The following is a 57671-nucleotide window of genomic DNA, read 5'->3' on the forward strand; positions in this document are numbered from 1 at the left end:
CCCGCAAACAGCACCCCACACGCAAGCGTAACCAGCCTCAGCCAAGGCTTCATTAACATCTGCTTCTCTCCTTTACTCCGTAATGATGTTGTTGTGTCTGGACCTGCAATTCCTGCCTGCTGCTGTTCGGAAATGCGCAAACCCGTTGAAACCGACGGATTTCAGGCCGGAATACCTCTAGCGATTTTAAAATTATTGTGGCCATACTGTATCGCTGGTTTATATAAACCGGTAGCACCAGTACAGGGACTCTTTCTGGTGCCACTGAGAACCCTTTTGAGAGGAATATTCAGCCGCAAAGCCTCAAACAACCTTCGCCGATTTGTTTTTTCACACCCCCCTCATACGGGGTTGTCGATGTCGATATACTGGTGACTGATGCCGAATTTTTCAGAAATGTGCTCTCCCAGGGCTTGCACGCCATATCGCTCGGTGGCGTGATGTCCGGCTGAAATAAAAGCAACGCCGGACTCGCGCGCAAGATGTACGGTTCGTTCAGAAATTTCCCCGGTGATAAATACGTCTGCACCGAGATCGATGGCGTCACCAAAATAATCCTGGGCGCCCCCGGTACACCACGCTACCCGGTTTACCAGCCGTGCGTCATCGCCAATCACCAGCGGTGTACGGGAGAGCGCTTGTTCTACACTTACCCGTAATTCTTTCAGGTTCGATACGTTCGATGGCAAGGTTCCAAACATGCCGATACCTTGATCCCCGAAACGACCGGTTTCCCGCAGGCCCAGTTTATGGGACAACTGCGTGTTGTTGCCCAGTTCGGGATGAGCATCCAACGGTAGATGATAGGAGAGCAGGCTGATGTCGTGGGCCAGCAGCAGCGCAATGCGCCGCCGCTTCATTCCGGTCAGACAGGGATTCTCACCGCGCCAGAAATATCCGTGATGCACCAGGACTGCATCGGCCCCAGCCGCGATGGCAGCTTCGATAAAATCGAGCGACGCTGTTACGCCGCTTACCAGTTGCCGCACTTCGCGTCGCCCTTCCACTTGCAGCCCGTTTGGGCAATAATCATGAAATTTTGCAGTATCGAGTAATCGGTTCAAATAGGCTTCAAGGTCATTTACTTGCATCGCTGCTCACCCACTCGCATTCGTCTATGATTTAAAATCAATGCTGCTATTTTATCCCTGATTCCACATCTCTCAATCTATGCACAAGCTCTGGCTAGTTTTCGCGCAAGCTACCACGATAGTTCTGGCAGCCCTGTTTGTCGTTTCGACTTTACGTCCAGGCCTATTACCTTGGCAATCCGGCGACGGCGCTGTCGTAACCATAAAGGAAGCTCCGGCTGACAAGTCACGCAAGGCAGAGGTCGAACCTGCCCCTGGGAGCTTCAGTAGCGCGGCGAAAAAGGCCATGCCCTCGGTGGTGAATGTATTCACCACCAAGGAAATCAAGGCTGCACCCCATCCCTTCATGGAGGATCCTTTCTTCCGACGTTTCTTCGGAGATCGTTTCGAATCCCCCCAAAGCCGGCGCGCCGCTAGCCTGGGGTCTGGGGTAATCGTGAGTTCGCAGGGATATATTCTTACGAACCATCATGTCATTGAAGCGGCGGATGAAATCGAGATTGCGCTGGCGGACGGCAGAAAAACGAAAGCGCGGGTCATCGGTTCCGATCCCGAAACCGATCTTGCAGTGGTAAGAGTAGATATGGAAGGACTTCCGGCCATAACTTTCGGATACTCCGACAATGCGCTGGTCGGCGATATTGTCCTTGCGATCGGTAATCCTTTCGGTGTGGGCCAGACGGTAACGATGGGTATTATCAGCGCACTCGGACGAACTCACCTGGGTATCAACACCTTTGAAAATTTCATTCAGACCGATGCCGCCATCAATCCGGGGAATTCTGGGGGTGCACTGGTGGATGCATCGGGTAACCTGATCGGGATCAACACTGCGATAGTCTCCCGAACGGGAGGATCACTTGGAATAGGCTTTGCCATTACAGCAGGTGTGGCCAAGCAGATCATGGAGCAGATCATCCGGACAGGGGGCGTGACCCGTGGCTGGATCGGCGTGGAAGTACAGGATATGACGCCGGAACTTGCGGAGTCGTTCAAGCGGCCGACTACCAGCGGAGCGTTGATTGCCGGCGTGCTCAAGGGAGGACCCGCAGACCGTGCCGGAGTGAAGCCGGGTGACATTATTGTAGGAGTGGGGGGGAAAGAGGTAACCGATTCATCCGGCATGCTCAATCTGGTAGCGGCATTACCTCCCGGAAACATGGCGACCATTACAGTCATGCGTAACCAGAACAAGAAGGCAATCGAGGTCAAGGTTGGAAAACGTCCAAAGCCTCAGCCTCAGGAACAGTTTCAGGAGCCCGAGGAGTTGGAATAAAAGCGGTTGTAGAGGATAACGCAGTGACTATGGCCTGAGATTGGAAATTATCCGAACGAAACGCGCTGTTTCTCCTGAGCAATAACTCAGCTCCTTTTTCTTTCCTCTGTTTCGGTCTGGTCGGAAGGGGAATTCGTATCAGGACCGCCCGCGGCCTGATAAACAGCCAATGTTTCCGAACGTTCGATGATTCCTGCGGCCAGTATCCCAAGTTCATATAGCAAGTAGAGCGGCACCGCCAGCATGAATTGGGAAACAACATCCGGCGGCGTAAATATCGCGCCAACGACAAAAGCGCCGACAAGAACATAGCGGCGCATCGCTTTCAGCTTTTCAATGGTAACAAGGCCTATCCGAACCAGTATCACAACGAATATGGGTACTTCGAATGTGATGCCAAACGCGATGAACATGGTCAGCACAAAATCCAGGTATTTGCTGATGTCTGTCATCACTGCCACGCCTTCCGGCGCGAAATGGGTAATGAATTCGAACACCAGGGGAAGGACGGCAAAATAGGCAAAAGCCATGCCGCACCCGAACAGAATGCTGCTCACCAGCACCAGTGGCAGTACCAGGCGCTTTTCGTGGGAATACAATCCTGGGGCGACGAATGCCCATATCTGGTAGAGGGTATGGGGCAGGGTAATGATAAAAGCAGCCATCATGGCCACTTTCATGGGTACAAAGAATGGCGTAACCACTTCCGTCGCGATCATCTGCCCCCCCTGGGGAAGTTTCTCGAGCAAAGGCTGCGCTAATAACGAATAAAGCTCACGGGCATAGTAGGCGCAAGGCAAAAAGCCGAGCAGAATACCTGCACACGCCCGCAGCAGCCTGGCCCGCAGTTCGACCAGGTGCGAGATAAATGTTTCGTCGGCACTCATGTGATGGAAGGTGGGCGGGAAAGGTTAGACCTCTCACTTATACCGACTGTCGACAGTGAAGTACAGCGCGGATGAGATACAAGCATGTGTTCAATCGATTCTTAAGCAAGTCTTCCGGGAGGCGGGATTATTCAGCAGCTTCGCGCTCGCGATTTACACCGGGTCCGGCTACATTGGAATTCTTCGTAGGTTGAACCGGCGGCGGAGCAGGTTCGACCGGAGTCGGAGAGGAATTTTGGGGGGGTGAAGATTCTGCCGCAGAAGGGGCCGTAGTGGGGGGAGGCATAGCGGAAGCTTCAGCGCCTGCCTCTACCGTTTCCCGAAACTTATCCAGTTCGGTATGTACCGAATTTTCGATTGAACGACCCGTTTCCTCCACTGAAGCTTTCCATTTTTTCAGTTCGTCCAGCTCAATTTCACGCTGAATATCGCTTTTGACATCGTTGACATAGCGCTGTGCCCGCCCGAACAGATGTCCTAGCGTACGCGCCACTTTGGGGAGTCGTTCCGGACCGATCACGATCAGTGCGACTGCCGCGATGACCAGAATTTCCGAGAAACTGATATCGAACATTTTGGCAAGAATAACGGCCGGATCAAGCGATCGATAGCGACAGGCTCACTTCTCGCTCGCCGGCCGCTGGGCTGTCACCGTCTTGTCGCTGCTATCCGGCACTCAGGATTTCGACTGAGCCTTGTCTTTAATATCGGCATCGATAATCCGGGCCTCGGTGTGATTATGCGCAGATATCTCCTCTTCATCCGCGCTTTTTACACCTTCGCGGAAGCCCTTCACCGCGCCGCCCAGATCGCTTCCCAGATTACGGAGTTTTTTGGTACCGAATACCAGAACAACGATCAGCAGAACGATCAGCCAATGCCAGATGCTGAATGATCCCATTATTCCTCCTTTATCCTTATCCTTTGCTCATTACCCTTTACTTCCCGCGAGCAATCATTCCCGGCAGGCGTTCCATGCCACCAATGATGTGGATGTGCAGGTGATGTACTTCCTGGCCGCCTACTCGTCCGGTATTGATTACCGTACGAAAACCATCCGTACAACCTTGTTCCCTTGCCAGCCTGGGCACCAATACCATCATCTCACCGAGCAAAGCGCTATGAGCATCTTCCACATCGGCAAGCGAGTTGATGTGCAGTTTGGGTATCAGCATGAAATGTACCGGCGCCGCCGGGTGGATATCATGGAATGCGTAAACGCGGGCATCCTCATACACTTTCTCGCTCGGAATTTCTCCCTGCACGATCTTGCAAAAAACACAACTGTCCATTTACTTATCCTGATTCATCCTGCCGGTTCCGTTATCTGCCTGTCCTGCTTTGCGGGCAGCTTTTTCATCAATTCCTGAAACCCCTTCCCGCCGGCGTAACTCACCCAGCACATCCTCCAGCTTCAGATTATGATGAGCCAGTAACACCAGACAATGAAACCAAAGATCCGCAGTCTCACGCACCACGTGCGCGCTGTCCCCATCTTTCGATGCCAGCAGAACCTCCGCTGATTCTTCCGCAATCTTTTTCAGAATCTTGTCCCGCCCGTCATGCAGCAGCTTCGCCACATAAGAAGCATGGGGATCAGACTGTTTACGTGCCTCTATGGTCTCGGTAAGGCGAAAAAGAATATCGGGGTGGCTCATCGCTGCCCGTAGATCTCTTCGGGATTCTTGATGACGGGTTCGGTCACCAGCCACTGACCCTGTTCCAGTTTTTTGAAAAAGCAATGATGTCTGCCGGTATGACAAGCAACCCCTCCGACTTGTTCCACTACCAGCAGCAGGACGTCCTCATCACAATCCAGCCGGATTTCTTTCACTTTCTGCACGTGCCCGGATTCTTCACCTTTATGCCAGAGTTTTTTGCGCGAGCGTGACCAGTAATGGGCCTCCCCCGTTTGCACCGTAAGCCTCAATGCCTCGGGGTTCATCCAGGCCACCATCAATACCTTATTGCTGGTTACATCCTGTGTCACGACCGGCACTAATCCGTTCGCCGACCAGTTCACCTTGTTGAGCCATGTATCAGACATGAATATGCCGAAGTTTGATTGATCCTGTTACTATAGTCGTACTTCAATACCATGTTGTGACATATATTCCTTGGCCTGGCGAACGGTATATTCGCCATAGTGGAAAACGCTTGCAGCCAGCACGGCATCGGCATGACCTTCCACGATTCCCTCAACCAGATGCTGCAGATTGCCTACACCGCCGCTTGCAATCACCGGTACGTCGACCGCGTCTGACACCGCGCGGGTCAGCGCCAGATCGAACCCATCCCGGGTACCGTCTCTGTCCATACTGGTCAGCAATATTTCTCCAGCTCCCAGAGATTGCATTTTCTTAGCCCATTCGATTGCATCCAGTCCGGTAGGCTTGCGCCCCCCGTGCGTGAACACTTCCCATCCTTGTCCGGCACGCTTGGCGTCTATCGCCACGACAATACATTGAGAGCCGTAACGGCCCGCCGCATCAGCCACCAGCTGGGGGTTTTGTATGGCCGAAGTGTTGATGCTTACCTTATCAGCTCCCGCATTCAGGAGACGGCGTACATCTTCCACCTTGCGAACACCGCCGCCCACCGTCAACGGGATGAATACCTGAGCTGCCACTTCTTCGATGATATGGAGAATCAGATCACGGTCATCGGAACTCGCGGTAATATCGAGAAAGGTCAGCTCATCCGCTCCCTGGTCATCATAGCGGCGCGCTATTTCGATGGGATCTCCCGCATCGCGAAGTGAGACAAATTTGACTCCCTTGACAACACGTCCGTTTGTAACGTCAAGACAGGGGATGATACGCTTGGCAAGACCCATAGACACCTCTGGATACCGCTAAAAACCGCAAAGTTTGTAGGCTTCCGCTATGCGGATTATCTGCTTTTGTCCCTCCTTGCGTTCTGGGGCCGCAGGGGGGTCGAAGAGGTCGAATTTGTAGAGGTATCCGCAAGAGTCGAGCTTTCCGTAAGGGAGTTGTGGTTGTAGAAAAAAGAATGATCCGAAACAGGAATTGCTCCAGTCTGTATGACTGGATGAGATAGGGTGTTTCATCAAAAGAGAACTGTTGTATCCCTAGGGCTTGATTTGGTGCTTAGCTCATCCGCCAGTTCCTGGGCTGCCTTGAAGTCGAGTGCCCCTTCGTAAATGGCGCGTCCCGTTATTGCACCTGCAATACCTTCCGGTTCGATCTCGCACAGCGCTTTGACGTCATCAAGACTGCTCACGCCGCCACTGGCAATGACGGGAATCGTCAGCGCCCTGGCCAGCTCCATGGTCGCCTTCACATTGACACCACTCAACATGCCATCGCGCCCGATATCGGTATAGATGATTGCCTCCACGCCGTAGTCTTCGAATTTTTTCGCAAGATCCACCACGTCATGCCCCGTCACCTTGGACCAGCCATTGACCGCCACCTTGCCATCCTTTGCATCCAGCCCGACCATGATATGGCCGGGAAAAGCATTGCATGCGTCGTGCAGGAATCCCGGCGTTTTTACTGCGGCTGTGCCGATGATGATGTAGGTAATACCATCATCGAGGTAGCGTTCGATGGTTTCCAGATCACGTATGCCGCCGCCGAGTTGAGTCGGAATCTCGTCCCCAATGGCATCTACAATGTCACGGATCGCCGGTTCGTTCTTCGGTTTGCCCGCAAACGCGCCATTCAGGTCTACCAGATGCAGTCTTCGAGCCCCCTGATCCAGCCAATGCCTGGCCATGGCAGCGGGATCTTCAGAAAATACAGTAGCGTTTTCCATCACACCCTGTTTCAGCCGTACACAGTGACCGTCTTTCAAATCTATAGCGGGAATGATAAGCATTTTGAATCAGGATAAAAATGAATTGAGTTTCAGAATTCGTAGCAGCGCGGCCTTCCTAACGTTTCTCAAACGGGCTTCCACCGGACAAAGTTATCGAGGAGCGTCAGGCCGGCCGCATGGCTCTTTTCGGGGTGGAACTGAACGGCAAAAATGTTATCTTTCGCCACCGCACAAGTAAAAGAAAAGGGGTAAGCACTGTGGCCCGCCGAATCGGCGCCAGCGGGTTCGACATAGTAGCTGTGCACGAAATAAAAGCGCGAATCATTGGCAATGTTTTTCCAGAGGGAATGCTCGACCGACTGATGGACCTGATTCCAACCCATGTGCGGCACCTTGAGCTTCTGCCCTTTTTCATCTTTCATCGCGTTTACGGGAAAACGCTTCACCCTCCCTGGCACGATCCCGAGGCCGGATACGTTGCCCTCCTCGCTGCTGTCGAACAGCATTTGCAGGCCGATGCAGATACCCAGAAATGGTTTGTTGGAAGCCGCATCCCGCATGGCTTCACGCAACCCGAGCCGGTCCAGTTCACGCAGGCAGTCCGGCATGGCGCCCTGTCCGGGAACGACCACGCGCTCCGCTTTCCGCACTACTTCAGGGTTATTGGTGACAGCGATGACAGCCTCGGGGGCGACATGTTCCAGTGCTTTGGCTACGGAACGCAGGTTTCCCATGCCGTAGTCAACAATTGCAATATCAGTCATACCGCATCTATGAATGTGGGAAATTACAGAGTGCCTTTGGTGGAGGGTATTGCGCCCGCCGCCCGCGGATCGACTTCCACCGCCATGCGCAGCGCGCGTCCGAACGCTTTGAATATGGTTTCCGCCTGGTGATGCGCATTTGCGCCGGATAAGTTGTCGATATGCAGGGTAACCATGGCGTGGTTGACAAAACCCCGGAAAAATTCGCTGATGAGATCGACATCAAATTCACCGATACGCGCACGCACAAACTCGACATTGAACTCCATACCGGGGCGGCCGGAGAGATCGATCACCACCCGGGAGAGGGCTTCGTCCAGCGGCACGTAGGAATGACCGTAGCGGCGCAAGCCGCTCTTGGTCCCAACGGCCTGGGTGAATGCCTGCCCAAAAGTGATGCCGATATCTTCCACCGTGTGGTGAGCGTCGATATGCAAATCTCCCTCGGCTGAAACCTCGAGATCGATCATTCCGTGACGCGCCACCTGGTCCAGCATATGATCGAGAAACGGCACTCCTGTAGCCAGCACCGCCTTTCCGCTTCCATCCAGATTGACTTTGAGGTTGATGCGGGTTTCCAGCGTATTACGGTTGACCTGAGCGTGACGCATGCGAGGAATCAGGTGAAATAAATCGAATAAAACTGCAATAAGAAAATCGGGATAGGGGCATCAGGCTTTCGCTTCAACCTTCACGAGCAAAGTTTGCAGGACCGCCAGAAGCTGCGTGTTTTCATCCGGCATGCCCACGGTCACTCGCAAGCAGTTTTTGAGCAATGGGTGAGCGCCGTCCAGATTCTTGACCAATATGCCACGTTGTTTGAGTTCCTGAAATACCTGGCCTGCTTTATGATCCTGGTTCAGGCGAAACAGGATGAAATTCGCATCCGTCGGAAAAACCTCGATACCTTCCAATTCCGCCAGCCGCCTGCTCATCGATGAACGTTCAACTTTGATGGCCGCCGCCTGTTGCAGCAGGACATCACGGTGCTGCAGTAATTTCTCTGCAATCCGTTGAGTAACGATTCCCACATTATACGGCAACCGCAATTTTTCCAGCTGCCTTAGCCATTCGGGTTTTCCCGCCAGCAAGCCCAGCCTCAAGCCGGCCAGTCCCAGCTTCGAAAGTGTGCGCATCAGCAACAGATTGGGGTGATGCGCGAGCTTGTCCATGAAACTCGCATCGGCGAAGGCATGGTAAGCCTCATCGATGACCACCACGCCGGGAGCAGCGTCAATAATACGTGAGATTTCAACGGCGTCAAACAGGTTACCAGTAGGGTTATTGGGATAAGCGATAAAAATGACCGCGGGCTGGTAGCGGGCAATTGCGGCGAGCATTGCCTCCGCATCGAGTGAAAAATCGGGATGTAATGGGACACCCACATAATTCATCGAAGCAAAAGTGGCAATCATGCGAAACATGACGAATGCAGGCTCCACACTCATCAATACCGCGCCTGGCTTCCCGCATGCTAAAGCAATAATCTGGATGATCTCATCCGAACCATTGCCGAGCATGATATCCATCCCGTCCGGGATGCTCAATGCCTCCCGTAACGCCGCTTTGAGCGCTGCTGCATCGGGGTCGGGGTAGCGGTTGACCGGCGTCTCACCTGCAAGCTTCGCAATTTCATCGCGTACTTCCGGGGGAAGCGGGTAAGGGTTTTCCATCGCATCCAGCTTTATCATTCCGTGTGCGGGGGGCACGTGGTAAGCGGAAAGCGCGAGAATTTCGGGGCGAATGATCTGATCGGGGGAAAAAGGCATAACAGCCAATTCTACCTCATGGTCGAGTTAATTACCTCAGGTTTATTCGTCACTCCTGCGGGCCGGATAGTTCCTTGAGCCTGGACCGGTGGGACCATAGGGCGTTCACCCTGATATCCCCTGCATCCGCTGAATGCAGCGCGGCTCGATCGGTGCGCTGAATGCCTGGGGTTTATCGCTGGAAGGGTGGATTGAACACTCTGGCCGGCTTCCGGATTTCCCGGTGGGGGAAAGCAGTGAATCCGGGAGAGTTTCTCAATTTTTCTCAAGGGCTATTTTTTTGTGTAACGATATTCCGCTGACATTGCGTGTGCCTGCAGCCCTTCGCCATGGGCCAAGATGGAGGCAATTGCGCCCAATTTCGCTGATCCCTGCCCCGATACCTGAATAATGCTGCTGCGTTTCTGAAAATCATATACTCCGAGAGGCGACGAAAAGCGTGCGGTGCGGGAAGTGGGCAGGACGTGATTGGGGCCTGCGCAATAATCTCCCAGCGCTTCCGATGTGTGGCGACCCAGAAAAATCGCGCCCGCATGTCTTATTTTTTCCACCCACTTTTCCGGCTGTTCTACTGATAGCTCCAGATGTTCGGGCGCGATGCTGTTGGCGATCTCACAAGCTTCTTCCAGATCACGCACCTGAATCAAGGCGCCCCGGTTTTCGAGGGAAGTCCGGATTATCTCTTTGCGAGGCATCGCTTCCAGTTGCCGGACGATACTGGCAGCGACTGCTTCGATAAAATGAAGATCGGGTGACAGCAGGATCGCCTGGGCCAACTCGTCATGCTCTGCCTGGGAAAACATGTCCATCGCAATCCAGTCCGGATTGGTTTTACCATCGCAGATGACCAGAATTTCGGAAGGCCCCGCGAGCATATCGATTCCTACTACACCGAAAACATGCCGCTTGGCTGTTGCCACATAAGCGTTTCCCGGGCCGACGATCTTGTCCACGCGGGGTACAGTAGGGGTACCATATGCCAGTGCGCCCACGGCTTGAGCGCCCCCTATGGTGAAAACCCGATCAACCTCGCAGATAGCCGCGGCAGCGAGCACCAGGTCATTTGTTTCGCCCTGTGGAGTGGGTGTCACCATGACAAGTTCGCCCACTCCCGCCACCTTGGCGGGAATTGCGTTCATCAGTACTGATGAAGGATAGGATGCCTTGCCGCCGGGAACATACAGGCCGGCACGATCGAGAGGGGTGATTTTCTGCCCAAGTTGCGTCCCGTCAGGCTCCACGTAGCTCCAGGATTGCGTCAACTGCTTCTCATGATAGACGCCGACCCGTTCCGCAGCCTGTTCCAGGGCGTTACGTTGCTTGCCAGGCAGGTTATGAAGAGCTTGCTGCAGGCGTTTTCGGGGCAATTCCAGATCCGCCGCCGATTTTGCATCCAAGCGATCGAAACGGAGCGTGTATTCCAGCAAGGCTTTATCTCCCTGCGTCCTGATCTTCGCGAGAATATCTGCGACAGCAGCCTCCAGCTTTGCATCCTGAGCGTTTTCAAACGCCAGCAGTTCCGACAGCGCCTTATCGAACTCGGTATCGGCAGAAGACAGTCTCTTTATCGAAATCATGAGTGGGAAGGAAAGGGATAAGGGATAAACGAGTGGTTTGCAGTTGCAGTTCCGGGTGCCGCTCAGGTCGCTGCTCCAAGGGGGTAAGGAGATAGAGGCGTAAGGGGGATAATTGCAGCCGAGAAGGCTTCCAGCATCGGTTGTATTGCCCGGCGTTTCAATTTCAACGCGGCCTGATTGATGATCAGCCGCGATGAGATCGGCATTATTTCTTCGACAGCCTTGAGATTGTTCGCTTTAAGCGTATTACCGCTTGAAACCAGATCCACGATTGCGTCCGCCAAACCTACCAGGGGAGCAAGCTCCATTGATCCATAGAGCTTGATGAGATCGACATGCATCCCTTTTTCCGCAAAGTGTTCACGCGCCGTCTGTAGATACTTGGTAGCCACTCGCACCCGGGCGCCGCGCCGGACTGCGGATTCGTAGTCAAAATCGCTGCGTACAGCCACCATCATGCGGCAGCGGGCGATATTCAAATCGAGAGGTTGATAGAGCCCCGCGCCGCCATGCTCCAGCAGCACATCCTTTCCCGCGATGCCCATGTCCGCCGCGCCATATTGCACATAGGTCGGTACATCCGAAGCACGCACGATGATGAGCCGCACATCGTCGCGATTGGTGGCAAGGATCAGCTTGCGTGATCTTTCGGGGTCGTCCAGCGGGATAATTCCCGCGGCTTTCAGCAGGGGTGCGGTATCGTCAAAAATCCGTCCCTTGGAAAGGGCGATGGTGATGCTCGTCATGAAGAATGCGCAAAGGCTGTATTTTACCGCAAAAGTCATCGAGCCGGTTTGCCCGACAATTCAAGGACGAATGACAATCCCGGGATTCCAGCAGCAGGCTCCTGAAAATGACTTTGGGAAGCAGGAAAATGACGTCAGCAAGTCAGGATTTCCGGAATTGCCAGACAAGATGAGATTCCGATGAGATGTGGATGAAGTACCAGCGCACTTGCCAAGATTCGGCTCACGATAACTTGTTCACAATTTCTTCACAAAACCACAACATTTGATTCACATATTCATAACGTATACTTCACATCTGCATCACAAGTGCATCACATATTGTTCACAATATGTTCACGCTTCGTGGGGCCCGTTGCAAACAAGTACAAAATTCAACGTCAATACAACAAGAAAGCGAACTGTAAATGTCAGTACTACCGGAAGCAAGTAACAGAGTCAACACAATTGTATCAAGGGGAATGAAGAAGTATCTGCGCCTTTGTCTGTTTCTCGGCGCCGCCTTTATGTCATCCAACGCGCTGGCGCTGGCGCAAACAGAAGACGAGCTCAGGAGGAAACTGGAACTGCTGGAGGCGAGAATCGCTGAGCTGGAAGGACGACTGGAGAATCAGGAGGCTCAGGACGTGCGTGGCAAGGGGCATCATGGGGGCGTGAATCTGAAGAGGTCTCCGTCCTCTGGCGCTGCGCATCCAGCCTTTGCGCAAACCGAGGGCGAGCCCAGGAAATCCGAAGCCAAGGAGATCAAAGAAGCCAACGTGGCGCATATGAAGGGGCATGCAGAAGGCGGATGGCAGGCTGCTCATGACAAAGATCATGGCTTCGACAAGGAGAAATTTCACGGTGGCGTGACCTTGAAGCAGGATGCGTTCTTTGGTTTCCAGACCATACTCGATGCTGGTTATGAAGTTGCCGACAACATCGACTTCACCTTCTACAGCTGGCTTTGGACAAGTCCCAACTTCGGCCGCAGCCGGGTAATCGCCGGACCTAACGGCATGCAGGTGGACGCAGGTGGTAACGGGTTATGGACTGAAGTCGGAATGGGTTTGAATTTTCGCCTTTTCAATGACACATTGAGCATCAATCCGCAGTTCGGTATTCTCAACGGCGCGTTGCTTTCCAGCCGGATTGTCGGCAGAGGCATTCGCGCTGGCGAAGGCATAGTGCCGAGCATCACCTTCAACTATGACAACGGATTTTTTACCGGGCAGGCGTATCTTGCTTACTACGCCGCTATTCGTGACGAGCGCGCCAGGGACTTCATCCATAACTGGATCAACGTCGGTGTCAAGCCGGCGCTGTTCAATTTCAAAAATGTCCCGATCAATTCTATCGGAGTTCACTGGGAGCACCTGCGATTCCACGTAGACCGGATTGAAGGCAATCCCGGTACGCTCTACAACTGGATCGGCCCTTACGTCGAGTTTGCACTACCCATGCATCTCGCCCTGCGCTTCGCCGCTGGCGCCGATCTCAAGGGTGAAGTATCCAATGAGTTCTATCAGGCCAGCATCAAGATGCATTTTTAAGGTCGAAGGCGCTATTGATCCAATGGTAACTTCAGGAAAAAAATGAAGCAGAAGCTGGAGCATCTCACAAGCTCGGAATTGCGAGCCTTGATAGTGGAACTGCGGCCGCTGGAGGTGTGCGATCTGGTGGAGCGTGAACATCAGGTACTGGCTACGCGGCAGATGCTCGAATCCTTGTCGGAACAACTGCGGCACGCCAAAACGGAAGCAAAGGCGGCTCACCGGCAGTTATGCAGCTGGCGCCTGTCTCACCCGTTTCGCACACGACTGCATGATCTGGGATGGATGCCTTCCAGATTTCTTGCGGAGCGCGAGTCGAGCAAATCTGCATCGGAGACGGAAGTGCGGCAATTGACCGAGCGTGTTTATCTTGCTGCCGAGCATGTCAAAAAAATAGAGTGTGAGGCGGAGGCGCGGATTCAGTTGGAACAGGCGCCGGTAAGGGAGCGCATTGCCGAGTTGGAATACCTGTGGCAGAAGAGGGTTGCCCAGGAACAGATGGAGCGGAAGCAGACGCAGGAACCAGCCAGCAACCTGTCGCCATTCATGATGCACAAGCTCAGGCGGGAGATGAAGACACAGGACCCTCATCCTGCGGAGGCTGGCCGCACTTCCGCCGACTCATCCCACAATACCGGTACAGTGGCTAAACCGAGAGAGTTCCGGAAGGTGGTCAGCAGGGTAGGCAAAGGATAGACTTGTCATTCGCTTGAGCTTATTGAAAGACTTCGAAGCAGCCGTTGCCCCAGTCCTGACTCCTGACTCCTGGCTCCTGATTTGAGCTTGTAGAAGAGTACAAGAGCCAAAAGGTTAAAGGACTCAAAATCTGCCCCGGTGGAATGAGGTACCTGAAGGCCACGGTTGAACACCTTCCATGGCCTTGAAGTACTTCCCGATCTTTCTTTGGGACCTTGCCCCGCCCCTTAAATATGTATCGCCCGCTTATCCACCGCCAGTGCGGCTTCATGCACGACTTCTGACAGAGAAGGGTGTGCATGGACGATGCGCGCGATATCTTCACTGCTCGCCGCGAATTCCATTGCCACCACAGCCTCGGCAATCAACTCGGAGACGTAGGGACCAATCATGTGAATACCCAGAATACGATCAGTACCTGCATCCGCGAGCACTTTGACGAATCCACCGGTTTCTCCCAGTGCGCGTGCACGTCCATTTGCCATGAAGGGGAATTGGCCGGCTTTATATTCCACCCCGGCCGCTTTCAACTCCTGTTCGGTCTTGCCCACCCAGGCGATTTCGGGTGAGGTATAGATAACCCAGGGGATTGCGTCAAGATTTACATGACCAGCCTGTCCCGCAATCATTTCTGCAACCGCCACACCTTCTTCAGAAGCTTTATGCGCCAGCATAGGACCGCGCACCACATCTCCCACTGCATATATATTAGGCAGATTGGTGCGGCAATGGGCATCCACCTCGATACGTTCGCGCTCGTCCAACTTTAATCCCACGTTTTCTGCCCCCAGTCCGGTAGTATTAGGCACACGCCCGACGGCAACAATCAGGTTATCCACCTCGAGTTTTTGCGAGTTTCCGTCGACATCGGAATACTCCACGGTGATGTTATCCTGTCCCGAGGTAATGCCGCTTATTTTGACGCCGGTATTTATAACCAGGCCCAGTTCCCGGGTGAAGATTTTTCGCGCTTCCTTCGATACCTGTTCGTCCGCGCTCATGAGAAACTCGGGCAGGGCTTCTAGAATAGTCACCTCCGCACCCAGCCTGCGCCATACACTTCCCATTTCCAGACCGATGACGCCTCCGCCGATCACTCCCAGCCGTTTCGGCGTTTCGGTCAACGCCAGCGCCCCTGCATTATCCAGTATCCGTTCATTGTCCACGGGCGCGGCGTCTAATTGACGAGGCACTGAACCTGTAGCGATGATGACATGCTCGGCCCCGACAGTCTCTACCTTGTCCCCATTCCTGATTTCAATCTGCCAGAGTTCACGATCGGCTTCGTTATCCCTGTCGCGCTTGCATAGTGTCGCCCGGCCGTGCATGGGGGCGACTTTGTTCTTCTTCAGCAGCATGGCAACGCCGCCGGTGAAGTTTGCAACGATCTTGTCCTTGCGACCTATCATCGCCGGAATATCTATGGACAGACCCTCCACTTTGATGCCATGAGCAGAGAACTTACGGGCGGCGCGCTCGTAATTCTCCGAGGATTCCAGCAATGCCTTTGAGGGGATGCAGCCAACATTCAGACAGGTTCCGCCGAGACTGGGTTTGTCCTGCGGGTTTTTCCATTCATCGATACAAACGGTTTTAAGGCCCAGCTGCGCACAACGAATTGCCGCCACATAACCCCCCGGACCAGCCCCGATTACAGCCACATCAAAAGATTGAGACATATTTTCTCTTTATTGTTTAAGCAAGGAATTCAAAACGGAAAGAAGCCGGCCGCGCAGACATGTGCCTGCGCAATCTCAGCTCTCAAACAGGGGACTCATGGGATATTCGAGGGCTTCCTTCATCGCTACCAGGGAAAGCACGGCTTCCCGTCCGTCTATGATGCGATGGTCATAGGATAGCGCCAGATAGCACATCGGACGAATCACGATTTGGCCGTTTTCGACCACCGGGCGCTCCTTGGTTGCGTGAATGCCAAGAATGGCGCTCTGCGGGGGATTGATGATGGGGGTGGAAAGCATCGAACCGAAGACGCCGCCGTTGGTGATCGAGAAAGTGCCTCCGGTCAATTCCTCGATGGTCAGTTTGCCGTCCTGCGCGCGGCGGCCAAAATCAGCGACCTGCCTTTCAATTTCCGCCTGGGACAAGGAATCCGCGTTGCGAATAATGGGCACGACCAGTCCGCGTGCACTGCTCACCGCAATGCCGATATCATAGTACTCGTGATAGACGATATCGTTGCCGTCCACTGAAGCGTTGACAATGGGAAATTTTTTGAGCGCCGCCACCGCCGCCTTGACAAAGAATGACGTGAGACCCAGTTTGACGCCATGCTCTTTTTCAAATTTGTCCTTGTAGCGGGCCCGCAAATCCATGATCGCCTGCATGTTGACTTCGTTGAATGTGGTAAGAATGGCGGCGGTGGATTGCGACTGCACCAGACGTTCCGCGATGCGGGCACGCAGGCGCGACATGGCCACTCTTTTTTCGCTGCGTTTTCCCTCAGCCTTGTCTTCAGCCATCCGCGGCGCGGACTCAGGAGCGCGTGAAACGGGTGGGGCAGGTGGAGTTGCCGGAGCTTGCGGAACCGCAGGAGAAGGCGAGGGAGCGATATTGGCTGTCGACCGTTTCTGTTCTACATAAGCTGCCACGTCTTCCTTGGTGATGCGGCCATCGCGACCGCTACCTTTAAGCGCGCGAATTTCTTCCGGCGTCAGATTTTCCTGTGCAGCCAGTTTTTGCGCGGCAGGCATCATTCCCGGAATTTCCGCAGCAGTTGTGGAAGCCGGGGCAGTTGCGGAAGGCGGAGCAGCTTCTGCCTCTTTTTTAGCCGGCCTGGCTTCGGCGGCAGAAGGCGCTGCTCCGGATTCGGTTGCTTTGGACTTGGTTGGGGCTGCGGCTGAAGCTGCCGGAGTGTTACCCTCTACCGCACCTGCTTCGGTATCTATCATGGCGATGACTTCGCCCCCAGTCACCGTTGCTCCGTCTCCCTTGATGATTTTCGCCAGTGTTCCCGTAGCGGGAGCTGGCAACTCCATCACGACTTTATCAGTTTCGACGTCGATCAGATTTTCGTCACGCTCAACATGCTCACCTTCCTTTTTATGCCAGGAAAGGAGCGTTGCCTCGGCCACTGATTCGGATAACGCGGGAACTTTGATATCGACGCGCATATTCTTCCTCTGCCTCCAGGTATTCAGATTCTTTCGCGAAACGCAGATACGATCAACTCGTTCTGCTGTTCGTTGTGTTTCACCAGATAGCCCGCCGCCGGAGAGGCCGACGAGGGGCGCAGCGCATCCCCGAGAACCTGATCCGGGCGCTTGTGGCGCAGCAGGTAGTGCTGGATACGGTGCCACGCACCCTGATTGCGGGGTTCTTCCTGACACCAGAGGATGTCTCTGGCGTGTGGATAGCGCTCGACCTCGGTCTGGAAGTCATCATGGGGAAACGGATATAGTTGTTCGATGCGGATAATGGCAACATCCTCGATCTTGTTCTTGCGCCGATGTGCCGCAAGATCGAAGTAAACCTTTCCGCTGCAGGCGATCAGCCGCCGCACCTTCTTCGGATCGAGTTCCTCCACATCGGAAATGATGTTCCGGAAGCCGCCATCGACCAGATCTTCCAGGCTGGATACGGACTCCTTATGGCGTAAAAGGCTTTTCGGACTCATGATGACGAGAGGCTTTCGTAGCGGCCGCACCATCTGGCGGCGCAGCAGGTGAAACATTTGAGCGGGAGTGGTTGGAACGCATACCTGGATGTTGTATTGCGCACACAGTTGCAGATAACGTTCCAGCCGGGCGGAGGAATGTTCAGGCCCCTGGCCTTCGTAACCATGCGGGAGCATCATCACCAGACCGCACAAGCGACCCCATTTGGCCTGGCCCGATGCGATGAACTGGTCGATCACAACCTGGGCGCCATTCGCGAAATCGCCAAACTGCGCTTCCCACATCACCAGCTCATCGGGCGTAGCGGTGGCATAGCCGTATTCGAAAGCCAGAACCGCTTCTTCGGATAATACAGAGTCGATTATTACGAAGTCCGGCTGATCCGGTTTGATGTGGCGCAATGGAATATACGTCCCCTCACTCCACCTTTCACGGTTCTGGTCGTGCAGGACTGCATGGCGATGAAAGAACGTACCGCGCCCCGAATCCTGTCCGGAAATGCGGATTGGATATCCGTCATTCAACAGTGCGGCATAGGCGAGGGTTTCAGCCATCCCCCAGTCCAGCGGCAGTTTTCCTTCTCCCATCAGGCGGCGATCGGAGACGATTTTTTCCACGCGCGAATGCAACTTGAATTTCGACGGGATATCGGTGAGTCGCTCTGCCAACTTGCGAAGTTCGACCAGGGGTAATCCGGTGGACACTTTTGCATCCCAGGCGGTTTCTTTCAGAAACGGCGTCCAGTCCACCGCGTTGGGGGATTTATAGCCGTAGACGATGGTCCTGTTGGGATTGCGCCCCGCATCCATGTCATCCCGATACGCCTTTATCAGCCGATCGGCCGCGCCGCTATCGATCACGCCTTCGGCCTCCAGTTTGTCTGCATAAAGCTTGCGCGTACCAGGATGCTGGCCGATGATCTTGTACATCAGCGGTTGGGTCACCATCGGCTCATCCTGCTCGTTGTGGCCCAGCGTGCGATAGCAGACCATATCCACGACCACATCCTTGTGAAACTGCATGCGGAAATCGAGCGCGATTTCGGTCACCATGACGACCGCTTCCGGATCATCCCCGTTCACGTGGAAAATCGGTGCTTCGATCATCTTCGATACGTCAGTGCAATAAAGCGTGGAGCGGGCATCACGGGGATCGGAGGTCGTGAAACCGATCTGATTGTTGATAATGATGTGCACCGTACCGCCAGTGCCATAGCCGCGCGTCTGCGACAGGTTCAATGTTTCCATTACCACGCCTTGGGCGGAATAGGCGGCATCGCCGTGTAACAACACGGGTAGCACAAGATCGCCATCCCTATCCTGCAAGCGGTGTTGGCGCGCACGCACCGAGCCCTGGACGACCGGATCCACGATTTCGAGATGAGAGGGGTTGAAGGCGAGGGAGAGGCCCATGATGCCGCCGGGCGTGGAAACCGCGGAGGAAAAGCCCTGATGGTATTTGACGTCGCCTTCGGTCAGATCCTGCGCATGCTTGCCTTCAAATTCCTGGAACAGGTCGGCCGGCAGCTTGCCGAGTGTGTTGACCAATACATTGAGGCGGCTGCGGTGCGCCATGCCGATCACCAGTTGCTGCACCCCCATCTGCCCTGCACGCTGGAGCAGATTGTCCAGCAGCGGAATCATGCTCTCGCCTCCTTCGCCGGAAAATCGCTTCTGCCCCACATACCGTGTATGCAGGTACTTTTCCAGGCCTTCCGCCGCGGTGAGCCGTTCCAGAATATGGCGTTTATATTCTGGTTCGAAATCGGGTTGCGCGCGCGGACCTTCGATACGGTTCTGTATCCAGCGTTTTTGCTCGGTATCGGTGATATACATATACTCGACACCGATTTTGCCACAGTAAGTCTGACGCAACGTCTGCAGAATTTCCCTGAGCGAAGCGCGAGGCGGACCGAACAACGAACCCGTCCCGAATACCATATTCATGTCAGCTTCAGCCAAGCCGTAATAGCCCGGATCGAGTTCGGGAACGTGCGGTTTATCGTAGTGCTGGAGAGGGTCGAGATCGGCATGGCGCACACCGAGGAAGCGATACGCATTTATCATTTGCAGCACGGCTATCTGCTTGCGCTCGGTTGTCAGCAAGCGTTCTTCCCGCATCGTTTCGACGCCTTGGGCAACGGTAGCAGGTCGAGCAGCGCGTTTACCCGACTCGACCGGGACTTCTCCTCCTTGAAGCGCGTCAAAGTATTCACGCCATTCCGCTGAAACCGATAAGGGTTCCTGCAGATACCCTGCATAAAGCCCCTCCACGAAGGATGCATTGGATCCGAACAGGGGGGAATTGTCGTGTAACTGTTTCAGCATGGCCTGAAACCTCGTCGTTTGACGGTCCGCTTACAACCGGGATGCGATGGGAATGACATCGCGGGTGGCTGCACCGGTATAAAGCTGACGTGGACGACCAATCTTGTATTCCGGATCTGCGATCATTTCGCTCCACTGGGCGACCCAGCCGACAGTGCGAGCCATGGTGAATATCGCGGTGAACATGGAAACGGGAATACCCAGCGCCCTCTGTACGATGCCGGAGTAAAAATCGACGTTGGGATAAAGTTTTTTGGAGATGAAATATTCATCTTCGAGCGCGATTTTCTCCAGCTTGAGCGCAAGCTTGAATAAACGGTCGTCGCGCAAACCCAGTTCATTCAGGACTTCGTGGCAGGTTTCGCGCATCAGCGTCGCGCGCGGATCGAAATTCCTGTATACCCGATGGCCGAATCCCATCAGCCTGAAAGGATCGTCCGGGTCTTTGGCGCGGGCAATGTATTCGCCAATGCGCGACTCATCGCCGATCTCTTCCAGCATGTTCAGACAGGCTTCGTTCGCCCCACCATGCGCCGGTCCCCACAGGCAGGCAATCCCGGCGGAAATACACGCAAACGGGTTGGCACCGGTCGAACCGGCGAGGCGTACGGTGGAGGTGGATGCATTCTGCTCATGGTCGGCATGCAGGATCAGGATACGGTCGAGCGCGCGTGCAAGTACCGGATTCGATCGATACTCCTCCGCGGGAGTGGCAAACATCATGTGCAGGAAGTCTTCCGCATAATTGAGGTTGTTGCGGGGATACATGAACGGCTGGCCGATATTGTACTTGTAAGCCATGGCAGTAATGGTCGGCAGCTTCGCGACTAGGCGGACGGCCGAGAGTTCACGATGAGCGGCGTCGGAAATGTCCATTGCGTCGTGATAAAAGGCGGACAATGCGCCCACCACCCCTACCATGACCGCCATGGGATGCGCGTCCCGCCTGAAACCGGTATAAAAGCGCGCCAATTGTTCGTGTACCATCGTGTGGTCTTTGATGGTTTTGTCGAACGACGCCTTCTGGGCGATATTCGGCAGCTCTCCATTCATCAGCAGGTAGCATACTTCCATGAAATCGCACTGCTTCGCCAACTGCTCGATGGGGTAGCCGCGATAGAGCAGAATTCCCTTGTCGCCATCGATAAAAGTTATGCTGGAACTGCTGCTGGCTGTGGACATGAAGCCTGGATCGTAGGTGAATACGCCGCCCCTCTTATAAAGCGTGCGGATGTCAACAACCTCAGGCCCCATGGTGCCTACCAGGATCGGAAATTCAAGTGGCGGCTCACCGTTACCCAAATCAAGGATTGCGTTACGTTTATGTTCCATGTCGTTTCCCACTGTTTTCCGTTATCTTGATTTACCCAGGAGATTCCTTGCTAAACTGATTGCAGCAGGCGTAATACCGGTTGCAGACCTGCCTTTCCTTCGTCTTCGTCCTTCTGCACTATCATATGCCACAAGTCGGTATCCGGGAAATCCAGCAGCATTTCAAACTGCCGGATGCCCGCTTCGTCGAGCGCGGCATAGTGCTTGTCCATAAAGCGTTGCAGCACGACATCCAGTTCCAGCAATCCGCGCCGGCACCGCCAGCGTGCGCGCTCGCGTTCCTTCATTCCTTCGTTCAGATGGTTCTTTTGGTCATCATGGTCTTGATCCGGCTGATCGCTTCCATCGGGTTCAAGCCTTTCGGACATACATCCGTGCAATTCATGATGGAGTGGCAGCGGAAAAGGCGGTACGGGTCTTCGAGATAATCCAGCCGCTCGGCGGTTGCCTGGTCACGGCTGTCTGCCAGAAAGCGGTACGCTTGCAGCAGGCCCGCCGGTCCCACATATTTATCGGGATTCCACCAGAAAGAGGGGCATGCGGTAGAACAGCACGCACACAGAATGCATTCGTACAGTCCATCCAGTTCCGCCCTTTCCTCGGGAGACTGGAGCCTTTCGGTTTCCGGTGGCGGGTCCTCATTGATGAGGTAGGGTTTGATCGAGTGATACTGTTTGAAGAACTGGGTCATATCGACGATCAGGTCGCGTATCACCGGCAACCCCGGCAGCGGGCGCAATTCCACTGGTTCTCTCAGGCCTTTCACCGGCGTGATGCACGCCAACCCGTTCCGGCCGTTGATGTTCATCGCATCCGAACCGCATACGCCTTCCCGGCAGGAACGTCGCAGACTTAGACTGTCGTCCACGGTTTTTATCCGTATCAACGCATCCAGCAGCATCCTGTCCGCCGGTTCCAGCGTGATTTCGTAGTCCTGCATATAAGGCTTTTCGTCCTTGTCCGGATCGAAGCGGTAGATCGAGAATTTCATGATTTCATTCCGGTTTAGCCCGAAGCAATATGTGCTTCCAACAGGTTCGTGTTTCTAATAAATTCGTGCCTTCGGAGGAAAAGATTCGACCGTCAAGGGCTTCAGCCGTACCGGCTTGTAATCGAGTCGCCGGTCTTCGCTGAAATACAATGTGTGTTTGAGCCACTTGTCGTCATCACGATGGGGAAAGTCATCCCTCGCATGTGCACCCCGGCTTTCCTTGCGGGCTTGAGCCGAAACCATCGTCGCTACGGCGACTTCGACCAGATTATCGAGCTCCAGCGCTTCTACCCGCGCAGTATTGAACACCCGGCTTTTATCCCTGATCTCGGTATTTTTGACGCGCTCCGCCACTTCCGAGATTTTATCGACCCCTTGCTTGAGCAAATCTGCAAAACGGAATACGCCGCAATGCGCCTGCATGGTCTTGCGCAGCATATCCCCTACCTGCGCCACGTTCTCGCCGTCCTTCTGGGAATCCAGCCGCGCCAGTCGTGCGAGCGCCTTGTCCGCCGCGTCTCCGGGTAAATGTTTATGATGGGTATTCCTTTTCAAGTCTTCAATGATCTGGTTGCCCGCAGCGCGACCGAATACCAGTATATCGAGCAGCGAATTGGTTCCCAGGCGATTGGCGCCATGCACGGATACGCACGCGCACTCACCCACGGCATAGAATCCCTGCACGACTTCCTCGGGGCCTGTTTTGTAGGGTGCTACTACCTGACCATGAAAATTCGTCGGAATTCCTCCCATCATGTAATGCGCGGTGGGGACTACCGGAATGGGCTCACGGACCGGGTCTGCGTGAGCAAACTTTATGGCAATTTCGCGTATGCCGGGCAACCGCGCCTTGATGACGTCCGCCCCCAGATGATCCAGCTTTAGCAGCAGATGATCAGCGTCCCTGCCGCATCCGCGCCCTTCCTTGATTTCCGTCGTCATCGCGCGCGAGACGACATCGCGGCTGGCAAGGTCTTTCGCATGCGGGGCATAGCGCTCCATGAAACGCTCTCCGTCCTTATTGAGCAGGTAGCCGCCTTCCCCGCGCACTGCCTCGCTGATAAGGATTCCTACGCCATATACTCCCGTCGGGTGAAACTGCCAGAATTCCATGTCCTGTAACGGCACGCCCGCGCGCGCCGCCATCGCCAGACCGTCGCCAGTGTTGATGAAAGCATTGGTGCTGGCACTGAATATCCGTGCTCCCCCGCCGGTTGCAAACAGTGTCGCTCTTGCCTGCAGGATCATGACCTCGCCGGTTTCGATGTCGAGCGCTGAGACGCCCAACACATCACCATGCTCATCACGAATAAGATCGAGCCCCATCCATTCGACAAAAAACTGGGTATTTGCCCGAACATTGCGCTGATAGAGCGTGTGCAGCATGGCATGGCCAGTGCGGTCAGCAACGGCGCATGAACGCGTTGCCTGTGCGCCGCCGAAATTCTGCGATTGCCCGCCGAAAGGACGCTGGTAAATTTTTCCGTTTTCCAGTCGGTCGAAGGGCATGCCGTAATGTTCGAGTTCATATACCACTTCGCTTGCCTGGCGGCACATGAATTCGATCGCGTCCTGGTCGCCGAGATAATCGGAACCTTTTACCGTGTCGTACATGTGCCAGTGCCAGTTGTCTTCGGTGACGTTTCCGAGCGCTGCGGCGATGCCCCCTTGGGCGGCAACCGTATGGGAGCGGGTGGGGAAAACCTTGGACAGTACGGCCACTTTGAGTCCCGCTTCCGACAATTGCAGCGCTGCGCGCATCCCGCCGCCGCCTGCGCCAACGATGACCGCATCGAATTTTCGCCGTGCTACTGTCACGCTATCCTTCACCTATCCAGAGAATTTCCACAGACCAGATGGCATAAGACAGCAGTGACAGTATGACCAGTATTTCCAGAATAAGGCGAATACCAGCAGCATGAACGTAATCCATCAGTATGTTGCGCATTCCGATCCATGCATGCCAGAACAGGCTCAGAAGAAACAGGAAGGATGCTACCCGTATCCACTGGTTATCGAACAGCGTCTTGAAGGACGCGTAGTCCTGCGGGGGGGAAACCAGCAGCACTCCTGCCAGCATCAGGGTATAGATGGCCATTACCGTGGCGGTGACGCGTTGCGCCAGCCAGTCGCGAAGACCATAATGCGCGCCGGTTACCGCCCGCACTGGACGCTTTACCATATCTTTACCATATCACAGCGCTGGTCAACAGGGTGAGAACGATCCCCGCTCCCACAACCACTTTGCTGCTTAGCCGCGCCTGTTCAAGTTTTACCCCGTAATGCAGATCCAGCGCAAGATAACGGATTCCTGCGCAGAAATGATGCACGAAGAACCACAGCGCCAGTATCAGTCCGAACTTTGCCACTGGATTGTTCAGGAAGGAGTGAAACTGGGCGTAGCCTTCCGGGGACCCCAGCGCCATATCGAGACCGCAAAGGACGAGAGGAATACCGGGAAAGAACAGCAGCGCTCCGCTGATGCGGTGCAGGATCGATATCACTGCGGGCAGGGGCTGCCGGATTTTCAGCAGATCAAGATATTTGGGACGCTTTTTTGGCAATTTCGATCCCGCTGTTGTCGCCGTTGTTATTGTTACTGGAAGGTGATCAAGTTGAGGCTGCGATTAAGTTTAGACCGTTATTGCAGGGGATACAACCACGCGACCATCAAGGAGCATACTGCGCTTTCCGCTTTCCGGGGCGGCGGAAGATACTTCGAATGCTGAACCGAAATTGACAAACTGAAATTGACAACCTATAGGGAATGTTTTTATAGTCCCGGTTTCTTTGCTCCTGTTCAATGTGCTCAATGCACCTGGAGCAGATTGTAGGGGGCAGTTCCCGAAGTATTGTCCGCCAAACTTATCCATCTGAGAGGTGCGATTCATTTTTCCGCTCCTCTGTCTGGTCCGGCTCGTTACAGCCTGAAGGACGCAATGGAAAATTACTACTCGGTAGTATATCTACAGGAGCATAAGAAAAAATGAAGACTCCCATTCGTGTCGCCATAACCGGCGCCGCCGGCCAGATAGCTTACAGTCTCTTGTTTCGTATCGCGGCGGGCGACATGCTTGGCGAGGATCAGCCTGTCATTCTGCAATTGCTGGATATTCCTCAATCGTTGCCTTCCTTGAAAGGTGTTGTCATGGAACTGGACGACTGTGCCTTTCCATTACTGACAGGCATCACAATTACCGACGACCCCAAAACGGCTTTTCGCGACATAAATATCGCTATGCTGGTTGGTGCCCGCCCGCGCGTCAAGGGTATGGAACGCAAGGATCTGCTGGAAGCAAACGGTACGATATTCCGTGCGCAGGGGAAGGCGCTCGACGAGGTTGCCGGGCGCGATGTGAAAGTCCTAGTGGTGGGGAATCCTGCCAATACCAATGCCTATATCACGATGAAAAATGCGCCGAGCCTGAAGCCGAGCAACTTCTCGTCGATGATGCGGCTGGACCACAACCGCGCCGTGTTCCAGCTTGCCGCCAAGGTTGGCCACCCGGTTTCCAGTGTGAGAAAGATGATCGTATGGGGCAATCACTCCTCAGCCCAATATCCCGATTTGAGCCATGCCGAGGTGAACGGCTATAATGCCGCCGACCTCGTCAATGACACGGCATGGATAGAAACCGGTTTCATTCCTGTAATACAGAAGCGCGGCATGGAGGTGATCGAGGCGCGCGGTTCTTCGAGTGCGGCCAGCGCAGCAAACGCCGCAATATGCCACATGCGCGACTGGGTTTCCGGCACTCCCGAAGATGACTGGGTGTCCATGGGTATTCCTTCGGATGGAAGCTACGGCATCCCGGAAGGGGTTATCTATGGTTATCCGGTGACTTGCCAGAGCGGCGAATACAAGATCGTGCCCGACCTGGAAATAAGCGAGTTCAGCAGGATGAAGATGCAGGCGAGCTACCGGGAATTAATGGGAGAGCGAGAGTCGATAAAGCATCTGCTTGGATAAGCCGCACTCCCGTCTTCGTTTCTCCTTTCATGCCTGCCTCTGCCGGTTCCCGTTTTCGCGCAGCGCTTGACGCGGAAAAGCCCCTGCAGATCGCGGGCTGCATCAATGCATATGCCGCTCGCATGGCGGAGCGTGCCGGCTTCAGGGCACTGTATCTCTCGGGTGGGGGAGTGGCTGCGGCATCCCTCGGAGTACCCGATCTTGCCATTTCCACCCTTGATGATGTGCTGGTCGATGTACGGCGCATTACCGATATCACGGACCTGCCGTTGTTGGTGGACGCGGATACCGGTTTTGGCGGTGTTCTCAATATCGGCCGTACTGTGAAGTCATTGATAAAAGCCGGGGCCGCTGCGCTCCATATCGAAGATCAGGTGCAGATCAAGCGTTGCGGTCACCTTCCCGGCAAGGCTGTGGTCAGTGAAATGGAAATGGTGGAACGGATCGGCGCTGCGGTGGATGCAAGAATCGATCCCGCTTTCGTCATCATGGCGCGTACGGATGCACTCGCGGTGGAGGGACTGCAAGCCGCCATTGATCGGGCCTGTACTTATGTGGAGGCGGGTGCAGACATGATCTTCCCCGAGGCCGTGACTGACCTGCAAACCTACCGGCGGTTTGCGGCAGCGGTCAAGGTGCCCATTCTGGCCAACATCACGGAATTCGGCGCAACTCCCCTCTACACAGTCGAGGAGTTGGCCGGGGCAGATGTTTCCCTGGTGCTTTATCCACTTTCCGCATTTCGAGCCATGAGTGCCGCTGCGTTGAATGTATATCGAACAATACGCGCGGAAGGCTCGCAAAAAAGCGCGCTCCCGAGCATGCAGACCCGTGCCGAGTTGTATGAATTTCTCGACTACCATGCCTATGATGAGAAACTGAATCTTCTGTTCAAGCCCGAAAAACCGGAAGAACCTGAAAATGAATAAACCTGAAAATGAATAAACCTGATGGAAGCGCTGTGAGAATTGCGCCGAAGGCGAAGAAGTCTGTTGTGTTATCCGGGGTGCTGGCTGGCAATACGGCCATTTGCAGCGTCGGGCGGACAGGGAACGACCTGCATTATCGCGGCTATGACATTCTGGATATCGCGGAAAGCAGCGAATTTGAAGAAATTGCTTACCTGCTGGTGTACGAAAAGTTGCCGACGGTGGCCGAGCTCGCCGCCTACAAGGAGAAACTGGAAAAGCTGCGCGATCTGCCGGCCAAGGTAAAAACCCTGCTGGAGGCAATACCTGCAAGCGCTCATCCCATGGATGTGTTGCGTACCGGGGTTTCCGCACTGGGTACGGTGCTGCCGGAAGCAGAGATACACACAGTAGAGGGTGCGCGGGATATCGCAGACCGACTGCTGGCCTCCATGGGCTCCATGCTGCTGTACTGGTACCACTATTCGCATCACGACCGCCGCATCGGACTGGAATCAGATGACGATTCCATTGGCGGCCATTTTTTGCACCTCCTGCACGGCAAACCACCCCCCCAGTCCTGGGTAAAGGCAATGCATGCCTCCCTGATCCTGTATGCCGAGCATGAGTTCAATGCATCCACTTTTACCGCCCGGGTGATTGCAGGGACGGAATCGGATTTCTACTCTGCCATAACCGGTGCTATCGGTGCGTTGCGCGGCCGCAAACACGGAGGCGCCAATGAGGTTGCATTTGACATCCAGACACGCTATCGCAGCCCGGATGAGGCCGAGACAGACATCCGCGACCGAGTGGCGAACAAGGAGATCATCACTGGTTTCGGCCATCCCGTATATACCGCTGGCGACCCGCGCAATCGGGTAATTCGCGAAGTGGCAAGGAAACTGTCGGCCGAGGCAGGAGACATGCAGATGTTCAGCGTGGCCGAGCGGTTGGAAACGGTGATGTGGAGCATCAAGAAAATGTTCCCCAACTTGGACTGGTACTCTGCCGTGGGTTATCACATGATGGGGATCCCCATGGTCATGTTCACCCCGCTGTTTGCGATTGCCCGCACCAGCGGCTGGGCTGCCCACATCATCGAGCAGCGGATAGACGGAAAGATTATCCGCCCTTCGGCGAATTATATCGGGCCGGAAGAGCGGGAGTTTGTGCCGATTGAAGCGCGCGAGCAGAAATATTAGGCTCACGCGGGTCTTTTCGCTGCCCGGGTTTCAAGTTGTTGCGTAATTTCATCCTAACACCTTTACCACTTCCAGCACGGTAGCAGATTCCAGATTGTCCTCGTCCGACAGTAGCTTGTGATTTTGGGATGGTTGTCGCGGCATATTTTTAGCTTGTGTGAACCCAGGGTTGATATATTGCTGAAATCAAACCATTAACGCTGGTTCTTGCTGAATTTTACTGAAGAGTAATGGTTTGCCATTGATGATTCATATAATGACAGGATAAAAAGGCATCGGAGCGCAGGTCTGCTACGATCTTTGCAACAAATCATCTGCGCGCGTGCGAAGGAGCCAAGTGAAGTCCACCGGGCTATCGCCGAACGGGCACAGGCGCAAGAGGTACCTGTGCCCGGTCCCGGTTTGTTTCCCGGATGGGATTCAATTATCACCTACAATATCGATGCGCTGATGTCGGAAGCGCTCGTCGAGCAGAAAATACCGCACGCAGCCTGGACCATGAAGGGTGACAAGCCGCGCGGAATACTCGGGGCCATCACTATGCCCTGCTGAAATGGCCGCGAGACCGGAAAGGAAGAGAGCCGGGCAGGAGCGAGATCGCAGCCGAGTCCGCAAAGTATCTCGAGTTTAGTGTGCGGCCGGTTTGGTTCGATGATTTCGTCGAATTACGCGGGTTGATCCGGCAGTTGCAATGACGTGCACCGCGATTTGCACGATAACTATGCTGAAATCATTGGTGTCCTGTTCTATTAATAGGCGCCTCTGAATATCGACCAGTCCTCGGATTTTCCGGCTTTCTGCCATATTAGCGCCCGGGAGGTTGAACGCCCCTCAGTATCTTGCCTGGCGGTGGCGGTGGAGGAATGCCGGGCGGTGGCGGAGGGATGTTCACTGTTCCCTGCGGCGCGGGCGGCGGAGGTGGATAGGAAGAGGAAGAAGGCGGATAAGAAGGGGAGGTGTAACGACCTCCTGGATAGCTGTTCGTGACCTGGCCGTATACCGGCACTTGGTGTCCCTTGGCGTACATGCACTGCACATAGGCGGCGTCATAACGCTCCTGGGAAATCGAACCCGAGGCTCCTGCAGTACCGATGCCAGCCAGGCTTCCTGCCAACGCGCCGGTACCGGCTCCAATCGCTGCGCCGCGTCCACCTCCCAAGGCAGCACCGGCTGCAGCCCCAACTCCAGCCCCTACGGCGGCGCTTCCCACTCCGCTGGATATCGAAGCGCGGCTCGGCGTATTTCCTCCAACCTGATCAGAAGCAAACTGCCGGCAGAGGTAGTCGTCGTAGCGGAACTCGTCGAAGCTTCTTCCCGTGCCCGGCAGCGCCATCATGCTGGGACCCGTTGGCATACTGACACAGGCAGTGAGCGAAGCGAGCACGAGCAACGGGAGGGACAACTTCCGGGATAACTTCGCCCAGCGGACCTTATCTGAAACCAGGGATTTCTTGAATATGAATTGGATCATGACGGTTCCGTTCATTGACCAGGTTGGGGCGCTACCTGCAGCCAGCCTTCAGGACAATTTTTGACATAGGGATAATAGCCTTCGGGATTGCGGCAATAATGCCAGTAACTGGTCGCCGGCGGCTGGGGTTGGGATTGGATCACCGGTGGCTGCTGGATGTAAACAGGGGGCTGTGCGGGCGCTACAACCACTGGCGCCACAGGGGGATACGCATACCCGGGGGTGTAGCCATACCAGGGGGAAAACCCGTAAGCAGGGTAACCGTAGGGCGCGTAACCATACGCCGGCCCGTAGCGGTAATAAGGCGAATAGTAAGGTCCTCTGCCGTAGTAACCCAGGCCGTAACCGCCCAATACTCCCAATCCGAAAGCCAATCCGGGGCCGTGCCAATGGCCACCGTGGTGGCCCCCGTGATGGTGACCTCCGTGGTGACCTCCCCCGCCTGCCCATGCCGCCGGTGCGAGTAAGATGAGGAAAGCGTACATGAATCCCATTTTTTTCATGCCAGTCTCCACTTTACGATTCCAGCCATTGAAATTACTCCTCCCTTTCCATGTATGATTTGGACCGTCCCGTGAGCAAAAAAAATTCTGGCTGGATCGATGTTAATACGGATATAACGCATCACCGGCGCTTTGGTTGTCATACTTGAATAATCCCCTGACAAGCTTGGGTCTCCTTCTTTCGAAGCAAGAACAGTAGAGCTTCGAGCCCATGATGCGGGTAGTAACGGCGTGCTTCGCGTTCAATCGAAATAGAGAGGGTTTCCCGCTTTCGCGGGCATGACGGCATCTTGATCAACCGATGCTGGGAGCCCTTCAGTTTTGGTCTTGACTGCTAATTTATTCCGGACAGAAGGGCGCTTTTGCTGGAAAGACGGTGTCAAGAAGGAAGAACAGCTTCTTCTTTCGCCGCACGGACTCTCCCTTGTTGGGGTGCAGGCTCTATAATATGCACCCATGTCATTCGCGTCCTCCAATGTCCGCCCCCAACCTGACCAGGTTCTGGTCGACATTGCAGATTACGTGGTGGAACGGGATATTCAAAGCGATCTGGCTTACGTTACCGCGCGTCACTGCTTGATGGACTCTCTGGGGTGCGCCATGGAAGCGCTTACATATCCGGCCTGCACCAAGCTGCTTGGCCCGCTCGTGTCCGGCACTGCCCAGTCTGAGGGCGGCGCGAGGATTCCGGGTACGCGGTTTCAGCTCGGTCCGGTGGAAGCGGCCTTCAATATCGGCACGATGATTCGTTGGCTCGATTTCAACGATACATGGCTGGCTGCGGAATGGGGTCATCCATCCGATAATCTTGGCGCCATATTGGCTGTAGCCGACTGGCTTGCGCGCAGTGCCACGAGCGGGAGGCGGCGGCCGCTCATGCGCGATGTGTTGACCGCGATGATAAAAGCATACGAGATTCAGGGTTGCCTCGCTTTGGAAAACAGCTTCAACAAGGTGGGGCTAGATCATGTGGTGCTGGTTAAAGTCGCATCAACAGCTGTCATCACGCATCTGTTGGGCGGCAGCCGCGACCAGATCATCGATGCGCTTTCTCAGGCATGGGTGGATGGACAGGCGCTGCGCACGTATCGTCATGCGCCCAACACCGGGTCGCGCAAATCCTGGGCCGCGGGGGATGCTACCAGCCGCGCAGTATGGCTCGCGCTGATCACACTCAAGGGGGAGACAGGCTACCCTTCAGCACTTACCGCGAAAACCTGGGGATTCTACGACGTGCTGTTCAAGGGAGAACCTTTCAAATTCCAGAGGCCCCCCGAGCGATGGCATTCCTATGTGGTGGAAAATGTGCTGCTCAAGATTTCGTTCCCCGCCGAATTCCACTCCCAGACGGCGGCGGAGTGTGCGATGCAACTACACGCGCGGGTGAAGGACCGGATTGCAGATATCCGGAAAATAACGATCCGTACCCACGAAGCCGCGATTCGTATCATCGACAAGAAGGGGCCGCTCAGCAGTCCAGCCGACCGGGACCATTGCATGCAGTATATCGTTGCGGTGCCGCTTATTTTCGGCAGGCTTACCTCTGCCGATTATGAGGACGCCGTGGCCGTCGATCCGCGCATCGATGAGTTGCGGAACAAGATAATTTGCGTCGAGGACCCGCAGTTCACGAAGGATTATTACGATCCCGAAAAACGCTCCATCGCAAACGGTCTTACCCTGGAATTCAAGGACGACAGTAAACTGGAGGAAGTGGTGGTGGAGTATCCCATCGGCCACAGGCTGCGCCGAAGCGAAGGCATTCCACTGCTGGAAGAAAAGTTCAGAATCAATCTTGCGCGTCGCTTCCCGGTCCACCAGTGCGAGGCAATTATGAATGCCTGTCATGATCAAAGCAGGCTGGAAGCGATGCCGGTTCACGAGTTTATCGATCTGTTCGTGGTCTAGGCATTCCCGGTTTTGACGTCCGAATATGCACCGGGACAGGCTCGCTTGGCAGGATCATGACAGCTTTCCTGCTGGGAAGAGTTTGTATTCAGCAGTATCCGGAGAGTATTGAGCCTCAATTTCCACGAAGCGACGGTTGCCGTGTCTGCCGACAAGGCACTCAGCAATTGTTCCACCCCGTCGCTATGTGAGGCGGCGCAGGTGGAGAAGAAACAGTGAAGCTCCTCACTGTTCGTGATGCCTGTTCGCTGCGCGAAACCGGGATAATCTTCACGCAGATGAGAAGCCAGCCAGGCCTGATCGATCCATTGCTTCAACTGGCTATAGCTGAAGCAGGTGCGTATCGCGAGATCCACAGGGTCAGCATTGCTGAGGTTTTCGATATTATCGAATCCTTCCCGTTCCAGTCTCAATTCGTGCGAGTAGCTCATTCCTGCCAGCATGGAAAGCGGCAGCGCGCGGTAGCTCATGGCGGGGATGATTCCTCTGGTCAGTTTAATGACGATCCGCTCAATTCCGAGTGCAGTCCGTTTCGGATAGAAACCGAGAAAGAAAGCAACAAGAGGCAGGAGGCTCAATCTGGCAGGGAACGGGACTTCCTGTTTCGAAAGCAGTTTTTCGTCATTGCCTGATCTTTCAGGAGATGCGGTTTCTCCGGGTTCCTCACCGGTAGAAGGCCTTGGGGGTGTGGGTGGCGCGGGTGTCGTGGCATTCACGTCGGAGGGTACAGCGGTTGAGGGCGCAGCAGTTGAGGATGCATTCACATCGAGTTCGTGTGGCAGGAGCAGATCGAACGCAAAGGAGAGCACCAGCGCCAGCAGGCTTGCGACGATCATGCGGATAGCGCCATCGACAAACGTATTGGAAGTCAGGTCCATCGTGAAGTAGGCACGGACGACAGAGCCGATGAAATAGACGTAAGCGCCAAGGAATCCGAACTGGAAAGCCGTCAGGTTGCGGACGAGGTGGGAATAATAGGAACTGTTATCCGTTTCATATAGTTCCATGAAGGGGCCCATCATCAACATGTTCGCCCCGAGACCAAAATCCACGCCAAGTTCCGCGGACGAGGAAACGGGCTTGAACAGCAGTAGAATGGAGCTACCAAGCAGCACGACGACCGTAGTCAGCCAGACGCTTCCCCTGTAAGTGCCAAAGGAAGCCCGGCGTCCCATCCGCTGACGGATTTCGCTGCGCCGCTCAGGTGGAACGTCGCGGTACAAACGGCGTTCCTTGCGGTTCGCCATCTTCATCATGTAGCTCAGGGCGAGCGATGGCACAACCAGAACCGCCACCAGGGTCATGATAAGGTTGTACTGGAAGAAGATCGGGTCAAACCAGTGCGCGACTGCGCGGAAATCGCGGTACGCAGCTGCACCTGGCCCCGGCGTTGTCCCAAACGCGGATTCCAGTCCCAAGCTCGCGATGAAGATCGTTGGTACCGCAAATACCAGCCAATCGTACCAGTGCATGTCCCATTTTTTGCTCTCGTTCGGATCCATACACGTCTTTTCAACTTTCCTTACCTTCTGCCGCAGCGATTGCTTGATGCGCAGCCTCGATCCAGAATTGGCGATGATTGAAAGGCCGCGCGGATTGCCTGTCTGGCAAGGCCAGACTCCAGCCCAGAAGCTCGATATGGTCGGCGCGCAGTGTTCCCCGAAATTTTCCCCATCCGGCAGAGGCCACGGGAACCATGCCGTCGTTGTCTTCCCGCATTACCTTGCCATAGGGCCGAAGCCAGAAAGGGAGTTCCTCCAAAGGGCGGCAGCTTGCATAGGAGGAATAGGCTGCATCCGGCCTATCCGGGATCTGCATCGTTTCGCACGCGACGGGAGTCAGTTCGGCGAGCGCCGGAGTGCCAATATGTCGAATCCAGGCAGGAACAGGTCCTTTGGCTTCGAGGAACCATTGTGCCAGGGGCGAACCGCGATGCGGAGTGGAAACAGTAAGCAGGCTTTTTACGCGCCGGTCCGGATCGAGGTGGCTGATGAGATATCGGGCATCGAGCCCACCCATACTATGGGCGACCAGGGCAAAAACTGGCGCGCGTCCGCGGAAAAGTTTATTTGCGAGTGTTTCCGCACGTTCCGCTATGGTTCCAGCGCCAGGGACTTCCGGTATAAGGGGCTTGATATTTTTGCGGACTAATGCCTTTTCCACGCCGCGAAATTGTTCTATGGGCCCCCACCGCGAGAAGCCGAGAAAGCCGTGCAACAGCACCACCGTTGGGGTTGACATGTAACGAGGCTCGCAGTAAATGAACTCATCCAATGAGGCGCACAGTCGCGTTGCTGCCCGCGTCTGTCAACTTATCGCGTCACGATATGTGGCAACGATATCCTTCTACCTGATTTCCTATTATAGGATATTCCGCATTCTGCGTCGGCCTGTATTTATGCAACCAACATGACGTGATCTCGCCGGTCTCATCGACCCTGGATATTTTGTTGACATGCCTGCCCAGTCTGATCCGGAGACACGGTTTTACCGGTGCAAGTAAATCCACAATGACATGTTCAGTCACTTCCCAAGGGGAATATAATTTGATGAGGGAATTAAGCTCCAATCGGAAGCCGGATCGGGACGAGGAGTGGTCCCGGATTGTACCTTGGAGTTCTGAACGTGATTCCGACCGCCGTGCTGTTCGCTTTGAGCGACTGTATTGAACGAGGAGCCGCAAAATGAAAATGGCATACGAGATCAGTGGAAAGACCGCTCTTGTGACAGGAGCAAATCGTGGAATAGGCAAGGCGATTGTCGATGCGCTGCTGCATCACGGTGCGATGAAAGTCTATGCAGCGGTGCGCAACCCCGATTCCGTCAATCCGCTGGTAGAGCGCTTTGGCGATAGAGTGATTTCGGTTCATCTGGATTTGACCATGCCGGAAAGCATTGCAGCATTGACTGACAGAGCCCCGGATGTTCAGGTGGTGGTCAACAATGCGGCGGTTTTCAAGACCTCCACCCCGCTGGATGCCGGTGCAATAGACGCGCTTGAGACGGCAATGAAGATCAATGTGTACGGACTCATTCGCATGGCTCAAACCTTCGCCCCCATTCTCGCAAAAAACGGAGGAGGCGCATTCGTCCAGCTCAATTCAGTTGCATCCTTGAAGTGCGCTTCAAATTTTGCGACGCATTCGGCATCCAAGGCCGCTGCCTACTCCATTACCCAGGCATTGCGCGAGATGCTGGCACGGCAGGGTACGGCGGTACTGAGTGTACATCCTGGTCTGATCGCAACCGACATGAGCAGCACTGCCGGATTGGCAGGTACCGCCGCGCCTCCCTCTGTCGTTGCAGAAGGTATAATCGCTGCGCTGCGATCAGGGGATTTTCACCTTTTTCCCGACCCTATGGCTCAACGTATCGGAAATGCGTACCGGAATTTTTCTGAAAATGTCATTGAAGCGGACATTGAAGAGTACAGGGCGGAAGAGCAATAAGTGCCGGCGGACGCAATCCGGGCAGGATCCGTCTGGCAAGATCGATATTCATGAGGGCGGCATCATGAAGATGCAGAAATTTTTCAAGGAGTGCATTTATGGCCCATAACCTGTTCAATACCCTGAAAGAGCTTTCGCTGCCTACGGGCAAAAAGGCAAAGTATTATTCGCTGCCCGCACTGGAGGCAGCGGGCCTCGGTCGAATCTCCCGGCTCCCTGTCTCCATTCGTATTGTGCTGGAGTCCGTCCTGCGCAATTGTGACAACAGGAAGGTGACGGAGGCGCATGTAAAAAGATTGGCCGATTGGCAGTCGACCGCACCCAGACTGGATGAGATTCCATTTGTTGTATCCCGTATCGTGCTGCAGGACTTTACCGGAGTGCCCCTATTGGTCGATCTGGCTGCAATGCGCAGCACTGCAAAAAAAATGGGCAAGGATCCCGAGATGGTCGAACCCCTGGTGCCGGTTGATCTGGTGGTCGATCATTCGGTGCAAGTCGATTACTACGGCACTGATGACGCGCTCAAGCTCAATATGGAAATGGAGTTTCACCGCAATCGGGAGCGTTACCAGTTCATAAAATGGGGCATGCAGGCCTTCGATACTTTCAAGGTTGTTCCGCCTGGTATCGGCATCGTGCATCAGGTCAATCTCGAGTATCTCGCGCGGGGAGTGCATGAAAAAGAGGGCCTTCTTTATCCCGACACCCTCGTAGGCACGGATTCACATACCACCATGATCAATGGAATAGGCGTGGTTGGTTGGGGTGTTGGCGGGATCGAGGCTGAGGCGGGCATGCTAGGGCAGCCGGTCTATTTTCTGACTCCTGATGTTGTCGGGGTGAACCTCACAGGAAAGCTTTCCACAGGTGTCACGGCAACGGATCTGGTGCTGACGGTTACTGAACTCCTGCGTAAATCGGGGGTGGTGGGCAAATTCGTGGAATTTTTCGGCGAGGGGACCGTGTCGCTTACGGTTCCCGACCGCGCCACCATCGGAAATATGGCGCCTGAATATGGCGCCACCATGGGTTTTTTCCCGGTCGATGACGCTACTGTGGAATATTTCCGTGGAACCGGGCGAAGCGAAGAAGAGATCGCGGCCTTCCAGTCTTATTTCAAGGCGCAGGAGTTGTACGGGGTTCCACGCAAGGGCGAGATCGACTACACGCGCGAGCTGGAGCTTGACCTCTCTACCGTCAAGCCTTCTCTCGCCGGACCGAGACGCCCCCAGGATCGTATCGAGCTTGACGATGTCAAGACCCGTTTCACAGAACTCTTTTCACGGCCTGTCATGCAGGGAGGTTACGGCAGGGATGCTGCCGCACTGAAACTTCGCTACAAGGTACATGGCAGCGAAGAGTCTGAGACCGGCGCAGAGGTGGCCGACAGCGCCAGCGCAGAGCGGAATACGGCAGCCGTGAGACCGGGGACTGAAAGAAACATCACGGAAATGGTCAATAACAGACCTATCCTGGCTCCGGCTGAAGCCCCTGTGTATGGCGCAAACGGCCTCTTCGACCTGGCGCACGCAGATATTCTGATTGCGGCCATTACATCCTGCACCAACACCTCCAACCCCAGCGTACTGCTTGCCGCTGGCCTGCTGGCAAAGAAGGCGGTGGAAAAAGGGTTGTCGGTAAAGTGTCACATCAAGACATCGCTTGCACCCGGGTCACGTGTCGTGACGGAATATCTTCGGGAAACAGGCCTCTTGCCCTATCTCGATAAGCTGGGCTTCAATCTTGCCGGTTATGGCTGTACCACATGCATCGGCAACTCGGGCCCGTTGTCCGTGCCGATTGAAGAAACGGTGGTATCCAATGATCTGGTTTGCGCAGCGGTCCTCTCCGGCAATCGCAATTTCGAGGCTAGAATTCACCCGAACATTCGTGCGAACTTCCTTGCTTCGCCACCTCTGGTAGTTGCTTATGCTCTCGCGGGGACCATGCTCAAGGATCTGACAGCCGACCCGCTCGGATATGGCGAGAATGGTCAGCCGGTATGGCTGGCTGATATCTGGCCGCGTGATGATGAAATCCAGAGCCTGATGAAGTTTGCAGCAAACGGGGAAACATTCCGCAGGCTCTACAGCAATCTTACACAGGATCATCCGTTATGGAACGATATATCCTCTGTTTCAGGGGAAGTCTATGACTGGCCGAAATCGACCTATATAGCAGAACCTCCATTTTTCCAGGATTTCTCGCTGCAGCCCCGCCCGCATAATGAGATCCGGAGTGCGCGGGCCCTCGCCATCTTCGGCGATTCGGTGACCACCGATCACATCAGTCCTGCCGGCAGTATCAAGGATACCTCTCCCGCGGGAAAATACCTGCTTGCGAGTGGTGTATCCAAGCCTGATTTCAATAGCTACGGCGCGCGTCGCGGCAATCACGAGGTCATGATGCGCGGGACATTCGCCAACGTGCGCATCAAAAACCTGATGATTCCCGGCAGCGAAGGAGGTATAACGCTGCATCAGCCGGACGGGGAGCAGATGAGCATCTACGATGCCGCCATGCGCTATATCGCAGACGACATTCCCACCGTGATATTCGGGGGAGAAGAATATGGCAGCGGATCGAGCCGCGACTGGGCGGCAAAGGGAACACAGCTACTGGGGGTCAAGGCAGTGATTGCGAAAAGCTTCGAACGCATCCATCGCAGCAACCTGATTGGCATGGGCGTGCTACCGCTACAGTTCAAAGGCGACGACAGCGTGGAATCGCTCGGTATTCAGGGAAATGAAGCGTTCGACATCGAGGGACTGAGCAGCATCCGCCCCCAGCAGGATGTAACGCTTGTTGTACGTGACAATACCGGCTCACGCCGGGAAATCGACCTGCTGTGCAGGATAGATACCGGTATAGAGATCGACTACTACCAGCATGGGGGTATATTGCCTTATGTTCTTCGCGAGCTCATGAAGGCGTGAATGCAAAAAACGCGACGGCAAGGCCGGGTGACTCGGCTCGAACGCGGGTCGGGGAGGAAAACCTGTTCTTGCCGAGCAACCCGGGGCTCTCCTCAGCTTACTGGCCACAACTCCTCGCTTGTATCCTTCCTTGTGGAAGTTTGAGCAGGCTCGGCCATGGGGTGGTTCCATAGCAGCCGGTCATACTCGTCATTTACCACGGAATAGCATTCACATACGGAATCTTCCAGTTCTTCACGATCCATTACGGCTATATGCCCGCGGCTATACTGTATTGCACCGACCGTTTGCAGCTTGAGCGCGGCCTGCGTCACGCTCTCCCGCCGCACTCCCAGCATGACGGCAATCTGCTCGTGTGTCATTTGCAGTTCATGGCCGGGCAACCGGTCGAGGTTCATCAAAAGGAAGCGGCACAACTGCTGCTCTATGTTATGGTGCCGGTTGCAAACCGCATTCTGCGCCGTCTGGGTCATCAATGCCTGCGTGAAGCGCAATACCAGATACTGTAATTTTCCCTGCCGCTCGAATTCTTTTTTCAGTACGCTGGTTTTCATGCGGTAGCCACTGCCCGCACTTTGTACCACGACGCCGGCAGGCGTACTGGCGCCCCCCAGCAATGACGAGATCCCTGTCAGCCCCTCGTTGCCAATGATTGAAAGACGTACCGATGCGCCGCTTTCCACGCTGTAAAGGGGTGCGACGATGCTTGTGGTAGGAAAATATGAATGAGTAATAATCGCTCCCGGTTCATGAATTGTTTGTCCCACTGGCATGGGCATGAATTCAAGATAAGGGAGCAGTCTCGCGTAGTCCCCAGGTGGCAGGGCGGCAAGAAGTCGGTTTTGCTTCGGGCTGTGTGGTGAAAGCATAACAATATTCCTCCTCATGTCAGGCTGTATCGCCAGAATATGGCCTCATGTGTCTGTTGAGACGCTGTCCGGCGCGGGCGAACCGTTATCGGTATTCTTTGCGGATTTCTCTTTTCGAGCTGGATCGGTAACAGCCCCTGCCTCATTTTCAGCAGGTGCAAACCGATGTACGGTATCACCGTGAATACAAGCAGTTATCGTGCCAGTATAAGAAGAAGCATTAAAACAAAGACTTATGTTGAAAGCTGAGGAATAAAACCCTGATTGCATTGTTGCTTGTCGGCAACAGGCCTCTATTGCTTGAGAGTAACTCCCTGATTCTTCGGAGTTACTTGATGTCTCCAAACAGAGACGTAAAAAAGATGTTTTGAATCAATCACTTTCTTACATACCCCTCTCGGATAAATCAACGGCGTGCGAGAGTGTGAAGTAGTATAGTAAGAGTATGATATGGATGCTTATCTCGATATTGACGAAGATCAACAATGAAGTTTATGGAAGAAAAATGGGTATCACTCTCGTCAGGCGCGCAATAGTCCTGATCAGTCTGGTCGGTGATTTGGCCGGCTGCACCGTTTTCTCTCCTCGCTATCAGATCACCCATCGTTACGAACCGCCAACTGATCCGGCAGGCATCGTTTGTCTTGAAAAATGCATGCAAAAGCTGGAGATGTGCCAGCAAAACTGTCAATCGACATATCAGGCCTGCCTGAAGCGCATCGAACCCCTGGCGGAAGAGAGATATAGAAAAGCAGCCGAGCGTTATGACGATGAGCTTGATACATATCGTCGGCGGATGCAGTTCGGATACCCTGGCTGGGGACGCACCACGCTGGGCTGGGGGTGGGGGGGATACCCATGGGGTTGGGGTGGCTATCCCGGGGGGTGGGGTTCTCCATGGGGCTGGGGAGGAGGGCCTTATTATGGCTTGGGCTACTCGTCTCCTTTTTTCTACCAACCGCCTCCCCTCAGGCCGAATCGTATGCGGGAATTTGATCGGCTGCGCTACCAGCAGTGTGAAGTGGAATGCGGTTGTCAGTCGGTGCAGGATGCCTGTTTTCTAGGCTGCGGTGGCAGGAAAATCATAGAAGAGAGATGTATAGCAAACTGTCCAAAGTGAAAAAGCTGCCTCGGGTGGGGCAGAGCTTTCAAGGACTGGCAAAGCAGGGGTATGGCGGGAAGAGTTGGAGGCTGCAGGCTTTCATAGCCTCTATTTCTTTTTCGGGATGATTTCGAGGTTATCGATCAGCCGGGTTTCACCCAGGCGGGCTGCTCCCAGCACCACCATATTCCCATCTCTGGGCTGGGCTGCTGCCAAGGTATCTCTCTCGCGTATCGAGATGTAATCGACGTTCCAGCCGTGGGAGGTAAGAATTTTCCTCGCGTTTTCCTCCAGTCCGGCAAAATTGCGATAGCCGCCTTCTATCTCCCGCTTCACTTGCGATAGCACCTGATACAGCCGGATTGCCTCGGCGCGCTCCTCATCACGAAGGTAGCGGTTACGCGAGCTCAATGCCAGATTGTCCGAGGCGCGAACTGTTTCCCCGGCAACGATCTCTAGGGGTAAATTAAACTGCCGCACCAGTTCGCGGACGATATGCAACTGCTGATAATCCTTTTTTCCGAACACCGCGGTCTGCGGCTGCACGATATTGAAGAGCTTTAGCACGACAGTTGCCACGCCCCGAAAAAAGCCGGGACGGTACTTCCCTTCCAGCATGTTTGCGATGGGGGAGGGTTCCACCGTGAATTCTTGTGGGGCGGGATAAAGCGTTTTTTCTTCCGGTGCGAACACGATGTGAACGCCCTGCTCTTCGAGAAGTACGCAGTCCTGCTCCAGCGTGCGGGGATATCGATCAAAATCCTCGGTGGGGGCAAACTGCAGGCGATTTACAAAAATACTTGCGACTACGCATTCCCGATGTCGCCGGGCGGCCCGAATCAGGGACAAGTGTCCCTCGTGCAATCCGCCCATCGTCGGCACGAAGGCGATGGAGGATTCGTGCCCGAGGCGGATTCGTAGCGGTGAAATATCCGTGATGACGTCCAACTCGGATCAATAGTCAGAATGTATGCTCGGGGCCAGGGAACTCCCCGGTTTTGACCGCTCTGGTATAGTTTTGCACAGCCTCCTCGATGCTGCCCGCGCCCATGAGGAAATTCTTCATGAACCTGGCCTTTTTGCCTGAATAAATGCCCAGCATGTCGTACAGCACCAATACCTGCGCCGAACAATCCTTGCCGGCGCCGATACCGATGGTAGGTATGGAGAGCGTTCGGGTAACCTGCGCTGCAAGGGCGGCAGGGACGACTTCCATCAAAAGCATTCCTGCTCCGGCCTGTTCGAGCGCTACCGCATCCTCCAGCAACTGCTCGGCTTCATAGTCGGTCTTTCCCTGCACCTTGTAGCCCCCCAACTGGTTTACCGACTGGGGCGTGAGACCGATGTGCGCGCAGACGGGGATGCCCCGCTGCGTCAGGAACTCCACGGTTTCGGCCATGACGGAACCGCCTTCGATCTTGACCATGTTGGCGCCTGCCGCCATGAGCTCGGCCGCATTGCGGAAGGTTTCTTCCGGACTCACCTGCGAGGTGCCGAAAGGCATATCCGTCATGATGAAAGCCGTGCTTGAGCCGCGTTTCACGCAAAGTGTATGGTAGATCATGTCATCCAGAGTAACCGGTAGGGTAGTCTCTTCACCCTGGATCACATTTCCCAGTGAATCCCCCACCAGCAGGATATCGACGCCTGCTCTTTCCAGCAGTGCCGCAAAACTTGCGTCATAGCAGGTGACGATGGCAATTTTCTCTCCATCATCCCGCATTTTTTGAAAAACATCTTGCGTGATACGCATGGTTCAGCTCCTGGTTGCGTGTATCGGATAAGTTATCCAACCCATTTTCGGGTTTCTGTTTTCCGGTTTGCTCATCTTCCGAAATTGAAATATTCCCTCGAGCCGTGCATTTGTTCGACCTGCCTCAGCAGTAATGCAAAATCTTCTTCGCTATCAACGAAATTGAGATGTTCGCTGTTGATGATCAGAAGTGGCGCATCCTCATAGTGATGGAAGAAGCGCGCATAACTATCGGCTAATCGCCACAAATACGTTTCGGAAATGTTTTGTTCATAGGAACTGCCGCGGCGCTTCACCCGCTCCACCAGCGTGGCGGGTGAGGCTTGCAGATAGATCACGAGGTCGGGGGTGAAAGCTTCGGGTTGCAGATGGCGATAGATTTTTCGGTACAGATCGTATTCTGCATTGTTGAGCGTCAGTCCCGCAAACAGCGGGTCCTTATCCAGCAGAAAGTCGCTTATGGTCGTTTTCGTAAACAGGTCGATCTGCGTCAGATCCTGCAACTGGTTGGCGCGCTGAAACAGAAAAAACAGTTGGGTAGGGAGCGCATATCGGCGGATATCCTCGTAGAACTTGCCGAGAAACGGATTTTCCTCGGGTTTTTCCAGCAGGAGCTGTCCACCCGCATACTCTGCCATTCGTCGCGCCAGGCTGGTTTTTCCCACGCCGATCGGGCCCTCCACCGCGATGTGGCGATATTCTTCAAGTTTCACGTGTCCAGCTCGCGTTCCAGCCGCTGTCCTTTACAGGCAGCAAGCAATTCCCTTATGTTATCGTGTCCCGGTATGCTGCTGATCGACGCAATTTCGAGCAGAGGCTGCAATACGAATGCCCGTTCGTGCATCCTCGGATGAGGCAGAATCAGGCTATCCTCATCCAGTTGCAGGTCATCATACAGCAGCAAGTCGAGATCAAGTGTACGCGGCGCATTGAGATACTCGCGCATCCGCCCATGCTTTTGCTCGATCCCGAGCAGGGCTCGCAGCAGATCCTGGGGTGGCAAGGCGGTTTCGATATGCGCGACTGCGTTGATGAAATCAGGCTGATCGAGGCGTCCAATCGGTGCACTGCGGTAGAGCGAAGAATGCGCCAGCAAGCGTGTAAAAGGAAGCTCACCTAGTTCTTCAAACGCTTTTTGCACATGCGCTACAGGTTCATTCAGATTGCTACCCAATCCGATATACGCATGCGAGGCGATTCGACCGTCGTCAGCCCCGTTCATGGGGCAAACCCATCCTGCTTCCCGGATACTACGCGGTCGCTCTCTCCCGCAGGGGGAGTGCCCGATTTTTTACGACCACGGTTTCTCCTGCGTCTCTTCTGGCTCTCATCGCTGATCAGCATGGCTTCACGTTCGCGGGAACCTGCATGCTGGAATGCTTCCCACCATTTGCCCAGTTCCTCATCCACTTCGCCGCTTTCGCAACGCAATAGCATGAAGTCGTAGGCAGCGCGAAAACGGGGATTTTCAAGGAGCCGGAACGGTCTGCTCCCTGAGCGGTGGGCAAAGCGCGGCTGCATCATCCAGATTTCCTTCATAATGGCATCGTACCTGCGCGGAATTGCCAGGTTCTTGTCTTGTACCGCCAGCACGTCGCTCATTGCCAGGTGCAAGGCGGGAACCGGTCTTTCCCCTGTCGCCTGGTAAGCGTTCCAGGATGCGAGCACTTCGTGCCATAACAGGGCAGCAAACAGGAATCCCGGCGATACAGGCTTTTCCTGCCGCACGCGCTCATCGGTATTTTTGAGCGCGAGCGTGATAAAGTGCTCGCCCAGCGGTTGTTCCCGTATCACATCCAGCATGGGAAGCAGGCCGTGATGCAATCCGCGTTTCTGCAAATCTGTCACGCAGGCCAGCGCATGGCCGGATAGCAGCAATTTCAGCATTTCATCGAACAGCCGCGAGGGCGGCACATGCAGCAACAGGGGCGCCAGTTCGCTGATAGGCGCGGCCGTGGCGGCATCGATTTCCATGCCGAGCTTGGCGCCCAGTCGTACCACCCGCAGCATACGCACGGGATCTTCGCGGTACCTCCGCACCGGATCTCCAATGATGCGCAGGCGTCGTGCCTTCAGGTCCTCATAGCCGTTCAGATAGTCCCAGATTTCCTCGTGGACGGGATCGAAGAACAGCGCATTCACGGTGAAATCCCGCCGTCTCGCATCCTCCTCCTGACTGCCGAATACGTTATCGCGCAAGAGGCGTCCATGTTCGTCCGCATGCTCATCAGCACTCAGCCCGCCTGTCTCTCCGGATGGGCCGCCGCGGAAAGTCGAAACCTCCACGGTTTCCGCTCCCCACATGACATGCACCAGCCGGAAACGGCGGCCAATGATACGCGAGCGGCGGAAAACAGCGCGTACTTCCTCCGGTGTGGCATTCGTGGCAACGTCAAAATCCTTCGGCTTCAATCCCAGCACCAAGTCGCGTGCGGCCCCGCCTACAATGAAAGCGGAATATCCCGCTTCCTGCAGACCTGAGGTAACTTTGAGCGCACCGGAGCTGATGTGATCGCGCCTGATGCCGTGCTGGTCGCGCGTAATGATATGCGGCTTCGTGGAGGAAGTGCGGGCGGAAGGGATGGAAGCGGATGTATTGCGGTTGAAGACGCGATCGATAAGTTTACGAATCATTGTGAATACAGATGAACAAGCTGCGGGATTCCGTCATCCCGCACGGCGAACTCATCCAAAAGGGGAAGATCAGGTGAGGGCAAACAGCCACTGCCGTCCACGGCCCTTGCTGGAAAAAGCGCTGAAGAATTGCTGCTGAGAAAAAGTATGTCTGAAATTCCAGATTATACACTCGGCACCGTTTGCGGGAAGAAATGGTGCTGCCGACCTGCGATGAATTCCCCCAGATTACAGTGATAAAGCGCTTCAAGATTATCACGCTTGAGCACCTCGTCTATACTGCCACTCATGGCACGGCCGTCGTCGAACAGCAGCAATGCGTGGTCGCAGAATCTGCTTGCCCAGCCGATATCGTGCAGCACCATTGCGATGGAACTGCCCCGCTTCGCCAATTCGCTGAACAGACTCATGGTCCCGAGTTGATGGCGCAGATCGAGGTGTTGCAAGGGCTCATCCAGCAGATAGCATTTGGGCGACTGGGCAAGCAGCAAGGCGATACGCGCGCGTTGGCGCTCGCCGCCGGAAAGCGTAACCAGTAGACGGTCGGCAAGGCCGGCCAGTTCCATTTGCTCGATAGCGCGAGATGTCATCTCGAGGTCGACCGCCTGCCAGCCGAGCATGCTAGTTGCATGAGGATGCCGTCCGAGCAGCACATATTCATGCACCGTACCCCAGAACTCGCCGGGCTCATCCTGCAACAGAATGCCGAGATTGCGGGCGAGTTCCCGCCGGGACCACTGCCCAAGCGCCATCCCCGCGATGGTTACGGATGAATCCTGTCCCGCCTTCACCTGGTTCAGTCCACCCAGGGCATGTATCAATGTCGTCTTGCCGCAGCCGTTCCGGCCGAGAATCGCCCAGCATTCCCCCGGGTTGATGGTAAGGTTCAGATTGCGGCACAGCAATTTGCCCGGATGCTGCAAGCTCAGGTTTCTGGTTTGTAGAATCATTCACGAGTTCGAAAAATCCGCGATGAAGAACCGCATCGAGATCGTCCTTTTTATGCCCTCAGGTATTCGCTTTTCCTTCCCAGCCAGCGATGGAGATGGCGTTTTGCCGCTTCCGGATAATCACGCAGCAATTCCCCGGCGATCATCCCTGCCGTGTCGAGCAGGCCTTCATCCCGTTCCAGATCAGCGAAGCGCAGCATGGGCAGGCCGCTCTGGCGGGCCCCCAGGAATTCGCCGGGCCCCCGCAGCCGCAGATCCTGGCGCGCTATTTCAAAGCCATCCGTGTTTTCAAAAATAATCTTGAGCCGCTCGCGCGCGTTTGTGGAGAGGGGTTGCTGATACATCAATATGCATACGCTCCCGGTTGCGCCTCGTCCGATCCGTCCACGTAGTTGGTGCAATTGCGCAAGGCCCATGCGTTCTGCATGCTCGATCACCATCAGGGACGCATTGGGCACATCCACGCCTACTTCGATCACTGTTGTCGCTACGAGGAGATGGATTTCACCTCGGGCAAATGCTTCCATTACATCGGATTTCTCCTGAAATGAAAGCCTGCCATGCACCAGGCCGATTCTCAATTCCGGAAAAGTCCGGGTCAGCCCCTGGTGGGTTTCCAGCGCGGTTTTGAGCTGCAATGCCTCAGACTCCTGGATCAGCGGACATACCCAGTAGGCCTGCTTTCCCTCACGGCAGGCTTCCCGTACGCGCGCTGTTACCTCGTCGCGACGGGCATCGGCGACAAGCTTGGTTACCACGGGTACGCGTCCGGGCGGCATTTCGTCTATTACGGACACATCCAGATCAGCGTAATAGCTCATCGAAAGGGTGCGTGGAATGGGCGTTGCACTCATCATCAACTGGTGTGGCATGGCGTACGCTCCGGCTCCTTTTTCTCGCAATGCCAGCCGCTGGTGAACACCAAAGCGATGTTGTTCGTCAATAACCACAAGTCCCAGTCTGTCAAACTCCACCTGGTTCTGGAACAATGCATGTGTCCCGATGGCAAGCAGCACGTTGCCGGCAGCAATATCGGCGAGCGTGGTTTCCCGTTCCTTCTTTTTCTGATTACCGCCGAGCCACGCAATCCGCAGCCCGCGCGGCTCCAGCAGGGGAGCAAGCCATGTGGAGAGTTTCTGATAATGCTGCTCTGCAAGAATCTCGGTCGGCGCCATCAGTGCTGCCTGAAAATTATTTTCAATCGATTGCAGCACAGCCAGTGTGGCAACGATCGTTTTGCCGCTTCCCACGTCACCCTGCAACAGGCGTTGCATGGGATGGGGCTCCGTCAGATCACGGCTGATTTCGGCGAAAGCCTTCTTCTGGGCTTGAGTGAGATCGAAAGGCAGCAACTTCAGCAGCGCTCTGGTCAAATCGTTTTTTGCTATCAGAACAGGGGCGCTGCCGTTGCGCCGCTGCTGATAATGCACCCGCATCGACAATTGCTGCGCCAGCAATTCATCGAATTTGATCCGCTGCCAGGCGGGATGAGTGCGCTCCCGCAATAGAGCGGGCGACGCATCCGGTGGGGGTTGGTGCAGGAATAGAACACTGTCCTTGAAACCCTGAAGCTGGCAGCGTTCGCGTACGGCATCGGGCAGTGTTTCGGAGAGAATTCCCTCATGGTTTCTGCCATCTCCCGTTTGCAGCACCCGGGAAATCAGTTTGCGCAGCGCTTCGGAAGGAAGTCCGGCTGTAGAGGGATAAATCGGAGTGAGCCCGTCCGGCAGGGGCTCATTCCCGCGCAAAATCCGGCATTTGGGATGAACCATTTCAACACCGAAAAAGCCGGGACGGGCCTCTCCCAGCAAGCGCACCCGCGTGCCCACTGAATATGCTTTTACCTGGCTGCCGTAAAAATTCAGGAAGCGCATGAACAAAACACCTGTTCCATCCTCCACCTGGCATACCAATTGCCGCCGTGGCCGGTACATGACTTCGCTTCGGGTGATCATGCCTTCGACCTGCACTGTTCGATCGGCAGGTACATCATTGATGGGGTAGAGGTGCGTCTCGTCCTCGTAGCGAAACGGCAAATGCAGTATCAGGCTTGAAGCATCGGTAATGCCGAGTTTGAGGAGCTTGTCCCTGATTGTCCCGCTGATGGGAGAGATGGCGAGCGACTGCATTCGTCGTGGAGACGCATCCTTTAGGCTAGCGCGCGGTTTCCTGTATCACACGGCGGTCCCTATGCTGGCACCACCAATACCGCATCGATCTCCACCAGCGCGTTCCGCGGGAGCGCCGATACTCCGATGGCGGCGCGCGCAGGGTAGGGCGTGCTGAAATATTGCACCATGATTTCATTCACCTTCTGGAAATTGGAAAGGTCCGTGAGATAGACGTTCAATTTGACGATATCCCGGAGGCTGCCTCCACCCGCCGCTGCAACCGCCGTCAGGTTCTGGAATACCCGATGGATTTGATTCTCGATGCCTTCCACCATCTGCATGGTAGAGGGTTCGAGACCGATCTGACCGGAAATGTAGATCGTATCGCCTCCGCTGACGCGTATTCCCTGGGAATAAGTGCCGATAGCCTGCGGCGCATCCGTTGTATGTATCGTCTTTTTTTCCATCTTATCTCCTTTGGTTGATATTACATTGGCATAATAAGCCGAAATTTGAAACTACGGGTACCGTGTTTGCGATATGATGACGGGAACCTCAGCACATTTCAACCATGCAAAAACTGATCATTCAGGGAGGCGTGCGGCTTTCCGGCGATGTAACCATTTCCGGAGCCAAGAACGCGGCGCTGCCTATCCTGTGCGCCTCCCTGCTTACCGGGGAAACCCTCGTCGCCGAAAACGTTCCGCATCTGAATGATATAACCACCATGCTGGACCTCCTCCAGCAGATGGGGGTTCGAATCAATGTCGACAGCAACCGTACGATTGAACTGACTGCGGCATATCTTTCCAATCTCGTTGCGCCGTACGAAATGGTGAAAACCATGCGGGCTGCAATTCTGGTGCTGGGCCCGATGCTCGCGCGGGCGGGAGCCGCAAAAGTGTCGTTGCCGGGTGGGTGCGCCATTGGTCTGCGTCCCGTTGATCAGCATATAAAAGGATTGCAGGCAATGGGTGCGGAGATCGAGATCGAGCATGGTTATATTCATGCAAAGGCGAAACGCCTTAACGGCGCGCATATCGTGATGGATATCGTCACTGTTACCGGCACTGAAAACCTGATGATGGCGGCCACGCTGGCGGAAGGGACGACTGTGCTGGAAAATGCGGCGCGGGAACCGGAAGTGATGGATCTCGCGAACTGCCTTATCGCCATGGGGGCTAGAATTCAGGGAGTCGGAACGGACATCATCACCATTGAAGGCGTGGAAAGCCTGCATGGTACCAACTATCGCGTCATGCCCGATCGTATCGAAAGCGGCACCTTCCTGGTAGCAGCCGCAGCCAGCGGTGGCGAAATATATCTCAGGCAGACGCGCACCGATACGATGGATGCGGTACTCGACAAGCTGATGGAAGCGGGAGCTGCCATCGAGTCAGGTGAAGACTGGATACACTTGAAAATGAATAATCCGCCGAAATCGGTAAACCTGCGGACGGCGCCTTATCCCGCCTTTCCTACCGATATGCAGGCGCAATTCATGGTATTGAATACCATCGCTACCGGAACCGCAATCATTACCGAAACCATATTCGAGAATCGCTTCATGCACGTGCAGGAATTGGAGCGCATGAATGCCGATATCAAAGTCGAAGGCAATACCGCGGTAGTATGCGGTGTGGCCGGGCTCGATGGAGCGAATGTCATGGCTACCGATCTGCGTGCTTCGGCCTGTCTGGTTTTGGCCGGGCTGATCGCCCGGGGTGAAACGATCGTTGATCGTATTTATCATCTTGACCGTGGTTATGAACGGATCGAAGAGAAGCTGTCGGCGCTGGGTGCACGAATCAGGCGCAGTTGAGGTATTGTAATCAAACGAATTATTTGAGCTACTCATCATGCTTAGCTCAATCTGGCCGATGTCCTCACTCCCCTCTCCCGCTTGCGGGAGGGGTCGGCGGAGAGGGGAAAAATTGGAGGAGAGGGAAAAAAGAGCGGGGGTGCTTCAGGGCAACGTCATTGCAGGTCGAAAACCCAGATAGCGCATACGTTTGTTGGTATCGAACCAGTTGCACATACCTGCCCGCATGTCTTGGGGCCGGTGATTCCAGGAGCCTCCGCACAAGAGGCGTTTCGCACAGTTCCCTTTCCGGCAGGTATCCGTCCATTGCCAGACATTACCCATCATATCGTACAGGCCAAAGGCATTGGGTTTGAAACTGCCGACGGGAGCGGTTCTCCTGTTATCCCACTCGCTCCCGCATCCATCGCAATTGGCGTTATTGCGCCCGACGTCGTTGCCCCAATAGTATTGGGAAGTCGCGCCCGCCAGGGCGGCGACTTCCCATTCCTCTTCCGTGGGTAGCCGATAAGTCTTGCCCGACTTATCCGACAGCCATCGCAGGTAAGCCTGCGCATCATCCCAGCTTACGTTCACAACCGGTCTTTTACCGCGCCCCCAGCCATTATCGGGGGGAACATACCCGCCACAGCCGCCTCCTTCAACACACGCCTCCCAGTCGTCGAACGTTACAGCGTATTTACCCATGGCAAATTTCTTGCCTGCAATGGATACCATTTCAGGACAGACAGGACACGCTTTTGCAGAGTTCAAGGTATTGTTTTCGCTCGCCGTCACCGGATTGCAAAAGAACGCGCCAATGCTTATGAATAGCGCGAAAAGCGGGGTATACAGAGAGCGAAGATATACCAATTTCATGAGTTGTATCTGAACAAGTGAAAAGACTGATCAGCAAATTTGATAATTGTATAGAAAAGCCACTGATATCCAAAACTTCACGAAGAATCAGATCAATGCAGGCAATATGTATGTTAGCGCACGGAATGACGTTGGTATCAGGCGTACTGTGCGATTTCAGTCAATCGCTGAGCTGATAAGGAGAGTAATCATGAAACGTTCTTCTTTGATATCCGGGCCCACACTGCTTCCAATTGTCGCGGCATTTGTTCTCGCTGTCAGTGCGTCGAGTGGAGTTCATGCTGATGAGCGCGATTCATATATCCTGTCTGCCCCGAGCAGCAACGATATATCGGATGAGATCGGGCCGGCCGACTCTCCGGCCATTCGGGATACGGATGATAAAGGCGGCGATAAGAGCATCAAGGAAAGATTGCACATGAAGGAAGGCACCTCGATGACGAGAGGTCAGGATAATTCCAGATACCGTACCGATGGTACTGAAAGATATGAGCAGCAGAAGGATAATAGTGGCACGGGATCGAAGCGCGAAGGCCGCGATTGATAGACCAGGCGCTGGTCATTCCTTGGATTGCTGCTCCATTATGGCATAGCTGCGGGCCGGCTATATGCCGGTTTGGCTTGAAACCTTGAATCTGCTCCTTTCTCCATCGCAGACTCCCTTTCCCCATGGGGGAGAGGGAGTTCCCGGCTTGCCGGGAATCGAGGGGGACTAAGGACAGCTTACCGGACGATCGCTCATCGCTTACCGATTGATCGGCTTATACCTGATCCGCTTGGGCTTTGCGGCTTCCTCCCCGAGGCGTTTCCGCTTGTCGGCTTCATATTCCTGATAATTGCCATCGAAGAATGCTACCTGCGAATTGCCCTCGAACGACAGGATATGGGTAGCGATACGATCAAGGAACCAGCGGTCATGCGAGATGACCATCACGCATCCTGCAAACTCTAGCAACGCATCTTCCAGCGCACGGAGAGTTTCCACATCGAGGTCGTTGGAAGGCTCATCCAGCAATAGGACGTTGCCTCCGGCGATAAGCGTTTTAGCCAGGTGAAGTCTTCCCCGTTCACCGCCGGACAAGTTGCCTACTATCTTCTGTTGATCCGAGCCCTTGAAATTGAAGCGGCCAAGATAGGCGCGCGCTGGCGTTTCATATCTGCCGACCGTCAGGATGTCATGCCCATCCGAGATCGCATCAAATACGGTTTTACCGTCTTCCAAAGCGGCGCGTGATTGATCCACATGGGCAATTTTGACGGTTGCGCCGATTTCTATATTACCGGAATCCGGTTGCTCCTTTCCTGTAATCATCCGGAAAAGAGTGGATTTTCCGGCTCCATTCGGACCGATGATGCCGACAATGGCACCGGGAGGCACCTTGAAACTCAGGTTATCGATCAGCAGGCGATCGCCATATGCTTTCGATACGTTCCTGAACTCGATGACTTCGTTACCCAGTCTTTCGGCCACAGGAATGAAGATCTCCTGCGTCTCGTTACGTTTCTGGTACTCCTGCGAATTGAGTTCATCAAAGCGCGCAATACGCGCTTTGGATTTCGCCTGGCGTCCCTTGGGGTTCTGTCGTACCCATTCCAGCTCTTTTTTCAGCGCTTTCTGACGTGCCGACTCGGCTGATTCTTCCTGTTTCAGGCGGGTTTCTTTCTGCTCCAGCCAGGAACTGTAATTGCCCTTCCACGGTATGCCATGCCCGCGGTCGAGCTCCAGGATCCATTCCGCGGCGTTGTCGAGAAAATAGCGATCGTGCGTCACTGCCACCACAGTGCCCGGAAACCGCGTGAGGAATTGCTCCAGCCATTCCACTGACTCCGCATCCAGGTGATTGGTGGGTTCGTCCAGCAATAGCATATCAGGTTTGGACAGCAGCAATTTGCATAAGGCGACACGCCGTTTCTCGCCACCCGAGAGATTCTTTACGATGGCGTCCCATTCCGGCAAACGCAGCGCATCAGCGGCAACTTCCATCTGCTGATCGACGTTTCCGCCGCTGGCGGCAATGATCGCTTCGAGCCGGCTTTGCTCGGATGCCAGGGCATCGAAGTCTGCATCCGGCTCGGCATAGGCAGCGTAAACCTCCTCCAATTTCTGCTGCGCGCTGAATACCTCGCCAAGCCCTTCCTGCACCGCTTCGCGGACCGTATGCTCGGCGTTGAGCTGCGGCTCCTGCGGAAGATAGCCGATATTGAGGTTGGGCATGGCGGTGACTTCGCCCTCGATATCCTTGTCCACGCCCGCCATGATTTTCAGAACGGTGGATTTGCCCGAACCGTTGAGTCCCAGCAAACCTATCTTTGCGCCGGGGAAAAAACTGATGGAAATATCCTTGAGTATCGTGCGCCGGGGTGGAACTACTTTGCCCACCCGGTTCATGGTAAGTACGTATTGGGCCATAACTGAATGAAAAATTGAAAAAATTCGAGTTTAACGCATGAGAGCGCCAGCATGAAGCACTATCCGCGCAGAATATTTCTTCTGCTGTTTCATGTATCGAAAATCACGCAATAAATGCTGAGTTAGAGTTATTTCTTTATAATTCCTCCCGCCCCCGGCAGTAGAAAGATTTCTTTATCTGAATCCATGGACTACTGATTTTTTTGCGCGTGGCCGGATCCCGCCCCGGCTTCGGTTACGCACGTTTGGCGGTTGATTGGAGTGAAATAAATGCTGTTCTCTTTGAGAAGCGCGGTGCTTGTCACCGTTGCCGCGAGTAGTTTATTGGTCGGTTGCGCGACTTCGGAAAAAATACAAGTGGTGCAGCCCGGTGACCAGAACCTGTCCTGCAATGCAATCAAGGGGGAACTTGCGAGGCTTGACAAAGCACAAGCTGACATAGATGCAAAGAAAGGGGTTACTGGAACCAATGTTGCAGCGGCCCTTTTGTGGCTTCCGGGCCTGGCCTATACCTATTACGATGCCGGGGAGGCAACCCGGTTGATCAGTGACAGGAGGAGTGCGCTCACGACTATCTATAACAACAAAAATTGCCAGTAAGCCGTCGCCTGGCCTGTTTGAACTGCTTGCTCTGAAAGGGGCAAGCGTCAGGGCCGCAAATTGTGCGGCGCCAGATAAAATTTCTCATGCCTTGTCCTTGCCCGACGTCGCCCGGGCAAGCCGCTCGCCATTATCCTTGGTGTCGTACATATTAATAACAGACTTGTTCTTTGCCGCCTTTTCCATTCGGGCCCGAATTTCGGCTGCCATTTCATTATTGCGCTGCACTGCGGGACGAGTCTCCATTGCAATAAACCAGCGCATGAAGCTCGGGAAGGTCTCTCCATCGACGCCGCGCTCCGCATGCCCTTTACACCAGGGGTAGGTGGCGATATCGGCGATTGAATATTCATCGCACCCGAGCCACGCGGAGGCACCCAGCCGGTTTTCCAGCACTCGATAGAGGCGCAGCGACTCATTGTTGTACCTGTCCCGCGCGTACTGGTTGTCTCTGGCCTGCCGATTGAAATGGTTCGCCTGCCCGAACATGGGGCCGATATGCGCAACCTGGAAGAACAGCCATTGCAGCGTGTCATAACGCTTACGCACCTCCACAGGCAGGAATTTGCCTGTTTTCTGCGCAAGATAAAAGAGAATCGCACCCGATTCCATCATTGTGTAGGGGCTACCTCCGGGACCCTCCGTATCCACGATGGCCGGAATCTTGTTATTGGGATTGAGTTTCAGATGCTCCGGCTGGAATTGCTCCCCCACATTGATATCGACGTCGATGTGTTTCCATTCGATTCCGATTTCTTCCAGCATGATCATCACTTTCTGGCCGTTCGGGGTTGGACTGGAATGCAATTCGATCATGATTCCTCCTAGGTCATTTGCATGCAGGTTCTTTCCGTCAATTACTTGTGGATGGCAAAGCATAGTCCATCCATTGTCTGGCTTGTCTTGTTGCCTCATTGTTGCATCAGGCTGTAACGGACTGTAGTGTCTGATATTATTTCACTCATCATTGCTCTTTTAGAATAACGGCGCACCGACTCATTTTTTTGCCGTTTTCATGTCCGTCAAAGGAAGCTTGCTTGTTCAAAATAATTTTAGCCCTGTTGGGCCTTTACTTCTTCGGCATTTTCGGCGCATTTCTCGGATACATTGCCGGCAGCTTCATCGATCGTTACCGTGCTTACGGCGCAGGTGCAATCAATCCGTTTACGAGTGCCCAGCGGCAGACGGTTTTTCTCGAAACCGTTTTCATACTCATGGGAAAACTTGCCAAGGCAGACGGGCATATTTCCCAGGGGGAGATTAACCATGTTGAAGACTTCATGCAGAAGCTTGGAATGTCGGCGGAGCATCGGCAGAGAGCGATCTCGCTTTTCAAACAGGGCACAGCGCCTGGTTTTGATCACGCGCCCAAGCTGAATGAGTTCATGATTGTCTGCGGACACACCCATAACCTTGCGCAGATGCTTCTGGTTTATCTTATCGTCATGGCAGTGGCGGACGGGCACATGGACGTGGCCGAGGAGAGCCTGTTAAGAGATGTGGCGCGCTATCTTGGCTATGATTCGTCTGCATTCCGCCAACTACTGGACATGGTGCTGAGTCAATCGCATTTTGCGGGGGGGCAGCCACCCTCGGCTACCACTCTTGACGATGCCTATAAAGCACTGGGGGTGACCAGGGAAAGCAGCGACCAGGAAATCAAGCGCGCCTATCGCAAGCTGATGAGTCAGTATCACCCCGATAAATTGATGGGGCAGGGCATGCCGGAAGATATGATTGCAATGGCCACCGCAAAATCTCAGGAAGTGCAGGCTGCCTATGATTTGATCAGGAAGAGCCGGAATATGTAAGCAGTGTCCTGAACGCGTTGGCTCCTTGGCAAGCTTGTTCTGAGCCTGCCGGAGGGCTTGGGACGAAGAATGCTTAGAGATTCAGCGCCTCCACGTAACCGGTCAGTTCGAGATAGCCGCGCCCCGCGGGTTCGCCATCGCGAGTAACGGTCACCGCGCCTTCCCAATAGACGGCGCCGGTGGATTGCCGCGAGTCAAGTTCCTGGTCGTCCATCAGGGGCGTGAGGACCCAGACAGTAGTGCCGGTCCGGATTCGTATTTTGACTGGATAGGTGGTGTTGGTGCGTGTTGAATGCCAGGTGCGTTGCGGTTCAAAGCTTACCTGATCCGGTTCAAAGCGCGTGAACTGTCCCGAAGGCTCCCGGATCCCGGCATACGCCCAGACCTTGCTGCCGTCCTTGCCGCGGATCTGAAACGCCATCAGGGCTGATCCATCGTCAAGATTGGCGCCAACCCAATCCCATCCCACCGCTTTCGGATCGAGGTAGGCGGTAGACCACTCGTGGTCGAGCCATGCGATGCCCTTCACCGCGATTTCCTCGCCATCGCGCGTTACTTTCCCACTTACCTGCAGGTGAGGCTCACTGTAGTAATAGCTGGCCTGCTCAGGGTGCAGCCCCTTCCTGGAAAAACCGTTGAGGTCTTGCAGCATGGGGGATTGCGCGGGTGTCAGCGAAAAATCGAGCCGGAAATGGTCTGCCTTTATGCGGGTCTGGTAGCGCCCGTTTTCCTCCCGCACCATAAACCAATCGCCCAGTTTGACGTTCGTGTTGTCCTCTGTGGTATATGCCAGGCCAAAACCATCCCGGGCACTTTTCTGGTCATGCAGGAGTTTACCCGCTGCCGGATCAGACAATGCGGCGTGGGCAATGATGAGGTCTCTGGGGGCAAAACGGCTGGGGTTGGCGCGATCGTGTTCGGTCGCCACGCGGAAAAAGGTGATCTGGAAGCCAAGCGGTTCTTTTTCGGGTGTTTCCAGCCAGCCGGTTACATACCACCACTCATTTCTGAAGCTGGGGTGCGCCCCGAAATCCCGCGGGAACACAAGGGGCACGTTTCGAACTACCGGTGATAGCTGTGGCCGTTCCGCCAGAACGCGGCCGGTGGTAAAGAAAGCCAGGAACAAAGCTGCAACAAGGAAAGCGGTTCCAGCCAGCCCTTTGAATCCGGCATGGCATCCCTCTTGTTTGCGGAAACAGGTGAAATATTCGGTATTACGCTTTACCGCTCGCATTACCAGTCCTCCCTTACGGCGCGTTCTGGATTGCCCGAAACCGCATGGCGCCCCGATGCCACTGCCGTGAACGCAGCCAGAAACATCAGCGTCAGCGCCACGCTCAAGAGACTCTCCCAAGGGAGACTCAATTGCATGGTCCAGTGGAACGATTGGGGGTTCACGATAAAAACCAGGATCAGGCTGATACAGCCTCCTAGCACAAAGCCGAGCAGAACGCCGAGCGCTGTCAGCAGACCCCCTTCTATTGCCAGCATGCCGAGTATCTGGCGCCGCGTCATGCCGATGTGGCGCAGCATTCCAAATTCTTTGATGCGCGCCAGGGCCTGCGCCGAAAAGCTGGCCGCAACACCGAGCAGGCCAATGATTATTGCTACACCTTCAAGCAGATAGGTTACGGCAAAGCTGCGGTCAAAAATATTCAGGCTCAGTGCGCGTATCTGACCCGGATCGGAAAACTTCAGCGCATTGCCAAACGGGAGCTGCCTCATCGACTCGATTACCTGTTCCGGCGCCACCCCTTGCTCCAGCCAAAGTGCGGCATCATTCACGAGCTGGTCGTCCGTCAGCGCCTGGTAATCCGCCAGGCGCATCTGTATCGCGCCGAATTGCCGCCCATAGTCGCGCCATACTCCTGCCACGATAAACGTGCGTGCGGGAATAGCGATGGGTAGCGTGACGTGCTTGCCGAGCGTATAACCGTATAAATCCATCATGGGTTCGGAAACCCAGATCGGAATTGCACCTTTCGGAAGCTG

56 protein-coding genes (1 of these 56 running past the window's edge) are annotated in these 57671 nt (G+C 54.8%); 15 read left to right on the top strand and 41 right to left on the bottom strand.

The features are described from left to right. Positions 1–341 precede the first annotated feature (341 nt). Entirely contained in the window at positions 342–1091 is a 750-nt protein-coding gene (locus BMW46_RS08775; RefSeq protein ID WP_074707411.1) for a Nif3-like dinuclear metal center hexameric protein, read from the bottom strand. A gap of 79 nt (positions 1092–1170) precedes the next feature. Here BMW46_RS08775 and BMW46_RS08780 point away from each other — a divergent pair, with 79 nt between their 5' ends. Then, positions 1171–2367 carry a S1C family serine protease gene (locus tag BMW46_RS08780; protein WP_074707414.1) on the top strand — a complete coding sequence of 399 codons (1197 nt, stop codon included), beginning with the start codon at positions 1171–1173 and terminating at the stop codon, positions 2365–2367. Between the two features lie 86 nt (positions 2368–2453). On the opposite strand, the gene tatC is transcribed toward BMW46_RS08780, so the two are convergent. From tatC to hisG, 13 genes are all read right to left on the bottom strand, one after another. Further along, entirely contained in the window at positions 2454–3254 is an 801-nt protein-coding gene (tatC, locus tag BMW46_RS08785; RefSeq protein WP_074707416.1) for a twin-arginine translocase subunit TatC, read from the bottom strand. A 127-nt stretch (positions 3255–3381) separates the two neighbouring features. After that, entirely contained in the window at positions 3382–3828 is a 447-nt protein-coding gene (gene tatB, locus BMW46_RS08790; protein WP_074707419.1) for a Sec-independent protein translocase protein TatB, read from the bottom strand. A gap of 102 nt (positions 3829–3930) precedes the next feature. Beyond that, the gene (tatA, locus tag BMW46_RS08795; RefSeq protein WP_011380165.1) at positions 3931–4155 is read right to left on the bottom strand and encodes a Sec-independent protein translocase subunit TatA; all 225 of its coding nucleotides are present in this window, start codon (positions 4153–4155) and stop codon (positions 3931–3933) included. A gap of 37 nt (positions 4156–4192) precedes the next feature. Then, positions 4193–4546 (bottom strand): histidine triad nucleotide-binding protein, encoded by a 354-nt coding sequence (locus tag BMW46_RS08800; RefSeq protein ID WP_074707422.1) that lies wholly within the window; start codon positions 4544–4546, stop codon positions 4193–4195. Then, positions 4547–4912 (bottom strand): phosphoribosyl-ATP diphosphatase, encoded by a 366-nt coding sequence (locus BMW46_RS08805; RefSeq protein WP_074707425.1) that lies wholly within the window; start codon positions 4910–4912, stop codon positions 4547–4549. Further along, positions 4909–5301, bottom strand: coding sequence for a phosphoribosyl-AMP cyclohydrolase (gene hisI, locus BMW46_RS08810; protein WP_074707427.1), 393 nt, complete (start codon positions 5299–5301; stop codon positions 4909–4911). Before hisI ends, BMW46_RS08805 begins: the two co-directional genes overlap by 4 nt. 30 nt (positions 5302–5331) lie before the next feature. After that, entirely contained in the window at positions 5332–6090 is a 759-nt protein-coding gene (gene hisF / locus BMW46_RS08815; RefSeq protein WP_074707430.1) for an imidazole glycerol phosphate synthase subunit HisF, read from the bottom strand. Positions 6091–6323: 233 nt separating this feature from the next. Next, positions 6324–7097: a 1-(5-phosphoribosyl)-5-[(5-phosphoribosylamino)methylideneamino]imidazole-4-carboxamide isomerase gene (hisA, locus tag BMW46_RS08820; RefSeq protein WP_074707433.1), complete on the bottom strand. Its 774-nt coding sequence runs from the start codon at positions 7095–7097 to the stop codon at positions 6324–6326. A 65-nt stretch (positions 7098–7162) separates the two neighbouring features. Next, positions 7163–7801, bottom strand: a complete 639-nt coding sequence (gene hisH / locus BMW46_RS08825; RefSeq protein ID WP_074707435.1) for an imidazole glycerol phosphate synthase subunit HisH — start codon at positions 7799–7801, stop codon at positions 7163–7165. A gap of 23 nt (positions 7802–7824) precedes the next feature. Beyond that, positions 7825–8412 carry an imidazoleglycerol-phosphate dehydratase HisB gene (hisB, locus tag BMW46_RS08830; RefSeq protein ID WP_074707438.1) on the bottom strand — a complete coding sequence of 196 codons (588 nt, stop codon included), beginning with the start codon at positions 8410–8412 and terminating at the stop codon, positions 7825–7827. 60 nt (positions 8413–8472) lie between these two features. Next, a complete protein-coding gene (gene hisC / locus BMW46_RS08835) occupies positions 8473–9579 on the bottom strand; it encodes a histidinol-phosphate transaminase (RefSeq protein WP_081355751.1) in 1107 nt (368 codons plus the stop codon). Positions 9580–9842: 263 nt separating this feature from the next. Further along, positions 9843–11147 carry a histidinol dehydrogenase gene (gene hisD / locus BMW46_RS08840; protein ID WP_177171070.1) on the bottom strand — a complete coding sequence of 435 codons (1305 nt, stop codon included), beginning with the start codon at positions 11145–11147 and terminating at the stop codon, positions 9843–9845. A 62-nt stretch (positions 11148–11209) separates the two neighbouring features. After that, entirely contained in the window at positions 11210–11893 is a 684-nt protein-coding gene (gene hisG / locus BMW46_RS08845; protein WP_074707443.1) for an ATP phosphoribosyltransferase, read from the bottom strand. Between the two features lie 461 nt (positions 11894–12354). On the opposite strand from hisG, the gene BMW46_RS08855 reads away from it, so the two are divergent. Both BMW46_RS08855 and BMW46_RS08860 read left to right on the top strand, forming a co-directional pair. Next, positions 12355–13425 (top strand): DUF6733 family protein, encoded by a 1071-nt coding sequence (locus BMW46_RS08855; RefSeq protein ID WP_256377017.1) that lies wholly within the window; start codon positions 12355–12357, stop codon positions 13423–13425. Between the two features lie 42 nt (positions 13426–13467). Continuing rightward, positions 13468–14121 (top strand): hypothetical protein, encoded by a 654-nt coding sequence (locus tag BMW46_RS08860; RefSeq protein ID WP_074707451.1) that lies wholly within the window; start codon positions 13468–13470, stop codon positions 14119–14121. Positions 14122–14348: 227 nt separating this feature from the next. On the opposite strand, the gene lpdA is transcribed toward BMW46_RS08860, so the two are convergent. From lpdA to sdhC, 9 genes are all read right to left on the bottom strand, one after another. Beyond that, entirely contained in the window at positions 14349–15800 is a 1452-nt protein-coding gene (gene lpdA / locus BMW46_RS08865; RefSeq protein WP_074707454.1) for a dihydrolipoyl dehydrogenase, read from the bottom strand. Between the two features lie 75 nt (positions 15801–15875). Beyond that, positions 15876–17252, bottom strand: a complete 1377-nt coding sequence (gene odhB, locus BMW46_RS08870; RefSeq protein ID WP_074707456.1) for a 2-oxoglutarate dehydrogenase complex dihydrolipoyllysine-residue succinyltransferase — start codon at positions 17250–17252, stop codon at positions 15876–15878. 23 nt (positions 17253–17275) lie between these two features. Continuing rightward, positions 17276–20083, bottom strand: coding sequence for a 2-oxoglutarate dehydrogenase E1 component (locus tag BMW46_RS08875; RefSeq protein ID WP_074707459.1), 2808 nt, complete (start codon positions 20081–20083; stop codon positions 17276–17278). A 30-nt stretch (positions 20084–20113) separates the two neighbouring features. Continuing rightward, positions 20114–21415: a citrate synthase gene (gltA, locus tag BMW46_RS08880; protein ID WP_074707461.1), complete on the bottom strand. Its 1302-nt coding sequence runs from the start codon at positions 21413–21415 to the stop codon at positions 20114–20116. 50 nt (positions 21416–21465) lie between these two features. Further along, the gene (locus BMW46_RS08885) at positions 21466–21702 is read right to left on the bottom strand and encodes a succinate dehydrogenase assembly factor 2 (RefSeq protein ID WP_074707464.1); all 237 of its coding nucleotides are present in this window, start codon (positions 21700–21702) and stop codon (positions 21466–21468) included. 8 nt (positions 21703–21710) lie between these two features. Further along, the gene (locus BMW46_RS08890) at positions 21711–22406 is read right to left on the bottom strand and encodes a succinate dehydrogenase iron-sulfur subunit (protein WP_074707467.1); all 696 of its coding nucleotides are present in this window, start codon (positions 22404–22406) and stop codon (positions 21711–21713) included. 54 nt (positions 22407–22460) lie between these two features. Then, on the bottom strand, positions 22461–24224 hold the full coding sequence (gene sdhA, locus BMW46_RS08895; RefSeq protein ID WP_074707470.1) for a succinate dehydrogenase flavoprotein subunit: 1764 nt from the start codon (positions 24222–24224) through the stop codon (positions 22461–22463). A 1-nt stretch (position 24225) separates the two neighbouring features. Continuing rightward, entirely contained in the window at positions 24226–24588 is a 363-nt protein-coding gene (gene sdhD, locus BMW46_RS08900; protein WP_074707472.1) for a succinate dehydrogenase, hydrophobic membrane anchor protein, read from the bottom strand. Positions 24589–24592: 4 nt separating this feature from the next. Further along, positions 24593–24970: a succinate dehydrogenase, cytochrome b556 subunit gene (sdhC, locus tag BMW46_RS08905; RefSeq protein WP_074707475.1), complete on the bottom strand. Its 378-nt coding sequence runs from the start codon at positions 24968–24970 to the stop codon at positions 24593–24595. A gap of 422 nt (positions 24971–25392) precedes the next feature. Here sdhC and BMW46_RS08910 point away from each other — a divergent pair, with 422 nt between their 5' ends. From BMW46_RS08910 to BMW46_RS08925, 4 genes are all read left to right on the top strand, one after another. Further along, the gene (locus BMW46_RS08910; RefSeq protein WP_074707478.1) at positions 25393–26376 is read left to right on the top strand and encodes a malate dehydrogenase; all 984 of its coding nucleotides are present in this window, start codon (positions 25393–25395) and stop codon (positions 26374–26376) included. Between the two features lie 29 nt (positions 26377–26405). Then, on the top strand, positions 26406–27305 hold the full coding sequence (prpB, locus tag BMW46_RS08915) for a methylisocitrate lyase (protein WP_074707480.1): 900 nt from the start codon (positions 26406–26408) through the stop codon (positions 27303–27305). Positions 27306–27313: 8 nt separating this feature from the next. Continuing rightward, entirely contained in the window at positions 27314–28489 is a 1176-nt protein-coding gene (prpC, locus tag BMW46_RS08920; protein ID WP_074707483.1) for a bifunctional 2-methylcitrate synthase/citrate synthase, read from the top strand. Between the two features lie 300 nt (positions 28490–28789). Then, entirely contained in the window at positions 28790–29041 is a 252-nt protein-coding gene (locus BMW46_RS08925) for a hypothetical protein (RefSeq protein WP_074707485.1), read from the top strand. 253 nt (positions 29042–29294) lie between these two features. Here BMW46_RS08925 and BMW46_RS08930 read toward each other — a convergent pair whose 3' ends face one another. Next, complete coding sequence (locus BMW46_RS08930) at positions 29295–29960, bottom strand: glycine zipper family protein (protein ID WP_074707952.1); 666 nt, start codon at positions 29958–29960, stop codon at positions 29295–29297. Positions 29961–29971: 11 nt separating this feature from the next. Then, a complete protein-coding gene (locus BMW46_RS08935) occupies positions 29972–30463 on the bottom strand; it encodes a hypothetical protein (protein ID WP_074707488.1) in 492 nt (163 codons plus the stop codon). A 456-nt stretch (positions 30464–30919) separates the two neighbouring features. On the opposite strand from BMW46_RS08935, the gene BMW46_RS08940 reads away from it, so the two are divergent. Then, complete coding sequence (locus tag BMW46_RS08940) at positions 30920–32371, top strand: bifunctional 2-methylcitrate dehydratase/aconitate hydratase (RefSeq protein WP_074707491.1); 1452 nt, start codon at positions 30920–30922, stop codon at positions 32369–32371. Here the strand turns inward: BMW46_RS08940 and BMW46_RS08945 are convergent. Both BMW46_RS08945 and BMW46_RS08950 read right to left on the bottom strand, forming a co-directional pair. After that, positions 32368–33843 (bottom strand): hypothetical protein, encoded by a 1476-nt coding sequence (locus BMW46_RS08945; RefSeq protein ID WP_256377018.1) that lies wholly within the window; start codon positions 33841–33843, stop codon positions 32368–32370. The two genes, BMW46_RS08940 and BMW46_RS08945, sit on opposite strands and share 4 nt — an antisense overlap. 40 nt (positions 33844–33883) lie before the next feature. Continuing rightward, a complete protein-coding gene (locus BMW46_RS08950) occupies positions 33884–34612 on the bottom strand; it encodes an esterase/lipase family protein (protein WP_074707496.1) in 729 nt (242 codons plus the stop codon). Positions 34613–35055: 443 nt separating this feature from the next. On the opposite strand from BMW46_RS08950, the gene BMW46_RS08955 reads away from it, so the two are divergent. Further along, complete coding sequence (locus BMW46_RS08955) at positions 35056–35820, top strand: SDR family oxidoreductase (protein WP_218141779.1); 765 nt, start codon at positions 35056–35058, stop codon at positions 35818–35820. Between the two features lie 98 nt (positions 35821–35918). Continuing rightward, positions 35919–38759 carry an aconitate hydratase gene (locus BMW46_RS08960; protein WP_074707498.1) on the top strand — a complete coding sequence of 947 codons (2841 nt, stop codon included), beginning with the start codon at positions 35919–35921 and terminating at the stop codon, positions 38757–38759. Positions 38760–38851: 92 nt separating this feature from the next. Here the strand turns inward: BMW46_RS08960 and BMW46_RS08965 are convergent, their stop codons facing one another. Then, positions 38852–39628, bottom strand: a complete 777-nt coding sequence (locus BMW46_RS08965; protein WP_074707501.1) for a Crp/Fnr family transcriptional regulator — start codon at positions 39626–39628, stop codon at positions 38852–38854. Between the two features lie 505 nt (positions 39629–40133). On the opposite strand from BMW46_RS08965, the gene BMW46_RS08970 reads away from it, so the two are divergent. Continuing rightward, positions 40134–40748: a hypothetical protein gene (locus BMW46_RS08970; protein ID WP_143121442.1), complete on the top strand. Its 615-nt coding sequence runs from the start codon at positions 40134–40136 to the stop codon at positions 40746–40748. 90 nt (positions 40749–40838) lie between these two features. On the opposite strand, the gene panC is transcribed toward BMW46_RS08970, so the two are convergent. From panC to BMW46_RS09010, 8 genes are all read right to left on the bottom strand, one after another. Next, positions 40839–41678, bottom strand: a complete 840-nt coding sequence (gene panC / locus BMW46_RS08975; protein WP_074707506.1) for a pantoate--beta-alanine ligase — start codon at positions 41676–41678, stop codon at positions 40839–40841. Positions 41679–41691: 13 nt separating this feature from the next. Next, positions 41692–42483 (bottom strand): 3-methyl-2-oxobutanoate hydroxymethyltransferase, encoded by a 792-nt coding sequence (gene panB / locus BMW46_RS08980; protein ID WP_074707508.1) that lies wholly within the window; start codon positions 42481–42483, stop codon positions 41692–41694. A 71-nt stretch (positions 42484–42554) separates the two neighbouring features. After that, positions 42555–43196, bottom strand: a complete 642-nt coding sequence (locus BMW46_RS08985; protein WP_074707511.1) for a deoxynucleoside kinase — start codon at positions 43194–43196, stop codon at positions 42555–42557. Beyond that, complete coding sequence (gene folK / locus BMW46_RS08990; protein WP_074707513.1) at positions 43193–43705, bottom strand: 2-amino-4-hydroxy-6-hydroxymethyldihydropteridine diphosphokinase; 513 nt, start codon at positions 43703–43705, stop codon at positions 43193–43195. The genes BMW46_RS08985 and folK overlap by 4 nt, the downstream gene beginning before the upstream one ends. Continuing rightward, the gene (gene pcnB / locus BMW46_RS08995) at positions 43702–45117 is read right to left on the bottom strand and encodes a polynucleotide adenylyltransferase PcnB (protein ID WP_074707516.1); all 1416 of its coding nucleotides are present in this window, start codon (positions 45115–45117) and stop codon (positions 43702–43704) included. Before pcnB ends, folK begins: the two co-directional genes overlap by 4 nt. Before the next feature lie 164 nt (positions 45118–45281). Continuing rightward, positions 45282–46067: an ABC transporter ATP-binding protein gene (locus tag BMW46_RS09000; RefSeq protein ID WP_074707519.1), complete on the bottom strand. Its 786-nt coding sequence runs from the start codon at positions 46065–46067 to the stop codon at positions 45282–45284. Positions 46068–46117: 50 nt separating this feature from the next. Then, complete coding sequence (recG, locus tag BMW46_RS09005; RefSeq protein ID WP_074707521.1) at positions 46118–48196, bottom strand: ATP-dependent DNA helicase RecG; 2079 nt, start codon at positions 48194–48196, stop codon at positions 46118–46120. Between the two features lie 59 nt (positions 48197–48255). Further along, positions 48256–48645, bottom strand: a complete 390-nt coding sequence (locus BMW46_RS09010; protein ID WP_074707524.1) for a RidA family protein — start codon at positions 48643–48645, stop codon at positions 48256–48258. A 104-nt stretch (positions 48646–48749) separates the two neighbouring features. Between BMW46_RS09010 and murA the strand changes: the two genes are divergently transcribed. Next, positions 48750–50000 (top strand): UDP-N-acetylglucosamine 1-carboxyvinyltransferase, encoded by a 1251-nt coding sequence (gene murA, locus BMW46_RS09015; RefSeq protein WP_074707527.1) that lies wholly within the window; start codon positions 48750–48752, stop codon positions 49998–50000. Between the two features lie 144 nt (positions 50001–50144). Here murA and BMW46_RS09020 read toward each other — a convergent pair whose 3' ends face one another. Next, positions 50145–50858 (bottom strand): formylglycine-generating enzyme family protein, encoded by a 714-nt coding sequence (locus tag BMW46_RS09020; RefSeq protein ID WP_074707529.1) that lies wholly within the window; start codon positions 50856–50858, stop codon positions 50145–50147. A 190-nt stretch (positions 50859–51048) separates the two neighbouring features. Here BMW46_RS09020 and BMW46_RS09025 point away from each other — a divergent pair, with 190 nt between their 5' ends. Continuing rightward, positions 51049–51402 carry a hypothetical protein gene (locus BMW46_RS09025; protein WP_074707532.1) on the top strand — a complete coding sequence of 118 codons (354 nt, stop codon included), beginning with the start codon at positions 51049–51051 and terminating at the stop codon, positions 51400–51402. Between the two features lie 201 nt (positions 51403–51603). Here the strand turns inward: BMW46_RS09025 and ettA are convergent, their stop codons facing one another. Next, on the bottom strand, positions 51604–53268 hold the full coding sequence (ettA, locus tag BMW46_RS09030; RefSeq protein WP_074707535.1) for an energy-dependent translational throttle protein EttA: 1665 nt from the start codon (positions 53266–53268) through the stop codon (positions 51604–51606). Positions 53269–53538: 270 nt separating this feature from the next. Between ettA and BMW46_RS09035 the strand changes: the two genes are divergently transcribed. Beyond that, complete coding sequence (locus tag BMW46_RS09035; RefSeq protein ID WP_074707538.1) at positions 53539–53868, top strand: hypothetical protein; 330 nt, start codon at positions 53539–53541, stop codon at positions 53866–53868. An 84-nt stretch (positions 53869–53952) separates the two neighbouring features. On the opposite strand, the gene BMW46_RS09040 is transcribed toward BMW46_RS09035, so the two are convergent. Further along, a complete protein-coding gene (locus BMW46_RS09040; RefSeq protein WP_074707957.1) occupies positions 53953–54684 on the bottom strand; it encodes a glutathione S-transferase N-terminal domain-containing protein in 732 nt (243 codons plus the stop codon). A 221-nt stretch (positions 54685–54905) separates the two neighbouring features. Between BMW46_RS09040 and djlA the strand changes: the two genes are divergently transcribed. Continuing rightward, the gene (gene djlA / locus BMW46_RS09045) at positions 54906–55679 is read left to right on the top strand and encodes a co-chaperone DjlA (protein ID WP_074707541.1); all 774 of its coding nucleotides are present in this window, start codon (positions 54906–54908) and stop codon (positions 55677–55679) included. Positions 55680–55752: 73 nt separating this feature from the next. On the opposite strand, the gene BMW46_RS09050 is transcribed toward djlA, so the two are convergent. Together BMW46_RS09050 and BMW46_RS09055 are read right to left on the bottom strand one after the other, a co-directional pair. Then, complete coding sequence (locus tag BMW46_RS09050; RefSeq protein ID WP_143121443.1) at positions 55753–56913, bottom strand: lipocalin-like domain-containing protein; 1161 nt, start codon at positions 56911–56913, stop codon at positions 55753–55755. Next, positions 56913–57671 carry the 3' portion of an FtsX-like permease family protein gene (locus BMW46_RS09055; RefSeq protein WP_074707544.1) on the bottom strand. Its footprint extends 1809 nt past the window's final position, so 759 of the gene's 2568 nt are visible here — the last part of the coding sequence; its start codon lies beyond the right edge, outside the window; it ends in the stop codon at positions 56913–56915. Before BMW46_RS09055 ends, BMW46_RS09050 begins: the two co-directional genes overlap by 1 nt.

The sequence above is a fragment of the Nitrosospira multiformis genome, from assembly GCF_900111585.1.
GTDB lineage: Bacteria > Pseudomonadota > Gammaproteobacteria > Burkholderiales > Nitrosomonadaceae > Nitrosospira > Nitrosospira multiformis_B.

Bases quoted from the DNA above. Each gene is read 5' to 3' on its own strand.
- BMW46_RS08775 (WP_074707411.1), bottom strand. From the start codon at position 1,091: ATGCAAGTAAATGACCTTGAAGCCTATTTGAACCGATTACTCGATACT.
- BMW46_RS08780 (WP_074707414.1), top strand. From the start codon at position 1,171: ATGCACAAGCTCTGGCTAGTTTTCGCGCAAGCTACCACGATAGTTCTG.
- tatC (WP_074707416.1), bottom strand. From the start codon at position 3,254: ATGAGTGCCGACGAAACATTTATCTCGCACCTGGTCGAACTGCGGGCC.
- tatB (WP_074707419.1), bottom strand. From the start codon at position 3,828: ATGTTCGATATCAGTTTCTCGGAAATTCTGGTCATCGCGGCAGTCGCA.
- tatA (WP_011380165.1), bottom strand. From the start codon at position 4,155: ATGGGATCATTCAGCATCTGGCATTGGCTGATCGTTCTGCTGATCGTT.
- BMW46_RS08800 (WP_074707422.1), bottom strand. From the start codon at position 4,546: ATGGACAGTTGTGTTTTTTGCAAGATCGTGCAGGGAGAAATTCCGAGC.
- BMW46_RS08805 (WP_074707425.1), bottom strand. From the start codon at position 4,912: ATGAGCCACCCCGATATTCTTTTTCGCCTTACCGAGACCATAGAGGCA.
- hisI (WP_074707427.1), bottom strand. From the start codon at position 5,301: ATGTCTGATACATGGCTCAACAAGGTGAACTGGTCGGCGAACGGATTA.
- hisF (WP_074707430.1), bottom strand. From the start codon at position 6,090: ATGGGTCTTGCCAAGCGTATCATCCCCTGTCTTGACGTTACAAACGGA.
- hisA (WP_074707433.1), bottom strand. From the start codon at position 7,097: ATGCTTATCATTCCCGCTATAGATTTGAAAGACGGTCACTGTGTACGG.
- hisH (WP_074707435.1), bottom strand. From the start codon at position 7,801: ATGACTGATATTGCAATTGTTGACTACGGCATGGGAAACCTGCGTTCC.
- hisB (WP_074707438.1), bottom strand. From the start codon at position 8,412: ATGCGTCACGCTCAGGTCAACCGTAATACGCTGGAAACCCGCATCAAC.
- hisD (WP_177171070.1), bottom strand. From the start codon at position 11,147: ATGATTTCGATAAAGAGACTGTCTTCTGCCGATACCGAGTTCGATAAG.
- hisG (WP_074707443.1), bottom strand. From the start codon at position 11,893: ATGACGAGCATCACCATCGCCCTTTCCAAGGGACGGATTTTTGACGAT.
- BMW46_RS08855 (WP_256377017.1), top strand. From the start codon at position 12,355: ATGAAGAAGTATCTGCGCCTTTGTCTGTTTCTCGGCGCCGCCTTTATG.
- BMW46_RS08860 (WP_074707451.1), top strand. From the start codon at position 13,468: ATGAAGCAGAAGCTGGAGCATCTCACAAGCTCGGAATTGCGAGCCTTG.
- lpdA (WP_074707454.1), bottom strand. From the start codon at position 15,800: ATGTCTCAATCTTTTGATGTGGCTGTAATCGGGGCTGGTCCGGGGGGT.
- odhB (WP_074707456.1), bottom strand. From the start codon at position 17,252: ATGCGCGTCGATATCAAAGTTCCCGCGTTATCCGAATCAGTGGCCGAG.
- BMW46_RS08875 (WP_074707459.1), bottom strand. From the start codon at position 20,083: ATGCTGAAACAGTTACACGACAATTCCCCCCTGTTCGGATCCAATGCA.
- gltA (WP_074707461.1), bottom strand. From the start codon at position 21,415: ATGGAACATAAACGTAACGCAATCCTTGATTTGGGTAACGGTGAGCCG.
- BMW46_RS08885 (WP_074707464.1), bottom strand. From the start codon at position 21,702: ATGAAGGAACGCGAGCGCGCACGCTGGCGGTGCCGGCGCGGATTGCTG.
- BMW46_RS08890 (WP_074707467.1), bottom strand. From the start codon at position 22,406: ATGAAATTCTCGATCTACCGCTTCGATCCGGACAAGGACGAAAAGCCT.
- sdhD (WP_074707472.1), bottom strand. From the start codon at position 24,588: ATGGTAAAGCGTCCAGTGCGGGCGGTAACCGGCGCGCATTATGGTCTT.
- BMW46_RS08910 (WP_074707478.1), top strand. From the start codon at position 25,393: ATGAAGACTCCCATTCGTGTCGCCATAACCGGCGCCGCCGGCCAGATA.
- prpB (WP_074707480.1), top strand. From the start codon at position 26,406: ATGCCTGCCTCTGCCGGTTCCCGTTTTCGCGCAGCGCTTGACGCGGAA.
- prpC (WP_074707483.1), top strand. From the start codon at position 27,314: ATGAATAAACCTGATGGAAGCGCTGTGAGAATTGCGCCGAAGGCGAAG.
- BMW46_RS08930 (WP_074707952.1), bottom strand. From the start codon at position 29,960: ATGATCCAATTCATATTCAAGAAATCCCTGGTTTCAGATAAGGTCCGC.
- BMW46_RS08935 (WP_074707488.1), bottom strand. From the start codon at position 30,463: ATGAAAAAAATGGGATTCATGTACGCTTTCCTCATCTTACTCGCACCG.
- BMW46_RS08940 (WP_074707491.1), top strand. From the start codon at position 30,920: ATGTCATTCGCGTCCTCCAATGTCCGCCCCCAACCTGACCAGGTTCTG.
- BMW46_RS08945 (WP_256377018.1), bottom strand. From the start codon at position 33,843: ATGCACTGGTACGATTGGCTGGTATTTGCGGTACCAACGATCTTCATC.
- BMW46_RS08950 (WP_074707496.1), bottom strand. From the start codon at position 34,612: ATGTCAACCCCAACGGTGGTGCTGTTGCACGGCTTTCTCGGCTTCTCG.
- BMW46_RS08955 (WP_218141779.1), top strand. From the start codon at position 35,056: ATGAAAATGGCATACGAGATCAGTGGAAAGACCGCTCTTGTGACAGGA.
- BMW46_RS08960 (WP_074707498.1), top strand. From the start codon at position 35,919: ATGGCCCATAACCTGTTCAATACCCTGAAAGAGCTTTCGCTGCCTACG.
- BMW46_RS08965 (WP_074707501.1), bottom strand. From the start codon at position 39,628: ATGCTTTCACCACACAGCCCGAAGCAAAACCGACTTCTTGCCGCCCTG.
- BMW46_RS08970 (WP_143121442.1), top strand. From the start codon at position 40,134: ATGGGTATCACTCTCGTCAGGCGCGCAATAGTCCTGATCAGTCTGGTC.
- panB (WP_074707508.1), bottom strand. From the start codon at position 42,483: ATGCGTATCACGCAAGATGTTTTTCAAAAAATGCGGGATGATGGAGAG.
- folK (WP_074707513.1), bottom strand. From the start codon at position 43,705: ATGAACGGGGCTGACGACGGTCGAATCGCCTCGCATGCGTATATCGGA.
- pcnB (WP_074707516.1), bottom strand. From the start codon at position 45,117: ATGATTCGTAAACTTATCGATCGCGTCTTCAACCGCAATACATCCGCT.
- BMW46_RS09000 (WP_074707519.1), bottom strand. From the start codon at position 46,067: ATGATTCTACAAACCAGAAACCTGAGCTTGCAGCATCCGGGCAAATTG.
- recG (WP_074707521.1), bottom strand. From the start codon at position 48,196: ATGCAGTCGCTCGCCATCTCTCCCATCAGCGGGACAATCAGGGACAAG.
- BMW46_RS09010 (WP_074707524.1), bottom strand. From the start codon at position 48,645: ATGGAAAAAAAGACGATACATACAACGGATGCGCCGCAGGCTATCGGC.
- murA (WP_074707527.1), top strand. From the start codon at position 48,750: ATGCAAAAACTGATCATTCAGGGAGGCGTGCGGCTTTCCGGCGATGTA.
- BMW46_RS09020 (WP_074707529.1), bottom strand. From the start codon at position 50,858: ATGAAATTGGTATATCTTCGCTCTCTGTATACCCCGCTTTTCGCGCTA.
- BMW46_RS09025 (WP_074707532.1), top strand. From the start codon at position 51,049: ATGAAACGTTCTTCTTTGATATCCGGGCCCACACTGCTTCCAATTGTC.
- ettA (WP_074707535.1), bottom strand. From the start codon at position 53,268: ATGGCCCAATACGTACTTACCATGAACCGGGTGGGCAAAGTAGTTCCA.
- BMW46_RS09035 (WP_074707538.1), top strand. From the start codon at position 53,539: ATGCTGTTCTCTTTGAGAAGCGCGGTGCTTGTCACCGTTGCCGCGAGT.
- BMW46_RS09040 (WP_074707957.1), bottom strand. From the start codon at position 54,684: ATGATCGAATTGCATTCCAGTCCAACCCCGAACGGCCAGAAAGTGATG.
- BMW46_RS09050 (WP_143121443.1), bottom strand. From the start codon at position 56,913: ATGCGAGCGGTAAAGCGTAATACCGAATATTTCACCTGTTTCCGCAAA.